The organism is Bacillus nitratireducens, assembly GCF_036320425.1.
GTDB classification, from domain to species: Bacteria; Bacillota; Bacilli; order Bacillales; family Bacillaceae_G; genus Bacillus_A; species Bacillus_A nitratireducens.
Genome location: NZ_JAUMJO010000012.1, coordinates 1 through 57,671, shown reverse-complemented (window position 1 = coordinate 57,671; position 57,671 = coordinate 1). Strand labels below are relative to the sequence as shown.

The following is a 57,671-nucleotide window of genomic DNA, read 5'->3' as shown; positions in this document are numbered from 1 at the left end:
TAAAAATTTGGCACGTGCAGCTAAAGAACGTTTCATCTCATTCACCCCTTTCGTACGGAATTTAATACTACTTCTTTATTATACTTTCCCATTTCATGTTTGAATAGTCATTTTTCTGAAAATAATGAAGATAGACTAAACATTTCAATAAGTGACATCAAATCTTACAAAACTGTTATGTTCACGTAATGGAAAGCGATAGTACGAAAAGATGCCTCCCTATACAATAAAGGTATAAACAAGAGAGACAAAAACAAGGAGGAAAACAATTATGATGAAAGAAATCTTAAAAGCAATCTTTGAGGTATTAGTGAACGGACAAGCAGTTGTAAAAGAACTAAACGAACTATAAAAAGGAGTGAAGGAATATGATGAACATGGTGAAAATGATTTTACACGCTTTAGTCGACGCAAAAGCAGTTAGCCAAGAATTAAACCAACAATAAAAAGGGGTATATGAATATGAAGAAAGCCATTATTGTAATCGCAAGTACGGCAATTGCCTTATACACAATAAAAAATAGAAAAAAGAAACAAAATGCAAATGCTCTATATTATCCATACACACTATTGAAGAAAAAATAAAAGACAAGGTACCCTATTGTAATGAGGATATCTTGTCTTTTATTTTTCCCTATTCCCTTTAAAGGATTTCCTCCTCCTTTTCCCGAATGTATTAAGCGGGATTTTTACACATATTTTAAAGGGGCATATATACAAATGGATACACAACAACTATATTTTTTAAACGATATCGGTAAACAAAAACCAGAAAGCATTCGGAACAGAAGCGCTGCATGTCCTTTTTGTGACAGAGAAAATTTAACGGATATTTTAGCAGCTGAGGGCTCTATTATTTGGTTAAAAAATAAATTCCCTACATTAAAAGATACCTTTCAAACAGTGCTAATCGAAACAGATAATTGTGAAGATCATATCGGAACATATACAGAAGAACATATGAGAAAACTAATTCGTTTCTCTATTCACCATTGGTTAAACTTACAGAATAACGAGGAATTTGCATCTGTGATTTTATATAAAAATCATGGTCCATTTTCAGGTGGCAGTTTGCACCATGCACACATGCAAATTATCGGAATGAAATATGTAGACTATCTCGAAAACGTAGAAAAGGAAAATTTCCAAGGAGTAATTGTACAAAAAAACGAACGTATTGAACTCAATATTTCAGAGCGTCCTATTATTGGCTTTACTGAATTTAACATAGTCATTGAAGATATTGCATTTATAGATGAAATGGCAAATTATATTCAGCAAACTGTACGTTACATACTGACAGATTTCCATAAAGGATGTAGTAGTTATAACTTATTCTTCTATCATCTAAATGGAAAAATCATTTGTAAAGTTGTTCCTAGGTTTGTCGTTTCACCATTGTATGTAGGATATAAAATACCACAAGTTTCTACAAAACTAGAAGAGGTGAAAATACAACTAGCGCAATATTTCATGAAACAAGAAGACAAAATTATTCATAAAAAAATAGAGTAGGTGTCGAAAACCTACTCTTTTATTACGCCTTTATTCCGATAATATACATCTTCTAATCCAACGTTATACTTCATATTGTTATCCGTCCACTCTGGCCCTAGATTCCCTGGCCATCCTGATGTATTTGCTATATATTTCAGTAATGCAAAATCAGTCAAACCCTTTTGCACCCCGCGCTTATACCCTTTCAGTAAGTGTGGCATTGCAATTTGCGCATTTGTACGCGGATCTTTCAACTCTTCATCAGTTAAATTATCCGGTGCAAGCCCACCACCGCGGTGCAATTGAAACAATCCGAATGAAGTTCCGTTATCTCCAACACTTCTTGGATTTAACCTACTTTCATGTTCGGCAATTGTAAGAGGTATCCATTCTGGAAGGTTTACTTTCTTTGCTTCCTCTATAATAATTTGTTTCATCTGTTTTGCTTCCTCTGAATCAACATAGCTTGTCTCATTTATTAGTTTATCCATTCCTTCAGACTTCTCTTGGAAATATAAATACACTCCAAGAACAACTAAAAATCCTACAAAGAATTTCTTCACTACCTCTACCTCTTTCTCCGCTGAAATTCGTCCCCTTTCAGCTTTCCCTTTACAATTACCTACATTCTATCGTTCTCTTACTCTTCCATCATAGCAAATTACTATACATATTATCATCATGCTTTAGACTGATTTTGTGAAAAAACAGTTGGTAAATACGTGCAAAAATGTAACTTACATGGACTATAACTTATTTCTTGTATATAATTGTAAATTGAATTCTACATATAGAATAGGAGCACACAAAATGAAAAAATGCCTAATACTCTTGTTCAGTATTTTACTACTCATACCTGTACACACATCCGCACAAACATCATCAAAACCAAAGGTACTTATTTTATATAGTACAGAAAATAATACAGTTACAAACAATGTACAAATCCTTAATACTCAGTTAGGGCACTTTACAAAAGATATAACAGTAAAAAGTTTAAAAGAGATAAATGAAATTACTAACTCATCTTCTTATACACATATCGTTTATATAGGAGAGAAAAAAGAAGATCTTTCCACTGAAGTAAAACAATTTCTGGAAAGCTTCTCAGGTCCAGTATTAGTTTTAGGTCAAAATGTTGAGCAATTATCTAATCGTTTTTCGTTCATTACCTCGGATGAAACTGATATACGAACTCATACTATAGAATATCCGACACGCAAATTAAAAAATGAATTACAAGAAGAACGCTTAATGAAGAAAATTGAAGCAAAAGGAACAACTCTTGCTTATGCCTTGAGTGCCGATGGAAACCATCCGTTAATCGTTCACCAAGGAACATCATATTACGTTGCAACTCCAAACCTTTTCGATTGGATGTCTCATTACGTCGGTGAAATGCTATTTTCTTACTTTGAACAAAAGCCGATGACAAATAAAACTTCAGCTTATTTACGTCTTGAAGACGTTCATCCAGCTGTAAATGTAAAGCAATTAAAAGAAATTGCTGAATTACTAAAAGAGAAAAACCTTCCTTATATGATTACTGTTATCCCTGTTTACAAAGATCCCGACACAGGAAAAACAGTACATTTAAAGGATAACTCTGAATTAGTCGATGTTTTACGCTTTATGCAAGATAACGGCGGTTCTATCGTTATGCATGGTTACACCCATCAGTTTTATGATAGTGAAACTGGCGAAGGTTTTGAGTTTTGGGATGTAAAAACAGATCAACCAATTCGCCAACCAAACCATGAAAAACCAAAGGCAAAAGAAGATTTTCAGTCTACAGAAGACTATAATAAATACATAGAAAACGGAAAAGCCTTCGAAGAAAAATATACGAAAGATCATATTGAAAAAGGGATTACAGAGCTTGTAGAAGCGAAATTATATCCAGTTGCCTTTGAGGCTCCGCACTATACAATGTCTCAAAAAGGATATGAAATACTATCACAATATTTTTCAACTTATGTAGGACAACTACAACTAAACGATACAACTTGGAAATCAATGCACTCACCGGCTTATATAAGTACACCGTCATTTTTACATGGGATGAAATTAATTCCTGAAACTGTTGGCTTTATTGAAGAAGATAAACCACAAGCTATAGCAAAAATGAAAGAACGTGCTGTATCTATCAAAAAATTATCCGATGGAATTATCGGTGCATTTTATCACCCTTACTTAGGTGTTACACCATTAAAAGAAGTATTAAAAGAACTGGAAAGCATTCCAAACATAGAGTGGATTGATTTACAAAAAGAAACGAATGAAGTAAAAATGAAAGATATTCATATTACTACTAATAAAGACGGCATTCACGTTGAAAAACCAACAAGTGCGAATGACATAATGGATTATATAAAACAATATGGGTTCTTTCTTATAATTGGGTTCATTATAATTGTCTTTCTTTTATTATTAAGACGTGCGAAAAAATTAGAATCCTAATATAAAACCACCAAGCAAAATGCTTGGTGGTTTTTTTAACTTAAACCAAAACGCGGCATGTTATTAATAACCCATTGATTATTTTCATAAATAAATTCAACTTCTACCTTTTCCGTTACATTATCATAGTCATTATACGTTTCTACCTGCGCTTTTATTTTTCCATCCTTTAATTCGGCAGAAATAATTTTTGTAAATTTAGTTCCTGCTCTTGACCCTGGATCTCCAATAACATAGTGCATTTTTCCATTTAACTCTTTAATATACTTACTCTTCATATACTCTGCTATAAATGATTTTGAGAAGTACGTAGATAGCGTAATCTCTAAAGTATCCTTCGTATTATAAATAGGATTCACTAATTCCCCGTATGAAAAATCCCCTACTCGTTTTGGGTTTCCTGTTAGTGCAGCCATTTGAATATTGGTAAGTTCCTTCTGTGCATTCCATACTTTCTGTAACATAGCGTCATCTGCTAGCTTCTTATCTTGTACTTCATTTGATTTCTTTGTATCTAGATTCAAAATAGTTCCATTATCTGTATAGAGATACATATCTCCTGCTACAAAATATAAATAGGATTTAGTTGGCTCTATTGCTTTATTATAAATTACCTTTTCATTTCCACCATTAATTTTCTTCTTATACACTCCATCATTTTTCAAGTAATAAAAAGTATCACCTTTCACATTCATCTGCAAGGCATCCTTTACCAATAACTTTTCATTATTTTGTTGAGTGTCTATCTCATATATACCATGCTCAGCTTGATTTACTTCAAAAGGTAACGAAAAATCAACAACAGCATATAATTTTTCATTATTATAAGTCGCACTAGATATTGTTGCATAACTTTCTTTTGACCAAGTTTGATTGTCTTTTGTCACTTGTGTTCCACGATTTTTATTCCAATGTAGAATACTATCGTCTATCGTTCGAGACCAGCCAGAGTTTTTAAATGCAGCTTCCTCTTCTTGCCCTGTTTTCAAATCCATTTTTACAATCCCTACAATATCAAAACCACCATGTTCAGAATACTTTTTCTGGTAAAATAACGTTTGGTCTTTTATATAAACATAATTTGTATCTGCTTTTAACGTATCCAGCTTTTTAGAAGATATATCATACTTCATTAAAGAAGATAGTCCCGCATTTCTATCTTCATCTGTATGAATAAAATATAAAGATTTATTTTTTATATTTATGTAAGAAGCATCCACACCTTTTACTACAAGTTCTGATGTTTGAAATTGATCCTTCGTACGATAAATGCCTCCTGTATTTTTATCACCATTTACCGCATAGTAAATCCATCCATTACTCTCTGCCATTTTTCCTTTGTTAGAACTATTTCCAACTGCATTCCCATTTTTCTCATTTTCTTTCATCTGTTTTTCAACTATTGGATCCACTTGTTCTTCCTTATTTTCTTGTGCTACGTTTGTATTTGTCGCCTTTTTTTCTGATTCGCACCCAAACATCGCAAGCGACAGCGCTCCGGTCATAATCGTAATAGCTATCTTTTTATATGCTTCCCCCATTTTCTCCCCCTGCTTCCTTCATCAAATTAAACATATGATAAATTATAGAAAATATTAGAAAAAATATCCATAACAAAAAGGATAAGAGTGACTCTCCTATCCTTTCGAATAAAGTGAAACTTTAATCAGTAAGGGTTTTGTTCATCCCCCATTGATTATTAGCCTTCACCAATCGAGCTTTTACGGACAGCCCGACCCCCGCCTAACTTCTCTACTTTCACTGAACTTTGAGGTGGGGGTCCTACTGCCCGTTAATGCGGGGTAAAATTGAATTGTATTTTCGTATATTGTTTCTGTAACCTCATCAACAGATATGTTTTTTATAACACTAATTTCCTTTAATACCTCTCGAATCATTGTCGGATGCGTCATAACACCCTCTTGAAATTCCCATGGGCCATCTGTTTCTACCATCATATATTCAAGCGGATAATACGAAACGATTTTTCTAATTTTCTCCTTATGTAAAACATCCGGTGTGATAGAAATATAATAACCGTTCCTCATCATCCGTTTCATTGTCTCTTCACTCCCTTTAAACCAGTGGAAGTGTGCACGTGAAACTTTATATTCTTCAAGAAAATCACATACAGTGTCAGCATCTTCATAAACCGCATGCAATATAATTGGTAAATCGTATTTACTAGCTAGTTCCACAAATTTTTTTAACACCGCTATGTATGGATCGATAGCAATATTTTCATCTTCTTTCCTTAAATAATATGGCAAGCCCACTTCACCAATCGCAACGATTTTCTCTACATGATCTTCAATTAATTTATAAATTTGCTCACATTCCTCTTTATGAATCGGTTGCTCCGGGTGAAAACCTATTGCTGGATGTACAAAAGGATATCGCTTTGCTAAAGATAAAGTTTCTAGGCATGATTGATAATTCATAGATACTGCAATAAGCCCTTGTATCTCTTTACTGTTTTCCACATCTATAAGTAATCTACTTTTCTCTTCATTCTCATATTGATCAACATGTATATGGCTATCAATCCATTTCATCTTTATGCCCCCATAAAAAAAACAAGAAAGGGTCTCCCTTCTTGTTTTATCATCTATATTAGTTAACAATTAAATTTGTTATTATATCAAATAATCCAATACATACTATGGCAACAGTAAAGTAGCTACAGAAATCTTTAATTGGAAACTTCACTACTTCTTCTTTACGCATCCCAGTTTTCTCCCTTCTTACTATATCCCTAATTATTTTTTATCTATTTGTATCTATTATGCAAAAAATATGACAAAATTACTATCGAATTAACTTACGTAAACCTTACAATGTTGTAAGGTTTAAAAAAGAGCCTCATCTAAATAGAGATGAGGGCTATTCAAAATTAGTTGGTTTTTTATTCTTCATTAACATTACAAACAGAAAGTAATACAGTGAGACTTTCTAGTTACACTATATGAAATTCACTATCTATTAACCATCGAATTACATTACAGAAGGCTTACATGTTTGTAAGCTATGTGTAATGTAATTCGATAGTTTCCCTTACCTATATTTCGTACAATAAAGTTAGAAAGTAAGCCAAATAAGAAGAACACTCACATAACCAAATTACATTGCTAGTAGCCGGCTCTTCTTATACCTTTCACTCATGCTACTACAATGTACCCCCTTCCCCTTTATATAATAAAAAGAGCCTTAGTCCATATGGACTAAGGCTTTTTCATACGCTTCAAAATACCCCTACCTAGTATTTTTATTTTCGACAAAAAATAGGTGGGGGTATAATCCGCTATCTCGTCGTTAAAAGTTTACTCTTCGCATTAATAGGAATATTTACAGCTTCAATTTCTTCAATCGTCTCGCCGTATCGTCCTTTTGCATACACTTTTAATGCTTCATCTCTCTTTAACATATGCTTAACGGTCTTCTTTATTTTTTGTTCTTTTCCACGTTCGTCAAATGCAATAAATTCATATTCATACCATTCATCACCAATATGCTGACCAATTGTATTCACAACCGTATAATATTCTTTCGTCTTATAAAGTGGATTATATTTATCTATAACTGGTCCAAGTTTCGTAGGCAGTAACATTACTACTATCACTATCATCGCTATTATAGTAGTGATCATCTTTTTCTTCATACTAAACATTCCTCCTCCGCAGGATATATATACATCCATTTTAAAAAGAAGGAATAAAATCTACTATTGAATCTCATTACATTACACTTACATTTTTGTAAGAATTAAAAAAGGCGAACGAATTTACTCGTTCACCTTTTAGCTCGCTTTAAAGCCACCACCAAGTACATCACGTACATCGTGAATAACAACGAAAGCATCTTCATCTACTCGGCTAATAACTTGCTTTAACTTAACAAGCTCTTGTTTATTAATAACAATATATAATACTTCTTTATTTTTACCAGTATATCCGCCGCGCCCCTCTAATACAGTGACACCGCGCGTCATGTTTTTCGTAATAGTTTCACGTATTAAATCCGGTTGATTTGAAATGATTGTAACAGCTGTTTTTGTATCCATTCCTTCTACAATGAAATCAATTACTTTCGCTCCGATAAATACAGCAACGAGTGTATACATTGCCTTTTCTTGCCCTATTATAAATACAGAACCGGCAATTACAATGATATCAATAATAAGTACGCCTTTACCAACACTCCAACCTAAGTATTGATTTGCTAACTGCGCTAAAATTGCCGACCCTCCTGATGTACCTCCAGCTTTGAACATACACCCTAATCCGATACCTACAAATAAGCCAGCGAATAGAGCCGCTAATAACGTATCACTATTTACATGATACTCAATATGTTCCGTAACATATAAAAACAAGGATGTTTCTACAATCCCTAAAATTGTATAAACCATCGTTTTCTTATCAAAAAATTTATAACCAACAGCCAGTAAAATTGCATTTATAGCAAAATTGACAATCCCTGGCGACCAACCAAATAAATAATACGTAACAACCGTTACACCAATAATGCCACCTTCTGATAAACGGTTTGGAATTGCAAAATAATTAATACCGATTGCGAATAACAATGAACCAATTGTAATTAATGTTATCTCTTTTATACGTTGATTAACCATAGTTCATACCTCCCCCCATTTGACATTGTATCACTATCTCCTAGAGGTTTAGAAGTTGTTTTTATTCCGCATTTTTCCTCACAAAGACCAAGATATTATGTTTAAACAAAGGGGTGATTAATTATTCATATTCGCTCTAACTGTACGGACAAATCGCTCCACATTACCTTTCTGAATATACTTAGCTGTTACCGTTTCCTGATTACAAGTAAACACTAATTGCGGATGAAAATTTATGTCATCTATATGCAAATACGAATACACTTCAAATGTTGATGGATAGTACGGAATTTCTCCATAAAAGAGGAGACGTCTAGTAGTAGCAACGAAAATCCCATGCCGATATGATAAGGTAAAATCATCTTTCTCAAATATCCCTATCACAAATGCTAAAATTTGTTCATCATCCTCTACATACCTTTTCATACTTAATAAAAGTTCACTCATACATATCCCTCCAAATTCTATTCATTGCTTTAACACTTGAAAAGAATCCATGGATTATTACAGACCGGTGTAACTCTTTTATAAAGTATGAAATGCGTTTCCTGTCAAAGACATTTCAAAAAATAATCCGTTATGTGATTATACACATAACGGATTATCGCTAAACTGTAGAGCGTTCCACAAGTTTATACGGAATTTCCATCTTTTCTTGTTTAGAACCCTCATCACTTACTTGCCTGTAAAACATTTCAAAAGCCGTCTTACCTATTCCCTTTAAATTTTGGTCAATAGTTGTCAGTTGTAAAACTTGAGAAATCGGTTGATTATCAAAACCAATAATCGCTAAATCCTCCGGAACTTTAATACCTAGTTTATTAACTTCTGTCATGATCCCAATAGCGACCTCATCTCCTGCCACTATTAACGCTTCTGGCGGATTCTCCATCTCCTTAAATTGATGCGCAACTCTTACACCATCTTCTAATGTAAAGCATTCTGTGAAAATCCAATCTTCCATCACTTCTTCATCTATTAATTGTAGCTGTTGTTTATACGCATCAAAACGTTTCTTACTACTTGGTCCTAACTTTCTTCCCGTACAATATCCAATCTTCTTATAACCTTTTTCAATAAGGTAACTCATCCCTAATTGAAAGGCATTAAAGTGATCTGTATATACACTCGATATACTTTCAATATCATTATCCTCACAAGCAATAACCGCCCCATACGCTGCATAAGGCTCTATAATTTCCCACTCATTCGCACGAGAACAAATGATCAAACCATCTAGTTGCTTTGTTTTCAACATATGTAAACTTTTCATTTCTTCTTTTTTATTGTAATTCGTTTGACAAAGAAGCACCCTGTAATTATGAGCTAACGCAACGTCCATCATTCCACCCACCATTGCATCAAAACACGGATGATTAATATAAGGTAAAATCACACCAACAATATTCGTCTTCCCTTTTGATAAATGAACAGCATTTGCATTTTGTGAGTAATTCAATTTCTCAACTATTTCTAAAACAACTTTCCTTTTTTCTTCACTTACATATGGATGATCATTTAATACCCTCGAAACAGTCGTAACTGAAACCCCAGCCATCTTTGCAATATCTTTAATATTAGCCATACACTCACCTCTACTTTTAACTTAATAAATCACATGAACATATGTCAAATCTTCTCATCATGACACCTTCATTCGTTTTTCTTACAAAAGTGTAATTTTCCTGTAAGCTAATTCGATAGTGACTCTCCGCTATATTTCATACAATTAAGTCAGAAACAGAGCAACAACCATTCGAAAAGGAGCGGATCTAATATGATGAACAAAATGAAATCAAACAATTTCTTAAACACAATGGGCATGGTATTATCTGCTCTTATCGATGCAAAAGCTGTTGCCTCTACATTAAACAAGTAAGGAGAATATATTATGAACAACATCACTTTTAACAAATTAGATTTTTTAGGACTTGCTAGCGGCTCGGTTCTTCTTACTGCTTTCATTTACGCTGCTACGCTTGTGTAACTTTGTGTCCCCTTTCCCCTTTATCCCGCTTTAACGGGCAGTACGACTCCCACCTCAGAATTCGGCGAATGCGAGGAAGTTAGGCGGGAGATCAACTGCCTGTAAAATCCCGATTGGTGAGGGCTAATAATCAGTGGGGATGAACAAAACCCCCACTGATTAAAGTTTCACTTTATATAAATAGTAATAGAAAAGACGACCGTCTATGCTCGGTCGTCTTTTCTTACTTTTGATTTGATTGAAGAGCTTCCTTTAGTTCTTCAAACTTTTCATTTAATTGATCTGTCATCATTTTCATAGCCGTTTTTCGATCTATTTGTTCTTCAGCATCAATTTGAATTGGGTCTCCAAAAACTAATTGCGCTTTTTTTCCTTTTATCAATTCTTTTACACTTGATGGACCAACATAAGCTGCTGGTATTAATGGAACGTTAGAACGCATTGCAATCGTAACAGCCCCAGCTTTTAATGAAACATCTTCTGATGATCTCGTTCCACTCGGGAAAATACCTACTACTTTTCCCTCTTTTAATAAACGAGATGGAATTTTCAATGTGCTTGGCCCTGGATTCGCACGGTCTACAGGGAATGCATTTACATTTTTAAAAAACCAATTTTTAAATTTCCCTTCAAACAATTCCTTTTTTGCCATGTAATGAATTTGGGTTGGGTACATTCCTGCCGCTAACATTAAAACATCCATAAAACTTGTATGTGTACACGCAACAACGTAAGGGCCATCTTCCGGTAATTTCTCTCTCCCTTGCACTTCTACCTTCCCAGCCATTTTAAATATATATTTCAACGAAAATGTAATTGGTTTATACATTTGTTTCGTTCCTTTCTGAATATCCGAAGTATAATCATTTTCTTACAATGATTATAACACTAAGTTTTAGGAGTTGGTAATAAAAATAAGTATTTATTGTTAAATTTCAATTCTTACAAAAGTGTAAGTTTATTGTAAGCTAATTCGATAGTGACCCCCTCCACTATCTTATACAATTAAGTCAGAAAGTAACAACAACCATTCGAAAAGGAGCGGATCTATATGATGAACAAAATGAAATCAAACAATTTCTTACATACAATGAGCATGGTATTATCCGCTCTTATCGATGCAAAAACTGTTGCTTCTACATTAAACAAGTAAGGAGAATTTATAATGAATAACCTGACTTTTAACAAATTAGATTTTTTAGGACTAGCTAGCGGATCAATTCTTCTTACTGCTTTTATTTATGCCGCAACGCTTGTATAACTTTGTGTCCCCTTTCCCCTTTATATAGAAAAAGACGACCGTCTATGCCCGGTCGTCTTTTTAATTTTTTCTTTCCTTCAATTCTCTTAAAAGCTGTATCAATTCAGCTTGTTGTTTTATATTCTTACGACCGTTTCGATTAATTGCCGCAAGCTCGCAGGCAACTCCAGCAGCAAAGAAAAACAATAAACTTTCTAACATATAAAATCCTCCAGTTGCCTATTAAACAGCTTGGCGCAATTGCTTTTCTTGCAACATTTGTTTATTTGCATTTTCTTCTTTTCTCTGACAAACATTATTACGAATAAGCGCTGCAATAACAAATAATGTTCCTACAATATCAAATGTTGTTATTTTATACCCTTGCATCATCATAATAACTAAAGTAGTAATTGGCACAAAGTTAATAAATAAAATACCATTAATGGATGATAAGATTTTCACACCGTAGTTCCAAGCAAGTAGTGCTACGATACCTGGTAATGTCATCATAAATAACAAATCATACTTCACAATAGAAATCGTTTCCATACTTGGAACAGATACATATCCAAGCACTGTAATGACTACAGTTATCATCCCTGTGACAGTTGTACCCAATACACACGTCAAAGTAGAATAGCGTAATGTTGACCAATCGCTACACGTTTGACCACCCATCGTATAAATTACCCATCCTACAACACCAACAAATATAAATGCTAGCGAAAACATGTTATCTTTCAATGTTAAAAAGAAACTCATATCACCTTTCGTAATAACAAATATAGCCCCTACAAACGCGATAATCATGCTCGTTATCATATACTTCTTCGGCTTTATATTTTTATATCCCCATAAAATACAAATTGAAATCATCGGCATCAGCGCCTCCATAATAGAAGCTACCATTACACCTGATTTCCCCATTAACATTTGTCCTAGAAAAATTAATACATTATATACGGTAAACGCCATTGTTCCAAAAAAGACGAGTAACTTTCCTCTTCCCTCTAAGCGAAATGCCTTCTTACCTTCTTTCATTAGCAACAATACAATCAATACGATCGCCACCGCTCCGTAGCGAATAAGTGAAAAATAAAATGGATCTATGTATTCTAACGCATGATCAGCAACCGGGAACATTGCTCCCCATGACATACTTGCAATTAAACATGCTAAAGCCCCTATTATCATTTGACCTCTTCTCACCATAATCCCCCCGCTTCTTTCTATTTGCACAAAGAGAATTGTAAAAGAAAAAATATATCACGTAAAATGATTCAAAATGATGTTAACTATCACTTATAATGATAGTTAACATCAAGGAGGATCGTACTATGGAATTAAGAGACTTACAAATCTTCCAGAGCGTTGCCGACCAAGGTAGTGTAAGTGGCGCAGCAAAGGAATTAAATTACGTACAATCAAATGTAACCGCACGTATTAAACAATTAGAAAACGAGCTAAAAACACCGCTCTTTTACCGTCATAAACGAGGCATGACTTTAACGGCTGAAGGAAGAAAAATGCTCGTTTATGTTCATAAAATTTTGCAAGATGTTGAAGAGCTAAAACAAGTGTTTTTAGATAGCGAAACACCATCTGGTATATTAAAAATTGGTACAGTCGAAACAGTAAGCACATTGCCTACCATTTTGTCTTCTTACTATAAGAGCTATCCGAATGTCGATTTATCATTACAAGCTGGTCTAACAGAAGAACTTATTAGAAAAGTAATCGATCACCAATTAGATGGTGCATTCATATCAGGTCCTATTAAACATCCATTAATTGAACAATACGATGTTAGTACCGAAAAATTAATGCTTGTTACACAAAATAAAGCTTTTCATATAGAAGAATTCACTACGACGCCCCTACTCGTTTTTAATCAAGGATGTGGATACCGTTCAAAATTAGAACGATGGCTTAAAGATGAAGGTTTGCTGCCAAAAAGAATTATGGAATTTAATATATTAGAAACAATACTAAACAGTGTTGCACTTGGCCTTGGAATTACACTCGTACCACAGTCTGCTGTCCACCATCTTTCTAAAGCTGGTAAGGTACATTGTCATGCAATCCCTGAAAAATATGGTAGTATTTCAACGGTTTTCATACGCCGTAAAGATAGCTATATGACGAATTCAATGCGTAGCTTTTTAAAAACAATTGAAGAGCATCATCATATCAATATGCTTTGAAGGACATTCTTACACGAATGTCTTTTTTTCTTACAAAAGTGTAAGTCTTCCGTAAGCTAATTCGATAGTTGCAGGCGACCATATTTCCTATAATTAAGACATAAAGCAGGGCAACAACAATTCGAAAAGGAGCGGATACGCATGATGAACAAAATGAAATCAAACAAATTTTTAAATACAATGGGCATGGTGCTATCCGCACTTGTCGATGCAAAAGCAGTTGCAACTACATTAAACAAATAAGGAGAGATTATTATGAACATCATTACATTTAACAAATCAGACTTTATCGGACTTGCAAGTGGAGCAACTCTTCTTACAGCTTTCATTTACACACTTGCTCAAAGTCTCGTTTAACACTTTGCTTCCCCAAACCCCTTTATATATAGAAAAAGCTGCTCGTCTTATAGACAAGCAGCTTTTTAGTTTGTTTCATATATAATTTGACCTGTTTTCGTCATATCGTATCCGCCAATTGCTTTTAATTCATTATGAAATTCTTCCGATTGCAGAATGTCTTTCATAAACTCAATAAGCTCTTCATTTTCTTTATTCTTCAAAATTACTAAATCATACTGTTCTTTCATTATTGGAATAAAGTCTACATTTACAATTTGCGAAAACTTTTCTGACCCTACTCCAACATCAGCTTTTCCATTCGCAACTTGCGAAGCAACACCAAGGTGATTCGATTCTTCCCATTCATAACCGCTAATATCTTCTTTATTTATTTTTCGAATTCGCAATTGCTCATCCACTAATACCCTAATACCGGAACCCTTTTCTCGATTTATAAATCGTATAGATGACTGAGATAAATCAGCCCATGTTTTTATATTTTTTGGATTCCCTTTTTGCACATAAAACCCTACATTTCTTGATAATAAATTAATCATAATACATGGTTGTCCAACTAAAATACGTTTTACGTAAGGAACATTATACGTACCCGTTTCCCCATCGAACAAATGCAGGCTAACGACACTTCCTTCTCCTTGGTACAGCTTCACTAAACTCGTTAAACTACCTTGATACGCTCTTAATATATTAGAATTTGGCATACGATTTTCTATATGTTTTGCCAACATATCTAACGTTAGTTCTTGCCCGCTAATAATACATGTATTCGAGGTACTATTACCATCGTTCTTTACAGGAACAACTTGCACCTTACCAGTTTTCATTTGCTTTATATATTGTTCTAAATCCGCTGCATCAATGCGCATCTGTCTACCAACTCTATAAGAAGGCAGTTCTCCTTTTTTAATTAAGTCGTATACAGTTAGTTTTGATACTTTTAATCGCTTTGCTACTTCTTCCGTTGTGTAGGAATGATGATCCATAGACGATTCCTCACTTTCTTCTTTCATTGTAACAAAGAAAAGAATATTTCTCCTATTTTTTCAAAATAGCTATATGTTCAAATTATATTCAATTATAACTAGTTATAATTAGTTATATTTAGTTATAATTAAATGTGTCAAAATGAAAGGGGACTTTTTTATGAACAAATTTACATTACGATCCATTGGGGCACTTATACTTTCTTTTCTTCTTATATTTAGTGCTGCATGTACAAGCGGAGAAAAGAAAGAGAAATCAACTGCTAAAGAAGGAAAAACAGTAGAACTTACTATATCCGCTGCTGCAAGCTTACAAGATGCACTAAAAGAAATTGAAACAAAATATAAAGAAAAAGAACCTAATATTAAACTTTCTTTTAACTTCGGTGCTTCTGGTGCACTTCAACAACAAATTGAACAAGGTGCGCCTGCTGATTTATTCTTCTCAGCAGCAGAAGATAAATTTCAAACTCTTGTTAAAAAAGGATTCATTGATGAAAAAGAAGGGAAAAATCTTCTTGGGAATGAACTCGTTCTAGTTGTCCCAAAAGATAGTTCTCTTACAAAATTCCAAGATTTAAAAGATGAAAAAATCAAGAAAATTGCACTTGGTACACCTGAATCCGTACCTGCGGGAAAATACGCAAAGGCTTCTCTCACACATGAAAATATTTGGAATGACATTCAAAATAAAGTCGTATTTACAAAAGACGTTCGCCAAGTGTTAACATATGTAGAAACAGGCAATGTCGATGCTGGTATCGTATACAAAACGGATGCTCTTATTTCAGACAAAATAAAGATTGGTGAGACAGCAGCAGCTACCTCTCATGAGCCAATTCACTATCCTTTAGGTGTTATAAAAGAATCTAAGCACAAGAAAGAGGCGACTTCATTTTATGAGTATTTGCAGTCAAAAGATGCACAATCTATCTTTAAAAAATATGGATTTACAGTCCTATCATAATTGCCATGAGCTTTGATGCTATTTTGTCACCAATCTTTCTATCTTTACGAGTAGCTGCATGCGCCACCATTATCGTTACAATTTTAGGGACGATTATCGGGCGAGCGCTAGCACGCTCCTCATGGAGATATAAAGTAATACTAGAAACTATTTTCTTATTACCAATGGTACTTCCGCCAACTGTAATCGGCTTTTTTCTCATTATCATTTTTGGAAATAATAGTCCCATTGGAATGTGGATAGAATCATTATTTCAGCAGTCTATTATGTTTACATCCACTGCTGCTATCATTGCTTCTACAGTCGTTGCATTTCCACTCATGTACCAATCAGCAAAAACAGGATTTTCTATTGCAAATGTACAAATTGAAGAAAGTGCTCGTGACCTTGGTGCGAGTGAATATCAAGTTTTCCTGCACGTTACACTCCCACTTGCATTTCCTGCCTTACTAAGCGGAATGATTTTGAGCTTTGTTCGTGCGCTCGGTGAGTTTGGTGCTACACTCATGTTTGCTGGGAACATTCCTGGTAAAACACAGACTATCCCAACTGCAATTTATATGGCGATTGATGCAAGTAATATGCAACTCGCCTGGACACTTGTAGTTATTACTATTAGTATGTCACTCCTATTTCTGCTATGTATTCAGCTTATTAATAAAAGAATTACTAACTCTTAAAGCAGCTTTTTTCGAAGCTGCTTCTTTATTTCTCAGGAAATAAAATATACCGTCGGGAAATAACTGAATTTTACCCCTTATTAAAATATACATTTTATTTGAATTCACTTTCTAAAATAGGCAATTTCCTGTTATTATATGGAGGTGTTTCAAAAAATGAAGAAATGAAAACGCATTTATATCGTAAGTTCTTCATCCTGTTTTAGCGATCGGTAATCTTCTACTCTATTAGTGGGGCATTACCGATCGTTAGAACGATATGTAATTATATTGGTATAGAAAACCGAAGGGAGTCTTGTAATGGACATTTTATTAGCGCTTCTTCCTGCAATCGCATGGGGAAACATCTTATTAGTAAGCGTAAAAATGGGCGGTGGTGCATATAGCCAAACGGTAGGTATGACAATCGGTGCTCTATTCTTCGCAACAGTTATGTATGTATTTACTCAACCAGTTTTAACAATGACAGTCTTAATTGTTGGTTTTATTTCAGGTTTATTCTGGGCTTTAGGACAAGTAAACCAATTAAAAACAGTTGAAAAATTAGGTGTTTCAACTACTGTAACGATTTCTACTGGTATGCAACTTGTTGCAACTTCTATCTTTGGGGTTATCGCTTTCCGTGAGTGGACTACAACAACAACGATTGTTCTGGGAACGATTGCAATCCTATTAATCGTAGTTGGTGTTGTATTCACATCACTAGACGACAAAGAAAATGCACAGCCACCAGGACAATTGAAAAAAGGACTTCTTACTTTAATTGTTTCTACTTTCGGCTACCTTGTATATGTAATTATTATTCGTTGGTATAATATCGATGGTTGGTCTGCTATTTTACCACAAGCAGTTGGTATGTTTGTTGGTGCGGTTGTACTGACATCTAAACATAAACCATTTAACAAATATGCAATGCGTAATGCTTTATCTGGTTTACTATGGGGAACTGGAAACTTATTCTTACTTCTTTCATTACCACGTGTCGGAGTAGCAACAAGCTTCCCATTATCTCAAACTGGAATCGTTATCTCAACATTCGGTGCGATTGTATTCTTAGGTGAAAAGAAAACAAAACGTCAATTGATCTTTATTGCACTAGGTAGTGTTTTAATTATCGGTGGCGCTGTATTGCTTGGTATGACGAAAGCATAAGCTTATATTCTATTAATAAACCCCTGAAGTATATGTGCTTCAGGGGTTTTTCTCTTCCAATTGTTTTCTAAATATAATTATTTACATGCACTTGTTTTTTATAGTTGTTCTTCCACTCTAGCAAACCAGCTACACATATAAAGAGATTAATAACAGCTAATATTAGCATGACGTATAAACCTGTGGAAATATAAATCACAATGCTAACCACGTTATACAAAATCCATAAATACCAGTTTTCTAAAATTTTTCGACTTAGCATAAATTGAGCTACTAATCCTAGTACAGCATTTAAAGCGTCTAAATATGGACTAGTTGATTCTAAATAACGGATTTGATAATAGCCCCAACCAATCCAAGCAACTAACATAAAGATTATATAAATAGTCCACCCTTTTACACCTAAACGAACTGTTGCTTTTACCTCTTCCTCCCCACTACGTGCAATCCAATAATACCAACCATATACATTAAATATAAATTGAAAGGCTGCCAATACTGCCATTGCATATAAACCTTGCGTGATGAAAATATACAGAAATACCGCAACCGTAATCATGCCAAACAAAAAGTTAGATACCCTTTCCCTCGCTAATAACCAAACATTAATAATCCCCATAACCGATGCAAAAATTTCAATATAACTCGATTGAATATAAAATCCAACCAATACGCAAATAATACTAGAAATGAGTAAAAAAAGTGGACTTCTGACCATGATCATCTCTCCCCAGATGTATAATAAATTCCCTATCACCAGTATAAGGAATAGCTCTTCCCTTTACCATGAATTTCCTCCTTCTCATTATCCATTCCATCTACGGTAAGTCTTTTCTTTTTACAAATTTCTCTTAAAAATGGTATCGTTTTTTATAACATATCTCCACTGGAAAGGAATAAAGGATATGCTAACTAAACATCGAATTCTATTTATTGGCGCTGGTCGTATGGCAGAAGCTATATTTTCCGGATTACTTAAAACAAGCAAAGAATACATCGAAGAAATTATTGTTTCTAACCGAAGCAACGTAGAAAAGCTAGAACAATTACAAGGGCGATATAATGTGTCTACTGCAACAGATTGGAAGCAGCATGTTACATCTGTTGATACGATTGTTTTAGCAATGCCGCCCTCTGCACATGAAGAATTATTAGCAGAGTTATCTCCGTTACTATCGAATCAACTTGTCGTAACGGTAGCTGCTGGCATTGGCCCATCTTATTTAGAAGAAAGACTTCCCAGGGGAACACCTGTTGCTTGGATCATGCCAAATACAGCTGCTGAAATTGGAAAGTCTATCTCCTTATATACAATGGGACGATCAGTAAACGAGATGCATCAAGAAACCCTGCAACTGCTTTTAAGAGGCATTGGTACTTCGCAACTTTGCACCGAGGAAGAAGTTCATCAGCTTACTGCAGTTACTGGAAGTGCACCAGCCTTCCTTTATTACTTTGCTGAAAGCTTAATTGAAGCAACAAAAAGTTATGGAGTCGATGAAGCAACTGCCAAACACCTTGTCATTCAAATGATTTCTGGCTCTGCTTCTATGCTTGAACAAACACAAGATCCAGCTAACCTCCGCGAACAAGTAACAACACCAGGCGGTTCCACAGCTGAAGGTCTCAAAGCTTTATATGAATATAATTTTTCAGAGGCAATTCAAAAGGCAGTAGAAGCAACAAACAAAAAAGCTAGGGGGAATTAATATGACTTTAACAAGTTTAAACGACTACACAACATTACATAACGGCGTAAAAATGCCTTGGTTCGGTTTAGGTGTTTTTAAAGTAGAAGACGGATCAGAAGTAATTGATTCTGTAAAAGCAGCTATTAAAAATGGATACCGTAGTATCGATACAGCTGCCATATATAAAAATGAAGAAGGCGTTGGACAAGCAATCCGTGAATCAGGTATTCCACGTGAAGAATTATTTATCACATCAAAAGTATGGAATAGTGATCAAGGTTACGAATCAACATTACAAGCATTTGAAACTACATTAGAAAAATTAGGTCTAGAATATTTAGATTTATATTTAGTACATTGGCCTGTAAAAGGAAAATACACTGAATCATGGAAAGCTTTAGAGCAACTTTATAAAGATGGTCGTGTACGCGCTATTGGTGTGAGTAATTTCCATATTCACCATTTGCAAGACGTATTTGAAATTGCTGAAATTAAGCCTATGGTTAACCAAGTGGAATACCATCCACGTTTAGCACAAGAAGAATTGCACACTTTCTGTAAAGAGCATGGTATTCAGCTTGAAGCTTGGTCACCATTAATGCAAGGACAACTACTAGATCACCCAACATTACAAGAAATTGCTACAAAATATAATAAATCGACTGCACAAGTGATTCTACGCTGGGATCTACAAAATGAAGTTGTAACGATTCCTAAATCAATTAAAGAACACCGCATCATTGAAAATGCGAACATCTTTGATTTTGAATTAAGCTCGGATGATATGAAAGCAATTCAAGCTTTAAATGAAAATCACCGCGTTGGTCCAGATCCGGATAACTTTAACTTCTAATAAGGAAACCACTGCCATATGCAGTGGTTTCTTTATTTTTAATAAAACTGAAAATTTAAACTATATTCCATTTGATTGACACTTCATTATCTAAGGTGTAAGATTTTGAATTATCAAAGAAACACAAAAATTAATAAAATTTATTCGTTTACTCATTGTATCAAGAGAGGTGGAGGGACTGGCCCTTTGAAACCTCGGCAACAGGTTCATTTTGAATACTGTGCCACTTCCTGCAAGCTTTGTGCTTGAAAGATAGAATGAGGGACTTCGTTTATATACGGGTGCATAACTTGTACGTAAAAATCCCTCTTTCTCAATACGAAAAGAGGGATTTTTTATTTTTCATTTCCCTCATCATCATCCAAACTTAATTATTTAGGAGGAAAATCAAATGAAAAAGAAGTTTGTACCCGGTATTGCATCAGTTGTAGGAGTAAGTATTTTATTAACTGGTTGCGGTAGTTATAAAAACGAAGCAAGCGGAGCAAATGCAAAAGACGAGGCGCCTAGTAAGCAGGTTTTAAACTTATCTTCACCTACTGAAATACGAACAATGGATACAGCTCGTGCTACAGATACTGATTCTGGTCAAGTAATGAGAAACGTATTTGAAGGTTTGTATAATCTTGGTGAAGGTAACAAACCTGTCCCTGGTGTTGCAAAATCTCATGAAGTAAGTGGCGATAAAACGAAATACACATTCCACCTGCGAGATTCAAAATGGTCAAACGGCACTCCTGTTACAGCGAAAGACTTTGTCTTTGCTTGGCAAAGAGCTGTCGATCCAGCGACAGCCTCTGAATACGCATTTCTATTCTTTGATATTAAAAATGCAACAAAAATTAACAACAAAGAACTTCCAGCCGATCAACTTGGTGTAAAAGCAATTGATGCCCATACGTTTGAGGTAGAATTAGAACGTCCTGTTCCGTACTTTATTAGCTTAACAGCGTTCCCAACATTTCTACCAATTAACGAGGAATTCTTTAAAGCACAAGGTGATAAGTACGCTTTAGAAGATAATACAATCTTGTACAACGGAGCTTTTACACTAAGCGATTGGAAGCACGAACAAAGCTTTAAATTCAAGAAAAACCCTACCTATTGGGATAAAGATACTGTCAAACTGGAAGAAATCAATTTTAACGTCGTAAAAGAAAAATCTACAGAAGTAAATTTATTCGAGTCAAAACAATTAGATCGTATCAAACTAACATCTGACTTCGTTGATAAATATAAAAAGGATGCTAACTTTAAAGAACGTCCAAACGTAGGGGTACAGTTTTTACGTATGAATCAACAAAACAAAGTACTTCAAAACGTTTCTGCACGCCAAGCAATTGCTCAAACAATTGATCGAAAATCCTTTGTAAATACGTTATTAAATGACGGCTCTACACCAACCTTGAGTCTCGTGCCGAAAAACTTTGCAAAAGGGCCTGATGGAAAAGACTTCCGTACTGCAAACGGCGATTTAACAAAAGTTGATACAACATCTGCACAAGAATTATGGAAAAAAGCAAAAAAAGAACTTGGTTCTGAAAAGATAACATTAGAATTATTAACAAGTGATGGTGACCTTGAGAAGAAAACTGGTGAGTTCCTAAAAGGACAACTAGAAAAGAATTTAGATGGCTTAACAGTAAATATAAAACCGCAACCACGTAAACAACAAGTTTCACTTTTATTAAAAGGTGACTACGAGATTGGAATTGACGGTTGGAGCCCTGACTTTGCGGATCCAATTACATTCCTTGAGTTATTTACAACGAATAACCCTTACAACTTAGACCATTACTCTAATAAGGAATTCGATGAAACAATAGCAAAAGTGAAAACAACTTTAGCTGGTGATGAAAAAGCTCGCTGGGACGCATTACTAGCATCCGAGAAAATATTATTTAAAGACTCTGTTATCGCTCCTCTTTACCAAAAAGGCGAATCTTATTTAGAACGTTCTTATGTGAAAGGAATTGTACAAGTAGACTTTGCAGGCCAATTAAACTTCAAGTGGGCAAAAATTGAAAAATAAAGTGAAACTTTAATCAGTGGTTTTTTCTTCATCCCCACTGATTATTAGCCCGTACCAATTGTTTTTTTAGCAAAACATATTAAAAGCAGGTTCCCCAATACGAGGAAATCTGCTTTTTTAATATATTATTCTAAGAAATTAACAATCTATTTTTATTATTGACATATAGTTCTTTCCAGTGTTAATATTCTAAATAATCAAAGAAACAAAATATTTAACCATCAAAATATAATGTCTACAAAGTTGAAACATATAACGCCAGATTATAGTTCAACATGTATATACATATAGAACACCTGATTACCTATATACACATATTTAGAATAGGTTTTCTCTTCTTCTATAGCTACACTTCAAGACATGGACATTATGACGTTACGAACAACACATTTAGGGAGGAAAGAACAATGAAGAAAAAAGTTGTACCTGTTGTTGCATCTGTTTTAGGGGCAAGTCTACTACTAACTGCTTGCGGGGGAAATAAAGATAATGCAGGCGGAGCAAAAGCGAACGATAAAGCACCTGATAAACAAGCGATTAACTTATCATTTGCTTCAGAAATTCCAACAATGGATGTTGCAAAAGCAACGGATGGGGAATCCATGAACGTAATGCGAAATGTTTTCGAAGGTTTATATGCAATGGGAGAAGATAATAAACCGATTCCTGGTGTTGCTGAGTCGGTTGACGTAAGTCCCGATAAAACAAAATATACATTCCACCTGCGTGATTCAAAATGGTCAAACGGTACTCCTGTAACAGCAAAAGACTTTGTCTTCGCTTGGCAACGTGCCGTAAACCCTGAAACAGCAGCTGAATATGCATTCTTATTCTTCGATATACAGAATGCAAAACAAATAAACCAAAAACAATTACCAGTTGATCAATTAGGCATCAAAGCTCTTGATGACAAAACTTTAGAAGTACAACTAGATCGTCCTGTTCCCTACTTCTTAAGCTTAACGACATTCTCAACATTCTTACCAATTAATGAAGACTATTTAAAATCTCAAGGCGATAAATACGGTTTAGAAACAAATCATTTAATTTACAATGGTGCTTTCACATTAGATAACTGGAAACACGAACAAAGCTTCCAATTGAAGAAGAATCCTAACTATTGGGATGCTAAAACTGTAAAATTAGAAGAAATCAACTTCAATGTCGTTAAAGATAAGTCTACAGAAGTTAACTTATATGATTCAGGACAAATTGACCGTGTTGCTTTAACTGCGGAGTTTGTTGATAAATATAAAGGTGATCCAAACTTCAAGGAACGCGCTGAAGTCGGCATTCAATTCTTACGACTAAATCAGAAAAATACAGTATTAAAAAATCAACATGCACGCCTTGCTATTAACGGTGCAATGAATAAAAAAGCGTACGTAGAAACAATTTTAAATAACGGTGCAATCCCAGCAGAAGGAATGGTTCCTGCGAAATTCGCAAAAAGTCCAGACGGTAATGACTTCCGTAAAGAAAACGGAAATCTAGTCAAAGATGATGTGAAAACAGCGAAAGAAAACTGGAAAAAAGCAAAGCAAGAACTTGGTACTGACAAAGTAACAATTGAACTATTAACAAGCGATAATGCTCTAGCTAAAAAGACTGGCGAATATTTAAAAGGTGAACTAGAAAAGAACCTAGATGGATTAACAGTGAATTTAAAACCACAACCACGTAAACAACAGTTGAAACTACTATTAAGTGGTGATTATGAAATTGGAATTGATGGCTGGGGCCCTGACTTCGCTGATCCAATTACATTCTTAGATTTATTTACAACAGATAGTGCTTATAACTTCGATAAATACTCTAACAAAGAGTACGATGAGCTCATTCATAAAGTGAAAACAGATTTAGCTGGTGATGAAAAGGCTCGCTTTGAAGCAATGAAGCAAGCTGAAAAAATCCTATTACAAGATGGTGCTGTCGCTCCTTTATACCAACAAGGTCGCTCTTATCTACAACGCGGATTCATTAAAGGACTTGTAACAACTGACTTCGGCGGTGAGTTTAACTACAAATGGACAGAAGTTGCAAAATAATAAGTACTAATAAAAAAGGTATCCTTCGTGGGATACCTTTTTTACTTTACACTTCTTTAACTACAGAGCTTCTTCCCTTTACCATTCCTTTTATAGACAAAGTAATCAATGCTACCAATTGTGTAATTAATATAATTAATAATGAAATAGTATTTTTCTCTAAACCAGCTCCGCCAAATATTATTGTGTAATAACCATTTGCTGCATATGTTGCGGGAAATAATTCGCCGATTGTTTGAAATGCCTATATACATACCATTTTTTTCAATTTAATTAATACATAAGCATGTGTCCCCCTTAAGTAAATAATTCATTTGGTTTATACATAATTACATGAAATTAGGAAAAACTTGTATAGAAAGAAGTTACATAAGGAGGAATTTATAATGAGAATTTTACTATCAGCTTTATTAGCACTTATGCTAGTACCTGCATTAACAGGATGTAAAGCTCCTGCAAAAGAAGATACAACTTCTAATAAGAAAACGACTGAAGAAGCAAAAAAAGAGGCTCCTGCAGATTTAAAACTAAACTTTAATGAATTTGATTTAAAAGCAGACTATCAAGATACGAAGAAAGACTACGAAGCTGATTATAAAAATGTAGCAGCCGATAAAAAAATGGAAGCAAAGGTTGAAGACCATAAAGCAGATGTAAAATTAACAGGCGACGAGGCTATTACAAAATTAAGCCCACTTCTACAAGAATTAAAATTTGATAAAGATACTCCTGACCAAGAAGTAATTGATCAAGTAGTAAACGTGTTCAAACTTGATAAAGACTACCAAAAATTCGATTTAGAAGTTGTCTTCTCTGATGGAACGAAAAAAGAATATAAAAGAGAAATAAAATAAAGAAGTAGGCGATTGCCTACTTCTTTATTTTTGCATATCTTAGTTCTGGACTAGACCCAATAATGAATTGGACGCCAGATACTGATGATTTTTGTAAATACGAAGCACTTGGGAAAATAATTGGGATTAATGGTGTATCATCAAACATAATATCTTCTGCTTTATGCAATAAGTCAAAACGCTTATCTTCGTTTTGTTCAACTTCTGCTTCTTTGATTAATGCATCAAATTCTTTATTATGCCATTTTGCATAGTTGTTTGGACCATCACCTGCATATAAATCTAGTTTAGTAATCGGATCCAATAGAGAGCCGCCCCATCCCATATAAGCTAATTGGAAATCACTTTGCTTATATGTGTCGATGTAACTCTTCCACTCTTTATTTTCTAATTTAATATCTACACCAAGATTTTTCTTAAACATTTCTTGCATTGCTTCTGCTACTTTTTTATGTTGTGTATCTGTAGTGAATTTTAATGTTACTTCAGGTAATGTAGACCAACCTTGCTCTTTCATGCCCTCTTCTAATAATTTTTTCGCTTCTGCTGAATCGAATTTTACGTAATCGCCTTTTTCTTTACGGAAATCACGACCACCTTGTGTTTTTGCTCCTTCTGGAACGAATGCATATGCTTCTTGTGCGTTATTTTTATACAGTTTTTCAACGATAAACTTACGATCAACTGCTAATGAAAATGCTTTACGTACTTTTGCATTTGTAAACGGCTCTTTTTCTACATTAAACGAATAAATATAAGATGAAAATCCTGCAACACGCTTATATTCTTTGTTCCCTTTTTCTTTTTCAATCATCTCTTGTGGTAAACCACTTAGTAAATCTAATTCTTTTGACTTGTACAATTGGTACGCTGTTTTAGAATCTGGAATAATACGAAACTCAATTTCTTTTAATGTTACCTTTTTATCATAGTATTCTTTATTTTTTTGTACTGTAATAGCTTGGTTATGCTTCCATTCTTTTAATGTGAATGGTCCGTTTGTAATTAACTCTTTTGGATCTGTTTTTAATTTATTATTATCATCAATTGATTTTTTAGATAATGGAATAAATAATGAACTTGCTAATTTTTGTTTAATAGAAGCAACTGGGTGTTCAAGTGTTACCTTTAATGTTTGAGGTTCAACAACTTGAATACCAACTTGTCCTTCTTCACCTTTTCCAGTATTATATGCCTCTGCACCTTTAATAAAATACATTTCTGTCGCATTCATAGAACCTGTTTTCGGGTTTAATAATCGCTTCCATGCGAACTCAAAATCACTTGCTGTAATAGGAGAACCATCTGACCATTTAATATCTTTCTTCAAATGAATTGTATATTCAGTTCCATCAGCATTTACTTCTTCTTTCTCTGCCAATTCATTTTGATATTTCCCATCACTATCTTGCGTATATAAACTTGAAAACAACTGTCCAATTATGTAACCCGACGTGCTATCTGTCGCAATGGCAGAATCAAGCGTATAAGGATCACTGCTAATATTCGTTACTAATCGATCTCCCTCTCCCTTACCAGCGCTCGCCTTTTGCGTCTCTTTCTTACCGCAAGCGACAGAAGTAATTGCTAATACGGTCATAATGACAAATAATAAAAACTTCTTCATTTTACATTCCCCTTTAACCTGAAATTTTTGGTGTTGATGCTAATAATGTTTTCGTATAAGAATGTTGTGGATTACGGAATACTTCGTCCGTATTTCCAAATTCAACAAGTTCTCCTTTATATAGGACAGCCACTTTTTCACATAAATAGTGAACCATCGGCAAATCGTGCGCGATAAATAAGTATGTATAGCCTTGTTCCTTTTGAATCTTTTGCAGCAAATGTACAATTTGAATTTGCAATGAAACATCTAATGCTGAAATTGGTTCATCAAGGATTAATACTTCTGGCTCACACAATAGCGCTCTTGCAATGGCAATACGTTGACGTTGTCCTCCGCTAAATTCGTGTGGATATCGATCAATATATCGTCTATCTAATCCAACACGCTCTAGTGCATCACCTGCGACTTTATCTTTCAATCCTTTATCGCCTAAACCGAATGAAATATAGCCTTCTGTTACGATATCGCGCACTTTCCAGCGCGGATTTAATGCAGCTGTGGAATCTTGAAAAATGAACTGTACTCTCTGTAAGAAATTGCGTTTATTCGCTGATTTCAGCTTATGAACAACTTGACCGTTGTAATCAATCTCACCAGATGTTGGCTTTTCAATTCCAGCAATTAATTTTCCAAGTGTTGTCTTTCCAGAACCACTTTCTCCAATAATGCCAAGCGTTGTTCCTTTTGGGATAGAAAGTGATATATCTTTTAACGCTGCGATTTCCTTATGTTTACTTCCATACGTTTTCGTTACTTGCTTAACAGTAATTAAATCTGTCGTCATGAGGCATTCACCTTCTCTTTTGATTTCGGTTTATTATGCTCCAGAATATGTTGCCAGCAATGTGAGCTATGCTCCTCAGAATATGTCGTTCTCTCTGGGAAGCGATGAATACATTCTTTTATCGCTTCTGGGCAACGATTTACAAAAGGACAACCAAAGCTATTTAACGTTTCAATGGAAGGTGTCGTTCCTTCTATAGCACGTAATACTTTTTCGGAATCGTCCATATTCGGAATTGCTTGTAATAAACTTTTTGTATACGGATGCTTAGGTGAACCTATTACTTCTTGTATCGTCCCTTTTTCAACAACACGGCCCCCGTACATAACTACCACCCGGTCAGCTACTTCACGTACAAGCGCCAAATCGTGAGTAATTAATAAAATACTCGTATTTTGTTTTTCTTTTCGCTCTTTTAATAATCCCATAATTTGCTTTTGAATCGTTACATCTAATGCCGTTGTAGGTTCATCTGCAATAACGAGCTTCGGGTGACATGAAAACGCAATGGCCAAACAAATACGTTGCCTCATACCACCGCTTAACTGATACGGGTATTGTTCAAAGCGTTTCTCTGCTTCATGTATGCCTAAATCATTTAGTAAGTTAATTGCAATTTCTTTTGCCTCTTTCTTCGATTTCTTTTCATGCTGCAAAATTACTTCTGTAATTTGCCTTCCGACCTTCATCGTCGGATTTAAAGATGAAAGCGGGTCTTGAAAGATAAAAGAAATATCTTTCCCGCGAATTTGATTCCATTCTGATTCTTGTAAATTAGTTAATTCCTTTGATTGGAAAGATACATTTCCATCATCAATATGAATTGACTCTTGATTTAAGCCGATAATTGATTGTGCTGTAACACTTTTCCCTGAACCACTTTCTCCGACAAGTGCAACTATTTCACCTTCGTTAATAGAAAAGGAAACATGCTTCACAATTGCTTGCTTACTATTCTCTTTTTCAACGGCCAACGTTACGTTTTCTAAAGATAAGATTTGTGCCATGTTTTTTCTCCTTTCGATTACGTTTTACGATTTTCGGATCAATCGCATCTTGCAAACCATCACCAATTGCATTAAATGCGAACATGATGAGTGCAATCATGATTGCCGGGAAGAATAGTTGCCACCATTCTCCGCTTAGTAACGTCCCAAGTGCATCGTTCGTCATCGTGCCCCAGCTTGCCGCTGGTGATTGTACTCCAAGTCCGATAAAGCTTAAAAATGATTCTGAGAAAATAGCTGCTGGAATTGTAAATGATAAATTTACGATAATAATCCCCGTTAAGTTTGGAATTAAATGCCCATATATAATTTTCATATGAGATGTACCTAATCGCTCTGCTGCGATAACAAATTCTCTTTGCTTTAAAGATAAGACTTGCGCTCTAATGAGACGTGCCATGCCAATCCATCCCGTTAACGCAAGGGCGATTATAATTGTAAAAAGTCCTGGTTTCATAACGATTAATAATAAAATAACAATTAATAAATATGGGATACCGTATAACACTTCAATTCCTCTTATAATCCACTCATCAATTAACGTTCCAAGACGATTACGCCCTCTCACGTATCCACTGAACCCTCCGATAAGTACACCGAGCCCTATATCAAGAGCTGCCGCTACCAATCCAACTGTTAGTGAAATTTTCCCACCAGCCCAAGTACGCGCCCATATGTCTCTTCCTAAATCATCTGTTCCGAACCAATGCTCACTACTAGGCGGTAAATTAGTTGCTTCTTTTACTTGTTCACTCGCAGTAAATGACGTTAAACTTTCGCCAATAAGCGAGAAAACAATAATTAGTAATAACGTCACTGCCCCTAAAACTGCTATAGGGTTTGATATGAACTTGCGAAACACTTCCTTTTTTCGGCTAATCGTTTGCTGATCTTTATTTATCGTTAATTCTTTTTTCTCTTCATTCGTTAATAACTGGTCATTAATTTCATAAGCCCCCATTTAAACATTCCCCTCCTTACGTAATAGAACGAATACGCGGATCAACAATACGATGAATGATATCTGTAATAAAAATACATACAATTAATAGCGAACTATAGAAAATGGTTGTTCCCATAATTACCGGATAATCTCGGTTAAAAATACTATCTACAAAATATTTTCCTAAACCAGGAATTGAAAATATTTTTTCAATAACGAAAGTTCCTGTTAAAAGTCCAGCCATTAATGGGCCAACAAATGTAAGTACCGGAACAATTGCATTTCGAAGAGCATGTCTTATAATGATTTTCTTAATTGGTATACCTTTCGCTCTCGCTAGCTTAATATAATCACTCTGCAACACTTCAATCATATTAGAGCGAACAAACCTTGTAATAACCGCGATTGGTCCTAACGCTAATGCGAAGGAAGGTAATACAGTATGCTCGAAGGTTCCCCAAGACGCCACTGGTAGTAATTCAAATTGGATGGCGAATACTTGTATAAAGAGTGGCGCTAAAATAAAACTAGGAATGGAAATACCGAGAATCGCAAGCAAGCTCACACTATAATCAATCACTTTCCCATGATATAGCGCGGCAAATGTACCTGCGGCAATTCCGACTAACAATGAAATAACAAGTGCTTGTAAACCAATAATTGCTGACGGTCCAAAACCGGTTGTTATAATTTCCGATACACCTTGACCTGTCGATTGAACAGATTCACCAAAATCAAAATGAACTACCCCATCCAAATAAGCAACATACTGATTCCATAACGGTTCATCAAGGTGATACTTCGCTCTCATGTTTTGTATCACTTCTTCAGGAAAGATTTTCGCATCTGACGAAAATGGATCCCCTGGAATAATATGCATAATTAAAAATGTTACTGTCGTAATAACCCATAGTGTAAATACCATAACCGATAGTTTTTTAATAACATACACTTCAATAACCCCCTAAACAAATGAATTTACTTTGTTTTATTGACATATTTGTTCCCATTACTCCTTCTCCACTTCTTAAAACACAAAAAGCCTTGATCTTAAAAAATAAGATCAAGGCTTAATAAAACTATGCCCATCACTTATCTTTCAAGCCTTGCTTGCTGGAATTAGCACGGTGTTCCTACTACAGAACCCGCTGCTGAGGTGTCATAGGGCCAGTCCCTCTACCTCTCTGGATAAGTAAATTGCTATATTATTATTTGGTTCAAATTGTATATTTCGAATTATAATTCTGAAAAAAAGAAAAGTCAATCAAATTGGATATATTTAGAAAAATCAGTTTTTAATGGTATTATTTCTTAAAGTCACTACTTTAACCTATAATAAAATTAATTACCTTAAAGGAGTTATAAGATGGATCCCTTACTTCTAGCCACCATAGGATTGCCATTAACAATTGTCATACTCGTAACCATCGGCTTCTACAAACTCTTCATTAAGAAGAAACGTATCACTTCTTTTTATACTCCATTCGATAATATTACTGGACAAACAATTTCGGAATTTCACGAAGAACAGAAGGTATTGGTATCCGAGGATGAAGACGGAGATGGTAAGAAGAAAAAATAACCTTGCGCATGCGCAAGGTTATTTTTGGGCCTCTGTTTGAAAACGTTTATAGTATGTGGATGCTGTTGCAAAGTTAATTTCTATATCACGAATCAACGATGAATCTTCTTCTTTAGCTAACTTCTGTAATTTTTTCATCGCTTGTTCCGATTCATCCAAGAAACCAGCGTATACCTCATGCTCTTGCTCTTTCGACTTTGGAACACGAATTTCTTTACGTATATGATCAATATCTTCTAACATGCTCGTTGTTACCTTTTGCACGTCTTCCTTATATTTAGCATTCGTTATTTCCTTACCGCCCTTTTCTTTTGCCACTTCAAATAACTGTAATGCTTTATTGATTTCTTTGTTCATTTTTATATCATATTTTTCATGTACTGCAAGGTATTCTTTCATCTCTTCTGTTTGTTCAGTAGATTGCTCTACCTTTTCTTTCGGTTCTTTCGTATCTTTATTTCCATTACACCCTGCTAGAAGGAGCATACCTCCCATTACAGCAATACCCAAAACCTTCTTCATCTTCAATTCTCCTTTTATCTACAGCTACTTCTAATTATAGTTTCTTTTATCTCCACTTGTTTTATTATACCGAGAACATCCTAAATTTTGTACTTAAGATGATTTCTTAATATATATACCCACATTTTTGTCACAGTATCGTCACTTTATGCAAGTAACTTTTGCATGAGTTATTTCAAAGAAATGAAAAAAGAGCTGATTCAAAACATGTTTGAATCAGCTCTTTTTATGAATTAAGCCTCTAAATTTTGTCTTTGTTGCAGTTCAAACTGCTTTTCACTTCTTTTTGCCATGAATAAATAACATAACACAGCACCAATTTCACAAAGAGCTATAACAACACCCATAGGAAGTGCTGTATTGCTTCCACCAATACCTACTAGCGGTGCTACAAGTGCTCCTGAAATAAACTGCAATAAACCTAGTAAAGCTGATGCTGTTCCTGCTGCTTGTTTTTGATTTCTCATCGCTAACGAGAAGCCGGTTGTTGATACAACCCCAACACTTGATACAACAAGAAATAGCGAGCATAAAACACCGATTAGCCCTATTCCTAATACGATTGTAAGTAGTAACGACAGACCGCCAACAGCCGCAATAATAATACCCGCAACAAATAAAGTTTTCTCATTAACTTTCCCCGCTAAGCGGCCAGTAACTTGGCTAGCAATAATAATACCAATACCGTTAATTGCAAAGAACAAACTAAACTGTTGTGGTGATGCCCCGTATATATTTTGCAACACGAACGGTGAACCAGAAATATAAGCAAACATTGCTGCTGTTACTAATCCTTGCGACAATGCATATCCCATAAATAAACGATCTTTCAGAAGCTTTCCGTATGTTGCAAGCGTTCCTGATAATCCACCTGTCTCTCTTTCTTCAAGAGGTAATGTTTCACGTAATACGAAAGTAGCTGATATTAGCATGAATACACTAATTGCTCCAAGAACGATAAAAACGCCGCGCCATGATGTGAACTGTAATAATTGCCCTCCAATAATCGGTGCCAAAATAGGCGCTGCTCCGTTTACTAACATAAGCAGTGAGAAAAACTTCGTCATTTCAGAACCTGAATACATATCGCGTACCATTGCACGTGATATAACGATACCAGCAGACCCTGAAGCACCTTGTAAGAAACGTAAAAGCACTAAACTCCAAATCGATGGTGCAACAGCACAAAGTAAAGAAGAAGCAACATAAATAATAAGAGCGATAATAAGAGGTTTGCGTCTTCCGTAAATGTCACTAATTGAACCAACAAATAACTGTCCCACTGAAAGCCCAAGTAAACAAGCTGTCAATGTAAGCTGCGCAAGAGATGCCCCCGTTTGTAAATCATCTGTTAACTTCGGTAAAGATGGCAAATACATATCAATCGATAATGGCCCAATTGCCGTAAGTGTCCCTAATACAAGAATCATCCATAACCTGTTTGTCTTTACAGGTTTATATACTTCGTGATTAACTCCATTCACTTTTTTCATTCACCCTTTCATATAAATGTCGAATCGTAACAATTATAGTTACAACATAAATATACGTCAAGTATACTGTATTTTCCTGTTTAATAATGTAAAAAAAGCGATAGAATCTCTATCGCTTTACTTTTTCAAATTACTATTTGTAAATTTAGATACAGGTGCCATCGTTTCTCCTGTGTCTAAATATGTGATTTGAATTGGATCTCCTACTTCTGTAAACATTGCATATGGGAATTTCTTCGCTGGTACCATAAATACTTTTTGCTCATTTTCTAATAGTACGTACACAATCGTGTTTTCACCTGATTTTTCTTTATACACACGTTGTACAGTGCCTTCTTTTTGCGCTTCTTTCCCATTTGAAGTCGGTCTAAATGAATCACCACTTCCGCTTAGCGCATTTTTATAGTTCTCAAGCGCTTCTTTTTGCGTCGAACCTGACGCAAACACTTTTGCATTAGAAGCATATATAACAGTATGAGCACGTACTAACCCGCCGTCATCAATAACTGGTACAATCCAAGAAGGCTTACCGTATACGTTATAAATAACTGGCATTGTTCCATGCCATTTCTCTCTCTTAAAGGAATTATCTACTACTTCTGTAGCAGCCGAACCGTCCATAATTCCTTTCACTTCTTTTCCGTTATAGTAATACAACTTTCCTGTACGTGCATCAACTAATGAGTAACCGAGAGCAGAATCTACTCCTTCTTTCGGAGAGGTAAAGTCTGTAAAGTAATACAGTTTACCATCCTTTCCGAAGATAGGTGTAACGCCCTCCTTCGTCCCCCACTCAGTCGGAATCTTCATGTCAGTTTGTGAGAATTTCGTATTCCAAAATCCGTGAATGTATTTTCCGAAGTACGTATTTAACGTAGATGCTGTTTCATGATTTAATACACCATCAACGAATTTAGGTGCATTCCCTTTATCATATCGCTTCACATCACCTGTTTGTGCATCAACAACGACAACGCCTTCTACTTCAAACCCTGATCTTCCTGAAATAAACTCACCGTATGTCATTGTATAATACGGTTTTCCTTTATCATCAACTTCAAATTTTGGTTTCCCTTTAAAAACTAAATCTGGCTCTGCTTTTCGAACAGCACGTTCTAATTTATTACCAAAAAACATACTTGGTACATACTTCATTTTATATCCAAGATGTAATTTCGCTTCCGCATCAGGATTTGTACCTGACATTGTTACGTAACCTGGTATTGTTCCTGCCTTACGCGCTTTAAAAAATCCCGAAACTTCTATCGGTGCTACATACAAGGCTTCACCATTTACCATTTGTGGCGTTAATTCCCCTAGCTCAAAATAAGCTACTTTCGGAATATCACCAAATACCTTTTTCATTTTATTTTCCGCTGTTTTAGGCGGAACTGTAAACGGTTGGTCATTTTCAGTAAATGTCTCTGAAATATCTTTCTCTACCTTCACGACCGAATCATATTTCTTTTGCGAGATTACTATATCGTGCAAATAACCAAAATAGCCGTAACTTGCGAGTAAAACAAACATTAGAAGTCCTTTTAATGTACCTTCTAATTTCCCTACCTGCTCTTGTGAAAATAAAACAAGCCCAATTAAAACCGCTACTGCAACAGAATAATGAGTAAGAATAGAATCTGCTCGATCATCAATTAGCCAGAAATATTCATAGATTGCAATACCTATCCAAAATAAAACAGGAATAACTAAAATAGATGATTTCTTACCCTTTACAACTTTCTCATTTCCTCCTTTATCCACCGCGCGAATTTTATTACCGCTTCTAGTCCATGGAATCAAAAACAAAGTGAGAATAGCTAAAACTATAAATTTCATCAAAGGCAATGTCCCCTTTTCTTTTGTCTTCTCCATAAGTATAACAAATAAAGGGTAATCAGGTAAAAATGGGTATGATTATATTTTTTTGCTACTTAATACAATTCCACTCACTGCATATAAAATAGATGCTATATAAAAAATGGTGCCAATCGTAAAGAAATCTACTAAATATCCCGTTGCAATAACTGCTACTGCTCCTCCAACCGATGTCCACACATGATATTTTCCAATTTCATAACCAGCTTTTTTCTGTTCTACCTTTCGTGCTAACGACGTCTTCTCCGTATTACGCTGCACAGCACCTAAAATACCCATTAAAATTTGGAGAATGTATACATGCCAAACTTCTGTTGCAATAGGAAAACAAAGCATTAATATAGCCATGGACCAGGCGTATATAATTAATAACTTTCTATCACCTACTCTATCAGAGGTTCTTCCAACTAACGGATATACTAGAGCTGAAGTTAAGGCAAATAAGCCATACGCCCAGCCAAATTGCGAGAAGCTATTCCCAACATTTCGAAGCAATAGAATGTAAAAAGGAAATACCATACTTCCCGCCATCATAATTATGCTTTGTGACGCTACAAATCTTCTATATGTCATTTGCTATACTCCTTATAAAATAAATTCACAAACCTTTCCTCTGGGTCTACTTCCTTCTTCTTCTGAAGGAATTCTTCTATACGAGGATATGCTTTCTTTAGTTGCTCTTTTGCCGGATAAGAATAATACGGTAAATAATAACTTCCATTATGCTTTAACGTAACATCAATCATCTTTTGAATGACCACTTTTGTTTTCTTTATTTCATCCTCAGAACGCCCTTGATTAATTAGAAGCACAAGCGCAAACATATCATCTTTCGCATAAGATAGCACCGCATTCTCATTCTTTTCTACATAGCGGATTGTAATGTTAAGAAGGTTTAATTCCTCTTCATTTAAAACACTTCGCAAATCATCTATATACTCTGCAAAACCATCTATCGGTATAAAGTACTCTTGTAAAACTTCAGTCAAGTTTGGATTATCGTATTCCATAAAAGCACTATCAGATCTCATTACGTTATTTCGCGTTTCGTACTTACCATCTGTACGTTCAAAATAACTTCTTTGTATATCCCAAAATGCGCCCTTTCCCCAGTCACTATAACGTGATAACCCAAGTAAAAATTTCGGCACAGCTATAATATTTTCTTCTTTTAATTTGCTGTACTCTCTCAGCTTCTGCTGATCTTCTGATAGTACATAATCTGTCACATACATTTCTTTTAAAAATGAATTTGGGGCAACAGAAATACGTGCTAAATGCATGCGTATATTCTCGTCCCTTCGTACTTTATTCTTAAAGTATGAAGAGTATTCTTTATAATCTAGTACCTTCGTATGCGTTTCATACAATTCATCGTTTGTTAACTGTAGCGTCACATCTAAAATTACACCAAACAATCCGTATCCCCCAACTACATACGGAAACAAATCGGCATTTTCTTCTCTACTTACATTACGCACCGTACCATCTGCCATTAACAATCTGAACGACTCTACTGTATCAATCAATGCTTCATGACGAATATCGCGCCCATGTACATTTACACTTAATGAACCACCCACAGTAAAAATATTTTGAGATTGCATCACTTGAACTGCAAGACCATATGGATTGATTTTCTTTTGAATGTCATTCCATGTGACACCGCTTTGCACCCTAATCCTCTTCTTCTCCGGATCGAATTCTAATATTTCATTATACCCTTTCATATCAAGCATCGTACCGTTCGGATAATACGTCTGTCCGCCTTGGCTATGTTGCATACCTGCAATAGAAACCTTCTCTCCAGAAACAGTTGCATCTTGCACTAACTTTTTTAATGAACTTTCATCTTCAGCATTTTCAACACGTTTAATTTTCGTTGGAAGTAACTTCCCTACATCACTCATAATAGGATGATCCAGTTGCTCTTTGTATGTATATATAGATGTCGCGAGCAACACTGTATACGCTACAATAACAGCTGCTATCTTTCTTTTTTTCAAATGGCACTCTCCCCTTCTAACGTTCTTCCTCTTCATATTGTACCTACTTTCCTACGAAGAAGGTATTAACAAAAAGAGAGAGACCCTTTATTTTAGGTCCCTCCCTCATCAAAACTATTACTTTGCTGCTGGCAGCTGTATTGGCTCAAACTTTTCGTACGATGTATATTTTGCATTCGTAATAATGTGTGCCTTATCCTTACCATTACTACTCATAATCATATCTATCTTCGCTGATTCATATTTAAAATCTTTTGTAATGATGTATTCTGCATCCACTTCTTCTATCTTTGCATTTTGTGCTTGTAGCATTTTCTTCTGCGTTTCATCCATGCTAGTTAACATACTCTCTGTTTCTTGCCCTTTTAATATAAACGTCAGCTTATATTTATCTCCGCTTTTCTCCATCTTCATTTTATCTAAAACTACTGCTGGCACTTCTAAATTATCTACAATATCTTGAGTTGCTTTCATCCCGCTAGCATTTAATTGCTCCTCCGGTACAGATATAACTTCTCCTGTATTAGGATTTTTCACCTGACCAGCAACTTTACCATCCACCGCATACACTACAACCTCTGTACCAGAAACATTCATTTCAGAACGAGAATTCTTTTTCTTTGGCTCTAATTGCATTTTAGCCTTTAGCAGATCCATCTCTGTTCCTTCAGCTTTTATCCCTACATCATATGTCATCGTTACATGTTCTTCATTTTTAAAAGCTTCATTCGCTTTCTTGAAAACATCCTTCGCGGCTAATTCCTTCTCTTTTTGAACCGATTCTTTTTTCGGTTCATCCGTCTTTGTTGTTTTCTCATTACTACACCCTGCACCTAAAATAACTGCAAGGATCATACTAGAAGTTAAAATAAGTTTTTTCATAATTTCTCCTCCTTTCCAAAAGGATATCATCTATTTTCCTTTGAAATCTATATACTTTTTAATATTTCTATTTCACTTTATTTCTCGAATAACAACATGTTTAAAGAAATACTTAAATATGATGTAAATAAAAACAACTAAATTCAGGAGGTCATTATGAAAGCAATTATTTGCACAAAGTATGGGCCACCTAATGTTCTCAAACTTCAAGATGTAGAGAAACCTACTCCAAAAAAGAATGAAGTATTAGTTAAAATTCACGCAACAAGTGTAACAACTGGAGATTGTAGAATGCGCGGCTTTAATAGCCCCCTTTTATTTTGGATTCCTATGCGGATTATATTAGGTTTTAAAAAACCAAGAAAACCTATACTCGGCGTCGAGCTATCTGGTGAAATCGAAGAAATAGGAACAGATGTAACTCAATTTAAAAAAGGAGACCAAGTTTTCGCATTAACAGAGCTTAATGTCGGTGGTTATGCAGAATATACATGTGTGCATGAAAGCGGATTGATATCATTAAAACCTACCAATGTGACGTATGAAGAAGCTGCCATTATTCCTTTTGGCGGAACTTCAGCATTACACTTCCTGAGAAAAGGACGTATAAGAAAAGGGCAACAAGTACTTATATATGGCGCATCTGGTTCAGTAGGAACAGCTGCCGTACAACTTGCTAAATATTTTGGCGCGACCGTTACAGCTGTTTGTAGTAATTCAAACTTTGAACTCGTGCAATCTTTAGGAGCTAATCACGTAATTGATTATACGAAAGAAGATTTTACAAAGCGAGCTGAACGCTACGATATTATATTTGATGCAGTTGGAAAAATTAAAAGATCCCTTTGTCAAAAAGTATTAACGCAAAATGGAAAATATGTATCTGTTAATGGAATGATGGCAAAAGTAAGTAAAGAAGATATGATTCTACTAAAAAAATTAACTGAAACAGAAAATTTAAAACCTGTTATTGATAGAATTTATCGCTTAGAAGAAATTCCAGAAGCTCATATATATGTAGAAAAAGGGCATAAAAAAGGGAATGTTTCCATTACCTTAAAATAAAATATATTCAGAAAATACCATTGACAATTCTTTTTGTAAGATTTACTATTAGTACCATATTTAAAAACTACATACACATACTCTTATCAAGAGTGGCGGAGGGACTGGCCCGATGATGCCCGGCAACCGAGCTTATAACGTATAAGCTAAGGTGCTAATTCCTGCAGAACGATTTTCGTTTTGGAAGATAAGAGAGGAACCTATTTCGTCTATTCGGCACCTCTCTTATTTTTGAGAGGTGCTTTTTATTTTGGAACGTATATTAAGGGGGAATTATAGATGAAAAAGGTATTATTAAGTATTGTAAGTGGAGCTGTATTATTGTTAGGTGCATGTGGTGCTAATTCTGATAAAGAGGTAAAAGCATTAGATGAGAAAAAGATTACCGTTGGTGTAACAGGTGGACCGCATGAACAAATTTTTGAAAAGGTGAAAGAAGTTGCCGCAAAAGATGGTCTCGAAATTGATGTAAAGGTATTTAATGATTATGTAGCACCGAACGTATCTTTAGATGAAAAAAGCCTTGATGTAAATAGCTATCAAACTAAATCTTATTTAGACGTATTTAAAGCTGAACGTAATATGAAATTAACTGAAGTATTTTCCACAGTAACATTCCCTATGGGTGTGTATTCTAAAAGCTTAAAAGATGTAAAAGAATTAAAAGAGGGCGATGCAATCGCTGTCCCAAATGATCCAACAAATGAGCTTCGCGCTTTAAAGCTATTTGAAAAAGCAGGGGTTTTAAAAGTTGATCCAAAGGCTACAGAAAAAGCGACTGCAAAAGATGTAATTGAAAATCCAAAAAATTTAAAGATTGTTGAATTAGAGGCATCTCAATTACCAACACAGCTAAGTGAAGTAAAGGCAGCTGCAATTAATACAAACTTTGCATTAGGTGCAAAATTAAGTCCAGCGAAAGATTCTATTTTCCGTGAAGGAAAAGATTCACCATATGTGAACTGGGTCGTTGTTCGTACTGAAAATAAAGATGATGCTGTTGTAAACAAATTAAAGAAAGCTTATCAATCTAAAGAAGTAAAAGATTTCATTGAGAAAAAATTCGATGGTTCTGTTTTACCGTCTTGGTAGGAGCTGACTATAATGATTGAATTAAAAAACGTCTCCAAAGTATTTACAACAAAAAAAGGGAATGTTGAGGCCCTTAAATCAACTTCCCTTAAAGTAAAAAAGGGCGAAGTATTTGGAATCATCGGATATAGTGGCGCTGGCAAAAGTACATTAATTCGTTGTGTAAATTTATTAGAAAAACCAACGACAGGAAATATCATTGTAAATGAACAAGATTTAACAACCTTATCAACAAAAGAACTCGCAAAAGCAAGACAAAAGATCGGCATGATTTTTCAAGGATTCAATTTACTTAAAACCGTTACCGTTTATGAAAACATCGCACTACCCTTACGTCTATCTGGTCTTCCCAAAAATGAAATTGAAAAAAGGGTAGAAAAGTATTTACGTATTGTTGATCTCTTTAATAAAAAAGATGCCTATCCAAGCGAATTATCTGGTGGTCAAAAGCAACGTGTAGCGATTGCTCGCGCACTATCTCATGAGCCTGAAGTTTTATTAAGTGATGAAGCAACGAGCGCATTAGATCCAGAAACGACCGATTCTATTCTTGATTTGTTATTAAAGATCAACGAAGAAATCGGAATTACGATTTTGCTAATTACACACGAAATGAATGTCATCCAGCGTATATGTGATCGAGTTGCTGTAATGGAACATGGATCTGTCGTTGAAAGCGGGACTGTGAAGGACATTTTTACAAATCCACAACATGTAACAACGAAGAAATTTGTAAATAGCGCATTTGCAGCTAAAATTCCAGAAGAGGTACAGAAAGAACTACAAAGCACCGGGGAAATTGTAACACTTTCATTTATAGGAACCGCTTCAGGAGAACCAGCGTTAGCTGTCGCTACAAAACGTTTTCAAGTATATCCGAATATTTTATCAGGCAATATTACGCAGTTAAAACATGAGGCATATGGGAAACTGACCGTTCATATGCAAGGCGAAAAAAATGAAGTACACCGTGCCTTATCATTTTTACAAGAACAAGGGATCATCGTAGAAGGAGGTAGAACAGATTATGGGAAACAAGTCCTTTTTGGATGAGTGGGGTAACGTAATATGGGAAGCAACAATTCAAACATTTCAAATGACATCTATTTCACTACTTATCTCTATTCTTATTGCATTACCACTCGGTGTCACACTTGTTTTAACGAGACCTGGTGGACAGCGAGAAAATAAAGTTATCTATCCTATTCTTAATACAATTATTAATGTCATTCGCTCTCTTCCATTTATCATTCTATTATTCTTTATTTTACCTTTCACAAAGTTTCTAATGGGAACGTCCATTGGCGTGCAAGGTGTTATCGTACCACTTGTCGTATTTACAGCCCCTTATATTGCACGTTTAATGGAAACTGCTTTATTAGAAGTGGATCGCGGTGTCATTGAAGCATATCAAGCAATGGGAGTCTCTACTATAAAAATCATTTGGCACGTTATGGTTAAAGAAGCTCGTCCGTCTCTCGTACTTGGATTAACAATCGCAACAATTGGCTTAATCGGTGCAACAGCAATGGCTGGACTTGTAGGTGCTGGAGGCCTCGGTGATCTCGCATATCGATTCGGACATTTACGCTACGAACCTGAAGTAATGTATGCAACAGTCTTTATTTTAATCATTCTCGTTCAAGGATTACAGTCATTAGGAAATGGTATAGCACGAAGATTGAAGAAAGATTAAAAAGAAGGTATCTCACTGAAATGAGATACCTCCTTTTTATTTATAAACTTATCTCTTAAATCCACCTTCTGAATGAATAACTTGTCCTGTAATCCACCCGGCTTCTTCGCTCACTAAAAACTTAATAAGTCTTGCTGCATCCTTTGGCTCACCAATTCTGCCGAAAGGAAACATCGGTCTTAATCCTTGCTTTATCTCCTCAATCATCCAACCCGTATCAGTTGGACCTGGGTTAATTGCATTCACCGTTATCCCTAAATGAGCCACTTCTGCTGATAACGTACTAGTGAGAGCATCAATAGCTCCCTTCGTTGTTGCATAGGCTAGTTCTCCAGCCATAGGCCCTTTAAATTGCCCCGAAGTAATATTAACAATTCTACCGCCAGATTTTTTATCAAATCCTTGAGCATACTTACTACTTAATAATGTAGTGCCGCGAACATTTACCATGTAATGCTTATCCAACTCTTCGGCAGTCAAATTAGAGAAATCATTATTCGTGGAATACGCTGCATTGTTAATTAATATATGAGGGTACCCTAGTTGTTCAGTAACTTTATTTATAAGCTGATTTGACGCATCATTCTGAGCTAGATCTAATTCCATGCTCGATACTTTGACACCGTTTTGTATCAACTCTTCTTTTAATTGTATTTGTTCATTTTCATCAACGCCCCAAGGCATCTCTTTATCGTATTCTGTCCAATACGTAAAAAATATATCGTATCCAGCCTCTGCTAACTCTGTGCAAATAGCTGCTCCTATACCGTCTAGACGACTTACACCTGTAACAACAGCTACTTTATTTTTTAATTGATTCATCATATACTCCTCCAAAGTTAAAGGGCGCATATTTTATATAAGAGATATAAATTTCCCCACATAGGCATCTATCCTTACAAAAGGGATGTACAAGCTAAATATGCAGGCCTTGAATGATTCATAGATAACTAAATAAACCCTCACTTACGAGAGAAAAATTCATCTATCTAATTTCTAATCATTACAAGTTCGTACGCATATCGAGTCTTTGTCCCCTTTCAATATATCTCTATTATTTACTCTAACAAAAAGATTCAATATTTAAAATAGAAAAGATAATCTTCTCTCTCTTTTGGCGGAAAAATATTGTAATTACCTATATAAGCTTTAACTATGTTTCTATTAAAAATAACCATTAAGATATCAAAATAATAAAAACAATCAGAAAAACACTGGTAAATACTGGTTCACTTTCTTATAATAAAACGTGGGGCTAATGCGAGAGATATAAAGGGTCTGATTATACATACCCAACTGGTTTTAAACAAATAGGGGGAAGAAACATGTCAAAAAAATTACTTTCTTTATTTTCTACACTAATCGTAGCAGCTTTTGTAATAACTGGCTGTGGTCAAAGCGATACGACAAATAAAGAACAAAAAGAAGATGTAACGCAAGAAAACAAAACAGAAAAAACGGATACATCGAAAGAAAATAAACCTGAAGAAAAAAAATCCGAAGATAAAAAAGCTGAAGATAAAAAGCCTGAAAATACAGCTACTAGCTCAAGCGATTACTCTAAGCTGATTTCCTATATGGAAAAAGAAACAGGTGGTAAAACAAAAGTTCTTTTTGAAAATAAGGAACCACAAGTCTATAAAGCTGAAGATGTTTCAGTAACAATGAATGGTTATACATTAGTTGAATTAAATGGATTCCATACAAACTTCGACATTCCGTTTAATCGTCAAACAGAGGGCGGAGTTATTCTTGTGAACTACAGCGTAAAAAATAGTTCAGCTAAAGATATTTATTATATGCCAGCATTGGACATGTCATTTACTGGTGCTCAGAAAGCATATAGTAACTATAGAGATTTAATTCCAACAGAAGATCAGCTACCAACTAAGCTTGCTCCAACGAATGATTACTTAGTAAAAGCAGGAGAAACTATTTCTGGTTATATCGCTTATCCATTCGGAAAAGATGATCTAGCAAAAATTTCAAATCTCTCAACGGTCTCAGTCACAGTCCCAACTGCACAAGCTAATAAAGGAAAATTTGATGCTCCAATCGGAAGTCCTGGAAGATTTTCATTAAGTTTAAACAAACAAGGTGCTGAAAAGGTTGCAACAGATAACACTTTCTACCAAGATAAAGCTACAGCTAATAACATGGGCGATAAAAAAATGTTAAAAGAGAAATCAAGTATTAATAACAGCCAAGAATTAGGTGCTGTTAATGTTACATTAGACGGATACCAATTCACTCAATTCACACCAAATTCCGTCGAAGCTCCACGCTTTGCAAATTTTAAAAACGGTCTTGTTCTGTTAACAGTAAAATTCAAGCTTGATAACAAAGATGCTCAAGACGTTTCACTATCTCCTATAAGCTCTACATTAAGAGTGAATGATGGTACACAATATACGATTAATGAAGGTATGCTATTAAATTACGACTATAACGCTGCAGTTAAAACTGGAACATCTGGAGAATTGCTGCAAGTATATATTTTAGATCAAGAGCAGTACGAAAAGATTTGGAAAGAAAAAAGCTTTGAGATTGAGTTAGGACCTATGAGAAATAAAGAAGCTAAAGATATTTCACAAGGTAAAAAAGTTAAATTTACATTACCTAAATAAATTACTAAACATATAATAGAAAAGGCATATAACATATGATTGTTATATGCCTTTTTTATTTTATAAAAACACCATTTTTGTTCACACTTTATCCATTGTGAATTTATTCACAATGGATATATAATAAACATGTAAATACAATACATTGGAGGGATTTCAATGGTTATCAATTTTTTAAGAACTGATAAACGCGCTACTTTCATATTATTATTTTTACGACTTTACATAGGATATGCATGGCTCGCTGCTGGAATAGGAAAAGTTTTTGGACAGTCTTTTGATGCAAGTGGTTTTCTAAAAGGAGCTATCGCTCAAGCATCAGGTGACCACCCTGCAGTACAAGGTTGGTGGGCAGATTTTCTTCAACATTTTGTTCTTCCAAACGCAGACCTATTTAGCTTTTTAGTTCAATGGGGAGAAATTTTAGTAGGACTAGGTTTGATTTTAGGTGGATTAACAAAAACAGCTGCATTTTTCGGCATCATAATGAACCTTTCATTTTTATTAAGCGGAACTGTTAGTGTAAACCCAAACCTACTTATTTTAACTATGTTCATTTTAGTTGCAGGACAGAATGCTGGGCGTATTGGATTAGATGGTTATGTTTTCCCAAAACTTTTCAAAAAAAATAACCGTGAAGCATATAAATTAAGTAAAACTGCATAAGAACAGTTCATCTTTTAAATATAAATAAGAAAAGAGCCTACATTCAGGCTCTTTTCTTATTTACACCAAAATATTTCACAGTTTGCCTTATCCGAAATGTTAAACTCAATCATATATAACCGGATAAATGTGTACGACTTTATTTCAAGCATCTAAAAAGCTTAAAGACTAAAACAAGCCATTATAAAACCCTAAAATCTTTCATACTTTCCCCAAGAATATAGTGTGAAAACCACATCAGATTCTGTTTCATAATAGCTACATTCATTCCCGGCTGATCAGGACTATATGCCATTCCTTTAAATATAATTAATTCTGTATCAACTTCCATATCCCTTAACCCTTCATATAGCTCATATGCATTGGAAGTTGGAATCCTTGCATCCTTTTCGCCATGTTGGATTAAAGTGGGCGTACAGGCTGATTTAATATATGTCATTGGTGATGTTTTCGTATATATATCTGGATCATTCCATGGAGTATTTCCTAAATGCATTCTAATAAAGTAAGGGATATCTGTATTTACATAATGGGTACTCCAGTTAGTAATTCCGCCCCCAACTGAAATAGCTTTAAATCTACTACTAAATGTAGAACAGAAAGCTGATATATATCCTCCGTTGCTCCATCCCATAACCCCTACTCTATTTTTATCTGCAATCCCTTTTTCAACTAGTTTATCCACTCCAGATATAACATCCTCGTAGTCAGCAATCCCCTGTTTTCTATAGTTTGCTTTTAAGAATTCATTACCATAACCAGAACTTCCCCTGTAGTTTGGTTCTAAAACGATAAAGCCTTTTTCGATAAACTGCTCAATAGGATATTTTTCATTAAAACAATCTGAAAATATTGGGAAGGATGCCCAAGCCGGACCACCATGGATTACTACTAATAAGGGATATTTTTCATTTGTGTCAAACTCTACTGGAGTCGATAAAACACCCTCTATTTCAAGACCATCACTACTTTTCCATGAGATTATTTCCCTATTACTTTTAAGCTTTCCTTCAAAAAAGCTATTTTCATTCGTTATTTTTTTATCGTCTAAATAGATTTCAAAGGTTTCATTTGTAATAGCCTTATTATAGGATATATGATTTCCATCCCTTGTTATAGAAGCATCCATTATAAAGCCATCTACTTTGTCACTTAACATTTCCACAGTCCCATCTTCACATAGCAACCCAATGAGATAATTAGTTTTATCCTGCCATCTAATTAAAATCCCCTTATCTGTCCACTGTAATGGCATAACCGTACTATCAAAGTTTGTTAGAGGCTGAATTACCTCTCCAGTATTCATATCATATATCTCTAATATACTTTCTTGTATATGGTTTCTATAGTACTCCTTCTCCCTTATGCTTGCTGAGTAACATATTTTGCTGCCCTCAGGAGAAAAGCAAACGCTCCCGCCCAACAACTTATCTACATTCATCTTTTGTAGTTCCTCAGCTTCAACATCTAATATGTATAGATCACCATTCATATAATCGTTTAGGCTTGGTGTAGCTATAAATACAACCTTTGTCCCATCATTTGAAATATCAAAGTTATGTATATAAAAATCCTTACCCTCCGTTAATTGATAAAGACCGCTAACCTTCCGTTCCTGTTTATCATTTTGTTTCACTTTTTCTATTTCAATGTAGTATAAACAATTATTCCGATGTTCCTTACCTACATGATGGAAATCTCCATATCGTTCCTTACGTTTCTGTATTTCCTCACATTCTTTTGACTGTGCAACATAATAAAAACCTTTACCCATGGGATCCCATTTAAATGTACTAATCCCTTCTTCCTCACCAGTCATTTGAACCTCACTACAACCGTCTATTGACTTAACAAAGATCTGATTTGTATTAGCTCCGTCACCGCCTAGGCTAAGGTATGCAATAGTCTTAGAATCTGGAGACCATAATGGATGTGTACTATCTATATCCCCATCTGTTAGTGGGTAACTCTGCCCTTTATCTTTCTCATATATCCATACATGATTTCTATACGTATTGTCTTCCCAGTTAGCTGACTTTTTTACAAATGCTACGTTTTTTCCATCATCACTTACGTTTGCACTTGATAAGGACGGTAATGAAATAATCTCTTCTATACTTAAATATGTTTTTGCTTTCACTTTCATATAATAAGCCCCCTTGTAATGTCCATGAATCTATCGTCTCTTTTTGTCGTAATAAAGAAAATTGTTCACGGATACTTAAAATAGTAACGGAAAATTCAGATAAATAAAAGTAGTTCCGTTCTAAAGCCGATAAAGTAAACCTTTTATTAGTAGAGTGCTATCCACTTAGCAATTTTAGATGTTCTTTTTCGACACAAAAATATCCCTTTAGATTACATATCTAAAGGGATACAAATTCGTAAATTTATTTCAAATCCACAACTATATTTATTAACCTACCAATCTCCTACTCAACAGTAACAGACTTAGCTAAGTTACGTGGCTTATCAACGTCACACTCGCGGTGAAGTGCTGCGTAGTATGAGATAAGTTGGAATGGAATAACTGCTACTAGCGGTGCTAGTGCTTCGTGTACAGCTGGTAATACGAAGCTGTCACCTTCCATTTCTAAGCCTTTCATTGAGATGATACATGGGTTAGCTCCGCGTGCTACTACTTCTTTCACGTTACCACGAATTCCAAGGTTTACGTGCTCTTGTGTAGCAAGTGCGATAACTGGTGTACCGTTTTCGATTAAGGCGATTGTACCGTGTTTTAATTCTCCTCCAGCAAATCCTTCTGCTTGGATGTAAGAGATTTCTTTTAGTTTTAACGCACCTTCTAAACCTACGAAGAAGTCTACGCTACGTCCGATGAAGAAGCAGTTACGCGTTGTTGCTAAAAATTGTTTTGCTAATGCGTCCATTTCTTCTTTTTGATCACAAAGTACTACCATTGCATTTGCTACAAGTCCTAATTCGTGTGTTAAATCGAAATCAAGAACCTCACCTTTTGCTTTTGCAATGTCAGCCGCTAAGATTGAAAGTACTGCAAGCTGTGCTGTGTATGCTTTCGTCGATGCAACTGCGATTTCCGGTCCCGCATATAACGGAAGTGTATAATCAGCTTCACGAGAAAGCGTAGAACCAGGTACGTTTGTAATTGTTAATGCTTTATGACCCATTTCATTTGTTTGCACAAGTACTGCACGGCTATCAGCTGTTTCACCACTTTGTGAAATGTAAATGAAGAATGGTCTTTCTGTTAATAATGGCATGTTGTAAGAGAATTCACTTGCTACATGTACTTCAACTGGTACTTTCGCAAATTTCTCAATGAATTGCTTTCCAACAAGACCTGCATGATAACTTGTTCCACATGCAATGATGTAAATGCGATCGCTATCTAAAATTGCGTTACGGATATCTTGATCTAATTCAATTTCGCCATTTTCATCTTGGTACTTTTGAATAATATTACGGATTACAAGTGGTTGCTCGTCGATTTCTTTTAGCATGAAATGAGGATACGTTCCCTTTTCAATATCACTTGCGTCTAATTCCGCTGTAAACGGTGCACGTTCAATCGTTTCACCTTGTAAGTTTTTAATTGTAATACTTTCTTTCGTTACGATTACCATTTCTTTATCCATTAACTCGATAAATTGATCTGTAACTTGTAACATCGCCATAGCGTCGCTTGCAATAACGTTAAAGTTATCACCAGCACCTACTAATAGCGGGCTTTTGTTTTTAGCAACATAAATCATGTTTGGATTTTCAGCATCAAGTAATCCGATTGCATAAGAGCCATGTAAAAGAGATAGCGTATTACGGAACGCTTCTTCTACACTTAGTCCTGTGCTCACTTGTTGTTCCATAAGCTGTACGATAACTTCTGTATCTGTCTCACTTACGAACGTTACATCTTGTAAATATTCCTTTTTCACTAACTCATAGTTTTCAATTACACCATTATGAACTAGTGTAAAGCGTTTTGATGTACTTTGATGCGGATGCGCGTTTACTTTGCTTGGAACACCGTGTGTAGCCCAGCGTGTGTGACCGATTCCCACGCTTGCTGCTACATTCTCTTCTACGACTTCGCGAAGTTTTGCAATACGGCCTTTTTCTTTGTATACAATAACACCGTTCTCTGCTTGTACTGCAATACCTGCTGAATCATATCCGCGATATTCTAGCTTTTCTAAACCTTTTAATAAAATTTCCTTTGCATCTTGCTCTCCAATAAATCCTACGATTCCACACATGTTTAGTCGCCGTTACAAATGCTTACACTGCTTTGCGAACATGTAACGACATAGTCCGATACCATTTATTTATATTAAAAAAACGGATTACATATTGCTAGCCCTGTAAGCTTGTAACGGCTTTCACCTTCCTCTCGATTGGGTTAAAGTCCGTATATACTTATACAGCTAGTATTCATCCGTTCCTTTTCTCTCATCACACTTTCACCTTTGTCCACTAAGTCACCTTAATGTTTTAAGTAAAAGATTGCGGTTGTGATGAACAACCGGGAGTCATCCGCCGAAATCTCGATAAACTCCACCTCGTCAACTACACTACTTGTAGTTCTGGCGCTTTTATAATTTACAATATTTCCTTTGAGAAAAAGAACAAGACAATCTTATAACAAACAATATAAATCGTCAATGAAATTTTTTTCATTGTCTATAAAACATATGAAAAAGGAGCACTTCTTGTGCTCCTTTTAAAACAAATTTGGTAAATTATTCAGCTCCAACTTCCGCTTTCACAACTTCTACAATACGATGTACATACCCATCACAAATTTCTTGTGTCGGTGCTTCTGCCATTACACGAATAAGTGGTTCTGTTCCAGATGGACGAACAAGAATACGACCGTCTCCGTTCATTTCTTCCTCTACAACACGAATAATTTCTTTAATTTTCTCATTTTCTAATGCTAGTTTTTTATCTGTTACACGAACGTTTACTAGTAATTGTGGGAATTTTGTCATCTCGCCTGCAAGCTCAGATAATGGCTTTTTCGTCATTTTCATGATGTTTACAAGTTGAAGTGCACTTAACATTCCATCACCAGTTGTAATGTAATCAAGTAAGATAATGTGACCTGATTGTTCTCCGCCCAGGTTATATCCACCGCGTTTCATTTCTTCCATTACGTAGCGGTCACCAACTGCTGTTTTATCACTTGTAATATTGTTTGCTTCAAGTGCTTTGTAGAATCCTAAGTTACTCATAACTGTTGAAACAACTGTATTATGTTTCAATTGACCAGTTTCTTTCATATACTTCGCACAAATAAACATAATTTGATCGCCATCAACGATGTTTCCTTTTTCGTCTACTGCGATTAAACGGTCGCCATCACCATCAAAAGCAAGTCCGATATCAGCACCTTTTTCTTTTACTAATTCAGCTAAGACTTCTGGATGTGTAGATCCTACGCCTTCGTTAATATTCATACCGTTTGGAGAAGTCCCCATCGTTGAAATATCAGCTTCTAAGTCTGCAAATAAGTATGGAGCTAAAGAAGAAGTCGCACCGTGTGCGCAATCTAAAGCAATATGTAAACCAGAGAAATCTTCCTCTACAGTTTGTTTAATGTATTGTAAATACTTTTGTCCACCTTCAAAGTAATCACTCACTTGGCCAAGGTTAGTACCTGTTGGACGTGGTAACTCGTCAACTTCTTTGTCTAATAATGCTTCAATTTCAGCTTCTTGCTCATCTGTTAATTTGAAACCATCTGAACCAAAGAACTTAATACCATTATCTTGTACTGGATTATGAGATGCAGAAATCATAACACCCGCTTGTGCATCTAAAGCTTTTGTTAAATACGCCACACCTGGTGTAGAAATAACACCAAGACGCATTACTTCTGCTCCAGTTGATAATAGACCTGCTACTAAAGCTCCTTCTAACATATGTCCAGATACACGTGTATCACGGCCAATAATTACTTTTGGACGATCTGTATCTTTTGTTAATACATAGCCGCCAAAACGTCCAATTTTGAATGCTAATTCAGGTGTTAATTCCTTATTTGCAACCCCGCGTACTCCGTCTGTACCAAAATATTTACCCATTATTATTCGCTCCTTTTTCGTGCTCTTTTTGATTATCTACTGTTGGTTCTTGGCTCGTTTCTTGGCCATTTTCTTTTTCTTTGTCTTTGTCTTTTTCTTTGTCTTTATCTTTTTCCTGATCCTTTTCTGGATCCGGTTCAGGATTTTTTGGTTTTTCAGTTTGATTTTCTTTATCGTTTGCTGGATCTGGTTGTTCAATATTACCCTGTACTTCTTTATCTGGCTTTTCTTTCTTCACAATTGTGACTTTAGCACTTTTTTGTTTTGGTTCTATCGAAATATTACCAGGACCACTCACTTGAATAGAAACATCCTTCGTCCCCGGAGATACATTTTGCAGATTAATCGCAGCTGTTATTTGAGCAGCTGTTATTTTATCTACTATACTTGCTTCTCCTGAAATATCAACGCTTATCTTTCCATCTTGTGGCGAAAGTAGCTGAGCAGTAACATCATTCGGAATTCCATTTTTTTGAATCGGGATACCATCTATAGTTTTACTTTTCGTTTGTTTTACCTTTTGTACCCCTACAGAAACCTTCACTTGATTTGGTTTTGCACTTGTCACACCTTTTGGCAATAAAACAGAGGCATCGAATGTTGTAGAATCCGTCAATTGACTAAGATCTACCTCGACCCCCTCTATAGATTGTATATTATCCAAAATGTCTTTTGGACCTGCTATCGTTACTTCTTTTGGTTCAACACTAATATTTGTAACAGCTAAACCTTCTGGTAAATTACCTTTTTTCGAATATGTTAAAGGAACTGTTTTTTCGACGTTATTTGCTGTAGCTTGCGTCGCCACATTCAACGTTACACTAATTTTAGATGGACTTGTTCTTACATTTAAACGTTTTCCTTCTTTATTGTATAATGTAACTTCGGGTGTTTTTGTAACAGTTTTATTAACACCTTTCAAATCAATATACGCCTTAGCAGATGAAATACTTTCGATTTCTTCTTTCGTCCCAACTACCTCAACAGTATCAGGTTTAATGTTTGATTTTTCGAGAGTAGAACCCGCTGGCATTTGATCCTCATTTGATAATTTTAAGTCTACATGAACGTATTTTCTCGCTTTTTCATGTAGAGTAATTTTAATTGTTGATGGCTGAACTGTTCCTTTCACATCATCTGGAAGCCCGTTCGTTTTCAAAGAAACTTCATAAGTTCCTTTTTCGCTATCTCTCAAATCAACTGGTATATCAAATTGTTTTTTTGCTTTTGCTGTAGCAACTGCTGATTTTGGACCTTCCAACTTCACCTTGACTCCACCTGATGGAATACCACTTACAATATATTTCTCTTCATCATACTTAAGGGTAATAGGATAATCAGTTAATGTTTCTTTCGTTTCATTTACGAAAGGTAATATACTCGATGTCGTATTTTTTTCAGTTAAAGTTGCTGACATGAAAAGCATACACGCCAATAGTAATGAGATTCCTTTTAAAAACCAATGATTCTCCATTAACTTATCCATGACGCTTTCTCCTCCAATTCCATAAAGACGAAGAAGTCGTTTTTTCGTTCCTACTAAATTCTGCTAACAACATATCCTTCAGCTGCTCTGTCTTCAAATCACGATGTAACTCACCGTTTTTCGTTAAAGAAATTTGACCCGTTTCTTCCGACACAACTACTGTAATACTATCAGTAACTTCACTAACTCCCATTGCAGCGCGATGCCTTGTTCCTAACTCCTTAGAAATAAACGGACTTTCTGATAGCGGAAGATAACATGCTGCTGCTTTAATTGTACTTCCCTGCATAATTACTGCTCCATCATGAAGAGGCGTATTAGGGATAAAAATATTAATGAGTAATTCTGATGACACATTTGCGTTCAGCGGAATACCCGTTTCCACATAGTCACCCATCCCAGTCTCTTTTGACAACGTGATTAATGCACCTATTCTACGTTTTCCCATATATTCCGTAGCTTTCGCTATCGCTGTTGCAACAATTTCAGGTTCATCTTCCTCGTGAGTTCCCACACGCGAAAACAGGCTACCTCGTCCTAGCTGCTCAAGTGCTCTTCGCAATTCTGGCTGGAAGATAATAATAACAGCTAAGAATCCCCACGTTAATACTTGTTCCGTTAGCCAATATAGCGTATGCAATTCAAGTAAAATACTAATCATCCGGACGACAATAATAACTGTAATACCTTTTAAAAGTTGAACAGCCTTCGTGCCCCGGATTATAAGAATTAGCTTATATATAATAAACCATACAACAGCAATATCTAATGCCGTACTAAGATATTTCAAAATGGTCGTATCTTCAAAAGGCATGCTAACCCTTCCTCCTACTTACGAGCAATTCTATCCATATATTGAAATATTGTTTTATGCTCTATCTGTATGTATTTCCAACAACTAGTTAATTATACCATACATGAAACAAACGACAATTACAAACGCCCCCTTTAGCTTAAATTGGTAAGATGTCAAACTTTCTTACCCTACAGTATAATATAAGTCATTATTATACGCCTATTTTCCAATAAAAAAAGCAACTTCACAGTTGCTTTTCTTACATTTATTTCAGTTTTTCACCGAATAAAGAACCCATTAAAGCAACCGCTGTTGTTGCTGTTCTGTTTCTCTCATCTAAAATTGTATTTACTTCAACAAACTCAGCAGATGTAACAATATCAGCTTCTGCTAACATCTCCATCGCTAAGTGGCTTTCACGATAAGATAGACCACCAATTACAGGTGTTCCAACTCCTGGTGCGTCATGAGGATCAAGCCCATCTAGATCTAATGATAAATGAACGCCATCCGTATGAGATAAATACGCAATTGTTTCTTCCATAACAGCCGTCATGCCCATACGATCGATTTCATGCATTGAGAATACTTTAATGCCTTCATCGCGAATAAAGTATTTTTCTCCTTCATCCAATGCACGTGCACCGATAATTACAACGTTCTCTTTCTTCACCTTTGGATATGCTTCATATAAGTCTACAAGCGTCGGATGTCCATAGCCTAAACTTGCAGCAAGTGACATACCGTGAATATTCCCAGATGGTGAAGTCTCTTCTGTATTTAAATCACCATGTGCATCATACCAAATAACACCTAAATTTTTATAATGTTTCGCTACACCAGCTAGCGTACCGATAGCAATACTATGGTCACCGCCTAATACAAGCGGAAAACGACCTTCTTCTATAATATGATCAACCTTACTTGCTAATTCATTACATACAGTTGCAACTTGTGTAAGGTTTCTTAATTTTGTATTTTCATCTACTTCTTTTTCTCTCTCAATACATATATCTCCCAAATCTTTAACGTCATATCCAATTTGTTCAATTCTTTCAATTACCCCTGCATAACGGATCGCGCTTGGTCCCATATCGACCCCGCGACGCATCTGTCCTAAATCCATTGGAACTCCAATAACTGAGATTTCTTTTTTCATAGATAGTATCCCCCTTTTATGCCTTCCTAAATATTTTAAATCTTTTATATAGTCTGACTCAACTCGACATTTTTCTGCATGGATATACAATATATTCACTTATACTCTCATTGAAACCTAAATTTTAAGACTATTCTATGTATAAAGTTAACTTAATGAAACAACTGACCTTTCTATCAGCCAATATTTTTATCCGCACTTTTCTCCATCATCACTCAGGATTATGCAAAATATCATCAAATAAATGAATTAAAAAACACTTCTACATTTAGAAGCGTTTTTCTGATGCTAGTTTCCACACTGCTGCAATATTTCTTGCTGTCATTTCGATATTCTCTTCTGCCCTTTTATATGCTTCTTCTAATGTCATTGGACTCGCTGTAATACTAAACACTGCATCAATTCCCTTTTCGTAAACAGTCGTATAATTCGAGGATACAGATCCACCAATAGCAATTACAGGAATATGACGACATTTCGCCCGCTTCGCGACACCAACAGGAGCTTTTCCATACGCTGTTTGTTCATCTATTCTTCCTTCACCAGTTACAACCAGATCGGCGCCCTCTATACACTTGTCAAAATTTGTATAATCTAATACAATTTCAATTCCTTTTCTTAACTGCCCCTTGAGCACCGCAACGACAGCTGCTCCCATTCCTCCAGCTGCCCCCGCCCCTGGTATTTCAGATGCATCTAAAGACACATGTTGTTTAAGTATATTAGCATAATGTTTTAAATTCTCATCTAGCTCTTTCATCATCTCTACATTTGCACCCTTTTGTCTCGCAAACACAAAAGATGCCCCGCTAGCTCCAACTAAAGGGTTATCTACATCACACGCCGCTTCTAACTTTAGATCCTTTAGGCGTGAATCAACCCTAGAAAGTTCAACAGTAGTAATCAAATGTAATGTCCCTCCAGAGGGTTCTATTACTTCACCTTTCCTGTTTATAAACCTTGCACCTAAAGCAGATAGCATACCAGCCCCACCATCATTTGTAGCACTTCCTCCAAGTCCTAAAATAATGTGTTTCGCTCCTTGATCTAATGCATGTAATATAAGTTCACCTGTCCCTTTTGTCGTTGTAATAAGTGGGTTTCTCTTTTCAATTGGAACGTGTTGTAATCCTGACGCTGCTGCCATTTCAATAAATGCTGTCTTCTTATCCTTAGACATACCATAAAAGGCTTGCACGCTCTCTCCAAGCGGCCCTGTCACATTAAGTGATATAATTTCCCCCATTGTAGCACCAACAAGAGATTCGACCGTTCCTTCACCTCCATCTCCAATTGGTACTTTAACGTACTCTGCTTCAGGAAAAACTGCTGCAAAACCTCTTTCAATAGCTTCACATACCTCCATAGCTTTCAAACTTTCTTTATATGAATCAGATGCAATGACAACTTTCATAATTATCCCCCGTTCCTTATTTACACCTTTTCTTCATTTTAAACGACAAATATGAAAGTTGCCTTTCCTAATAAAATTTAAACACAAAAAAAGCTTACATCATTTGATGTAAGCTTTCCCTATTTATATGGAGCCTAGCGGGATCGAACCGCTGACCTCCTGCGTGCAAGGCAGGCGCTCTCCCAGCTGAGCTAAGGCCCCGTAGTAATAAAGCGGAAGACGGGATTCGAACCCGCGACCCCAACCTTGGCAAGGTTGTATTCTACCACTGAACTACTTCCGCGAAAATGGTGAGCCATGAAGGATTCGAACCTTCGACCCTCTGATTAAAAGTCAGATGCTCTACCAACTGAGCTAATGGCTCGTAAATGGCTGGGCTAGCTGGATTCGAACCAGCGCATGACGGAGTCAAAGTCCGTTGCCTTACCGCTTGGCTATAGCCCATTAATATTTACTAGTATGGTTATTTTCTCAAAAAAATAAACCTTTTCAGGTTGTTTTAAAGAAAATGGTGGAGGGGGGCAGATTCGAACTGCCGAACCCGAAGGAGCGGATTTACAGTCCGCCGCGTTTAGCCACTTCGCTACCCCTCCGACATTTAAATATATATGGTGGAGGATGACGGGATCGAACCGCCGACCCCCTGCTTGTAAGGCAGGTGCTCTCCCAGCTGAGCTAATCCTCCAAAAGTGGTGACCCGTACGGGATTCGAACCCGTGTTACCGCCGTGAAAGGGCGGTGTCTTAACCACTTGACCAACGGGCCAAAAATTTAAAAACTTTTTCCAAGCTTCCAACCGGGCTTGAACCGGTGACCTCTTCCTTACCATGGAAGTACTCTACCAGCTGAGCTATGGAAGCATAATGGCTCCGCAGGTAGGAATCGAACCTACGACCGATCGGTTAACAGCCGATAGCTCTACCGCTGAGCTACTGCGGAATAATACAAGCCTGGCAACGTCCTACTCTCACAGGGACAAGGTCCCAACTACCATCGGCGCTAGAGAGCTTAACTTCCGTGTTCGGTATGGGAACGGGTGTGACCTCTCTGCCATCATTACCAGACTTTTATCATTATACACATTCTTTTCAGAATGTCAAGAAGAAATCTAAACATATATTCCTTCAAAACTAGATAACATTGCTACATATTATATGGTTAAGTCCTCGATCTATTAGTATTCGTCAGCTCCACATGTCACCATGCTTCCACCTCGAACCTATCAACCTGATCATCT

Annotated in this window: 53 protein-coding genes, 9 tRNA genes, 1 rRNA gene, 2 pseudogenes and 3 riboswitches (1 of these 68 running past the window's edge); of the genes and pseudogenes, 22 read left to right on the top strand and 43 right to left on the bottom strand. The window is 35.6% G+C overall.

What is annotated here, in order from left to right:
• A pseudogene (locus Q3V31_RS27905) lies at positions 1-36 on the bottom strand (RAxF-45 family protein) (it extends 100 nt beyond the left edge of the window).
• 420 nt (positions 37-456) lie between these two features.
• On the opposite strand from Q3V31_RS27905, the gene Q3V31_RS27900 reads away from it, so the two are divergent.
• Both Q3V31_RS27900 and Q3V31_RS27895 read left to right on the top strand, forming a co-directional pair.
• Positions 457-585 carry a hypothetical protein gene (locus Q3V31_RS27900; protein WP_002074188.1) on the top strand — a complete coding sequence of 43 codons (129 nt, stop codon included), beginning with the start codon at positions 457-459 and terminating at the stop codon, positions 583-585.
• 135 nt (positions 586-720) lie between these two features.
• Positions 721-1,515 (top strand): DUF4931 domain-containing protein, encoded by a 795-nt coding sequence (locus tag Q3V31_RS27895; protein ID WP_000381032.1) that lies wholly within the window; start codon positions 721-723, stop codon positions 1,513-1,515.
• 11 nt (positions 1,516-1,526) lie between these two features.
• Here the strand turns inward: Q3V31_RS27895 and Q3V31_RS27890 are convergent, their stop codons facing one another.
• Positions 1,527-2,060 (bottom strand): transglycosylase SLT domain-containing protein, encoded by a 534-nt coding sequence (locus tag Q3V31_RS27890; protein ID WP_000713240.1) that lies wholly within the window; start codon positions 2,058-2,060, stop codon positions 1,527-1,529.
• A gap of 247 nt (positions 2,061-2,307) precedes the next feature.
• On the opposite strand from Q3V31_RS27890, the gene Q3V31_RS27885 reads away from it, so the two are divergent.
• Positions 2,308-3,957, top strand: a complete 1,650-nt coding sequence (locus tag Q3V31_RS27885; protein WP_329767545.1) for a polysaccharide deacetylase family protein — start codon at positions 2,308-2,310, stop codon at positions 3,955-3,957.
• A gap of 35 nt (positions 3,958-3,992) precedes the next feature.
• Here Q3V31_RS27885 and Q3V31_RS27880 read toward each other — a convergent pair whose 3' ends face one another.
• The 6 genes from Q3V31_RS27880 to Q3V31_RS27855 all read right to left on the bottom strand — a co-directional run bounded on the left by Q3V31_RS27880 (position 3,993) and on the right by Q3V31_RS27855 (position 10,175).
• Positions 3,993-5,498, bottom strand: a complete 1,506-nt coding sequence (locus tag Q3V31_RS27880; protein WP_090814362.1) for a DL-endopeptidase inhibitor IseA family protein — start codon at positions 5,496-5,498, stop codon at positions 3,993-3,995.
• Between the two features lie 180 nt (positions 5,499-5,678).
• Positions 5,679-6,512 carry a TatD family hydrolase gene (locus Q3V31_RS27875; RefSeq protein ID WP_000871058.1) on the bottom strand — a complete coding sequence of 278 codons (834 nt, stop codon included), beginning with the start codon at positions 6,510-6,512 and terminating at the stop codon, positions 5,679-5,681.
• A gap of 746 nt (positions 6,513-7,258) precedes the next feature.
• Positions 7,259-7,615: a YxeA family protein gene (locus tag Q3V31_RS27870; protein ID WP_000728425.1), complete on the bottom strand. Its 357-nt coding sequence runs from the start codon at positions 7,613-7,615 to the stop codon at positions 7,259-7,261.
• Between the two features lie 138 nt (positions 7,616-7,753).
• Positions 7,754-8,590 carry a YitT family protein gene (locus tag Q3V31_RS27865; protein ID WP_000248057.1) on the bottom strand — a complete coding sequence of 279 codons (837 nt, stop codon included), beginning with the start codon at positions 8,588-8,590 and terminating at the stop codon, positions 7,754-7,756.
• Between the two features lie 117 nt (positions 8,591-8,707).
• Entirely contained in the window at positions 8,708-9,037 is a 330-nt protein-coding gene (locus tag Q3V31_RS27860; RefSeq protein WP_001292580.1) for a PH domain-containing protein, read from the bottom strand.
• Between the two features lie 160 nt (positions 9,038-9,197).
• Positions 9,198-10,175 (bottom strand): LacI family DNA-binding transcriptional regulator, encoded by a 978-nt coding sequence (locus tag Q3V31_RS27855; protein WP_001273926.1) that lies wholly within the window; start codon positions 10,173-10,175, stop codon positions 9,198-9,200.
• Between the two features lie 306 nt (positions 10,176-10,481).
• Here Q3V31_RS27855 and Q3V31_RS27850 point away from each other — a divergent pair, with 306 nt between their 5' ends.
• Entirely contained in the window at positions 10,482-10,577 is a 96-nt protein-coding gene (locus tag Q3V31_RS27850) for a DUF3948 family protein (RefSeq protein WP_001060010.1), read from the top strand.
• A gap of 223 nt (positions 10,578-10,800) precedes the next feature.
• Here the strand turns inward: Q3V31_RS27850 and Q3V31_RS27845 are convergent, their stop codons facing one another.
• Positions 10,801-11,406, bottom strand: a complete 606-nt coding sequence (locus Q3V31_RS27845; RefSeq protein WP_000277793.1) for a lysophospholipid acyltransferase family protein — start codon at positions 11,404-11,406, stop codon at positions 10,801-10,803.
• 336 nt (positions 11,407-11,742) lie between these two features.
• Here Q3V31_RS27845 and Q3V31_RS27840 point away from each other — a divergent pair, with 336 nt between their 5' ends.
• Positions 11,743-11,838 (top strand): DUF3948 family protein, encoded by a 96-nt coding sequence (locus Q3V31_RS27840; RefSeq protein WP_001061781.1) that lies wholly within the window; start codon positions 11,743-11,745, stop codon positions 11,836-11,838.
• Positions 11,839-11,898: 60 nt separating this feature from the next.
• Here the strand turns inward: Q3V31_RS27840 and Q3V31_RS27835 are convergent, their stop codons facing one another.
• Both Q3V31_RS27835 and Q3V31_RS27830 read right to left on the bottom strand, forming a co-directional pair.
• The gene (locus Q3V31_RS27835) at positions 11,899-12,039 is read right to left on the bottom strand and encodes a YrzO family protein (RefSeq protein ID WP_000894059.1); all 141 of its coding nucleotides are present in this window, start codon (positions 12,037-12,039) and stop codon (positions 11,899-11,901) included.
• A 21-nt stretch (positions 12,040-12,060) separates the two neighbouring features.
• On the bottom strand, positions 12,061-13,029 hold the full coding sequence (locus tag Q3V31_RS27830) for a DMT family transporter (RefSeq protein ID WP_016128214.1): 969 nt from the start codon (positions 13,027-13,029) through the stop codon (positions 12,061-12,063).
• A 128-nt stretch (positions 13,030-13,157) separates the two neighbouring features.
• Here Q3V31_RS27830 and Q3V31_RS27825 point away from each other — a divergent pair, with 128 nt between their 5' ends.
• Together Q3V31_RS27825 and Q3V31_RS27820 are read left to right on the top strand one after the other, a co-directional pair.
• Positions 13,158-14,024 carry a LysR family transcriptional regulator gene (locus Q3V31_RS27825; RefSeq protein ID WP_000423047.1) on the top strand — a complete coding sequence of 289 codons (867 nt, stop codon included), beginning with the start codon at positions 13,158-13,160 and terminating at the stop codon, positions 14,022-14,024.
• Positions 14,025-14,279: 255 nt separating this feature from the next.
• Positions 14,280-14,381 (top strand): DUF3948 family protein, encoded by a 102-nt coding sequence (locus Q3V31_RS27820; protein WP_001021632.1) that lies wholly within the window; start codon positions 14,280-14,282, stop codon positions 14,379-14,381.
• 65 nt (positions 14,382-14,446) lie between these two features.
• Here the strand turns inward: Q3V31_RS27820 and Q3V31_RS27815 are convergent, their stop codons facing one another.
• Positions 14,447-15,394: a helix-turn-helix transcriptional regulator gene (locus tag Q3V31_RS27815; protein WP_000657119.1), complete on the bottom strand. Its 948-nt coding sequence runs from the start codon at positions 15,392-15,394 to the stop codon at positions 14,447-14,449.
• A gap of 133 nt (positions 15,395-15,527) precedes the next feature.
• On the opposite strand from Q3V31_RS27815, the gene modA reads away from it, so the two are divergent.
• The 3 genes from modA (at position 15,528) to Q3V31_RS27800 (ending at position 18,166) form a co-directional block, all read left to right on the top strand.
• On the top strand, positions 15,528-16,334 hold the full coding sequence (gene modA / locus Q3V31_RS27810) for a molybdate ABC transporter substrate-binding protein (protein WP_016128212.1): 807 nt from the start codon (positions 15,528-15,530) through the stop codon (positions 16,332-16,334).
• A 5-nt stretch (positions 16,335-16,339) separates the two neighbouring features.
• Positions 16,340-17,014 (top strand): molybdate ABC transporter permease subunit, encoded by a 675-nt coding sequence (modB, locus tag Q3V31_RS27805; RefSeq protein WP_002070208.1) that lies wholly within the window; start codon positions 16,340-16,342, stop codon positions 17,012-17,014.
• 300 nt (positions 17,015-17,314) lie between these two features.
• The gene (locus Q3V31_RS27800; protein WP_000353556.1) at positions 17,315-18,166 is read left to right on the top strand and encodes a GRP family sugar transporter; all 852 of its coding nucleotides are present in this window, start codon (positions 17,315-17,317) and stop codon (positions 18,164-18,166) included.
• Between the two features lie 67 nt (positions 18,167-18,233).
• Here Q3V31_RS27800 and pnuC read toward each other — a convergent pair whose 3' ends face one another.
• Positions 18,234-18,884 carry a nicotinamide riboside transporter PnuC gene (pnuC, locus tag Q3V31_RS27795; protein ID WP_000252473.1) on the bottom strand — a complete coding sequence of 217 codons (651 nt, stop codon included), beginning with the start codon at positions 18,882-18,884 and terminating at the stop codon, positions 18,234-18,236.
• A 187-nt stretch (positions 18,885-19,071) separates the two neighbouring features.
• On the opposite strand from pnuC, the gene proC reads away from it, so the two are divergent.
• From proC to Q3V31_RS27765, 5 genes are all read left to right on the top strand, one after another.
• Positions 19,072-19,875: a pyrroline-5-carboxylate reductase gene (gene proC / locus Q3V31_RS27790; RefSeq protein WP_016128210.1), complete on the top strand. Its 804-nt coding sequence runs from the start codon at positions 19,072-19,074 to the stop codon at positions 19,873-19,875.
• 1 nt (position 19,876) lies between these two features.
• Entirely contained in the window at positions 19,877-20,710 is an 834-nt protein-coding gene (locus Q3V31_RS27785) for an aldo/keto reductase (RefSeq protein WP_000176914.1), read from the top strand.
• A 154-nt stretch (positions 20,711-20,864) separates the two neighbouring features.
• A riboswitch (SAM riboswitch) is annotated at positions 20,865-20,969 on the top strand.
• 132 nt (positions 20,970-21,101) lie between these two features.
• A complete protein-coding gene (locus Q3V31_RS27780; RefSeq protein ID WP_016128209.1) occupies positions 21,102-22,742 on the top strand; it encodes a peptide ABC transporter substrate-binding protein in 1,641 nt (546 codons plus the stop codon).
• A 407-nt stretch (positions 22,743-23,149) separates the two neighbouring features.
• On the top strand, positions 23,150-24,790 hold the full coding sequence (locus Q3V31_RS27775; protein ID WP_016128208.1) for a peptide ABC transporter substrate-binding protein: 1,641 nt from the start codon (positions 23,150-23,152) through the stop codon (positions 24,788-24,790).
• 386 nt (positions 24,791-25,176) lie between these two features.
• Positions 25,177-25,644 carry a YusW family protein gene (locus Q3V31_RS27765; RefSeq protein WP_001221528.1) on the top strand — a complete coding sequence of 156 codons (468 nt, stop codon included), beginning with the start codon at positions 25,177-25,179 and terminating at the stop codon, positions 25,642-25,644.
• A gap of 16 nt (positions 25,645-25,660) precedes the next feature.
• Here Q3V31_RS27765 and Q3V31_RS27760 read toward each other — a convergent pair whose 3' ends face one another.
• Genes Q3V31_RS27760 through Q3V31_RS27740 form a run of 5 tightly spaced genes read right to left on the bottom strand, consistent with a single transcriptional unit; the run spans position 25,661 to position 30,960 of the window.
• Positions 25,661-27,271 carry a peptide ABC transporter substrate-binding protein gene (locus Q3V31_RS27760; RefSeq protein ID WP_000714124.1) on the bottom strand — a complete coding sequence of 537 codons (1,611 nt, stop codon included), beginning with the start codon at positions 27,269-27,271 and terminating at the stop codon, positions 25,661-25,663.
• Between the two features lie 13 nt (positions 27,272-27,284).
• On the bottom strand, positions 27,285-28,058 hold the full coding sequence (locus Q3V31_RS27755) for an ABC transporter ATP-binding protein (protein ID WP_000205657.1): 774 nt from the start codon (positions 28,056-28,058) through the stop codon (positions 27,285-27,287).
• The gene (locus tag Q3V31_RS27750) at positions 28,055-29,065 is read right to left on the bottom strand and encodes an ABC transporter ATP-binding protein (protein WP_000057275.1); all 1,011 of its coding nucleotides are present in this window, start codon (positions 29,063-29,065) and stop codon (positions 28,055-28,057) included. The genes Q3V31_RS27755 and Q3V31_RS27750 overlap by 4 nt, the downstream gene beginning before the upstream one ends.
• Complete coding sequence (locus Q3V31_RS27745; protein WP_000501527.1) at positions 29,022-30,026, bottom strand: ABC transporter permease; 1,005 nt, start codon at positions 30,024-30,026, stop codon at positions 29,022-29,024. Before Q3V31_RS27745 ends, Q3V31_RS27750 begins: the two co-directional genes overlap by 44 nt.
• 16 nt (positions 30,027-30,042) lie before the next feature.
• Positions 30,043-30,960: an ABC transporter permease gene (locus Q3V31_RS27740; protein ID WP_000289323.1), complete on the bottom strand. Its 918-nt coding sequence runs from the start codon at positions 30,958-30,960 to the stop codon at positions 30,043-30,045.
• 137 nt (positions 30,961-31,097) lie between these two features.
• Positions 31,098-31,203, bottom strand: a riboswitch (SAM riboswitch).
• Positions 31,204-31,374: 171 nt separating this feature from the next.
• Here Q3V31_RS27740 and Q3V31_RS27735 point away from each other — a divergent pair.
• A complete protein-coding gene (locus tag Q3V31_RS27735) occupies positions 31,375-31,590 on the top strand; it encodes a DUF3951 domain-containing protein (RefSeq protein ID WP_000371400.1) in 216 nt (71 codons plus the stop codon).
• Positions 31,591-31,608: 18 nt separating this feature from the next.
• Here the strand turns inward: Q3V31_RS27735 and Q3V31_RS27730 are convergent, their stop codons facing one another.
• The 6 genes from Q3V31_RS27730 to Q3V31_RS27705 all read right to left on the bottom strand — a co-directional run bounded on the left by Q3V31_RS27730 (position 31,609) and on the right by Q3V31_RS27705 (position 38,368).
• Entirely contained in the window at positions 31,609-32,112 is a 504-nt protein-coding gene (locus Q3V31_RS27730; protein ID WP_000756513.1) for a hypothetical protein, read from the bottom strand.
• Between the two features lie 233 nt (positions 32,113-32,345).
• Positions 32,346-33,605: a multidrug effflux MFS transporter gene (locus Q3V31_RS27725; protein WP_000757491.1), complete on the bottom strand. Its 1,260-nt coding sequence runs from the start codon at positions 33,603-33,605 to the stop codon at positions 32,346-32,348.
• Positions 33,606-33,722: 117 nt separating this feature from the next.
• On the bottom strand, positions 33,723-35,441 hold the full coding sequence (locus Q3V31_RS27720) for a DUF3981 domain-containing protein (RefSeq protein ID WP_016128206.1): 1,719 nt from the start codon (positions 35,439-35,441) through the stop codon (positions 33,723-33,725).
• Positions 35,442-35,519: 78 nt separating this feature from the next.
• A complete protein-coding gene (locus tag Q3V31_RS27715) occupies positions 35,520-36,053 on the bottom strand; it encodes an MFS transporter (protein ID WP_000222371.1) in 534 nt (177 codons plus the stop codon).
• Positions 36,050-37,486, bottom strand: a complete 1,437-nt coding sequence (locus tag Q3V31_RS27710; RefSeq protein WP_097872567.1) for an FAD-binding oxidoreductase — start codon at positions 37,484-37,486, stop codon at positions 36,050-36,052. The genes Q3V31_RS27715 and Q3V31_RS27710 overlap by 4 nt, the downstream gene beginning before the upstream one ends.
• A gap of 117 nt (positions 37,487-37,603) precedes the next feature.
• Positions 37,604-38,368, bottom strand: a complete 765-nt coding sequence (locus Q3V31_RS27705; RefSeq protein ID WP_000733639.1) for a hypothetical protein — start codon at positions 38,366-38,368, stop codon at positions 37,604-37,606.
• A 156-nt stretch (positions 38,369-38,524) separates the two neighbouring features.
• On the opposite strand from Q3V31_RS27705, the gene Q3V31_RS27700 reads away from it, so the two are divergent.
• The 4 genes from Q3V31_RS27700 (at position 38,525) to Q3V31_RS27685 (ending at position 42,221) form a co-directional block, all read left to right on the top strand.
• Entirely contained in the window at positions 38,525-39,433 is a 909-nt protein-coding gene (locus tag Q3V31_RS27700) for an NAD(P)-dependent alcohol dehydrogenase (protein ID WP_000643846.1), read from the top strand.
• A gap of 80 nt (positions 39,434-39,513) precedes the next feature.
• Positions 39,514-39,627: riboswitch (SAM riboswitch) on the top strand.
• Between the two features lie 85 nt (positions 39,628-39,712).
• Complete coding sequence (locus Q3V31_RS27695) at positions 39,713-40,525, top strand: MetQ/NlpA family ABC transporter substrate-binding protein (protein WP_000756967.1); 813 nt, start codon at positions 39,713-39,715, stop codon at positions 40,523-40,525.
• Positions 40,526-40,537: 12 nt separating this feature from the next.
• Positions 40,538-41,578: a methionine ABC transporter ATP-binding protein gene (locus Q3V31_RS27690; RefSeq protein ID WP_000571347.1), complete on the top strand. Its 1,041-nt coding sequence runs from the start codon at positions 40,538-40,540 to the stop codon at positions 41,576-41,578.
• Complete coding sequence (locus tag Q3V31_RS27685) at positions 41,553-42,221, top strand: methionine ABC transporter permease (protein WP_000527158.1); 669 nt, start codon at positions 41,553-41,555, stop codon at positions 42,219-42,221. Before Q3V31_RS27690 ends, Q3V31_RS27685 begins: the two co-directional genes overlap by 26 nt.
• Positions 42,222-42,269: 48 nt before the next feature.
• Here the strand turns inward: Q3V31_RS27685 and Q3V31_RS27680 are convergent, their stop codons facing one another.
• Positions 42,270-43,046 (bottom strand): SDR family oxidoreductase, encoded by a 777-nt coding sequence (locus Q3V31_RS27680; protein WP_329767542.1) that lies wholly within the window; start codon positions 43,044-43,046, stop codon positions 42,270-42,272.
• 500 nt (positions 43,047-43,546) lie between these two features.
• Between Q3V31_RS27680 and Q3V31_RS27675 the strand changes: the two genes are divergently transcribed.
• Both Q3V31_RS27675 and Q3V31_RS27670 read left to right on the top strand, forming a co-directional pair.
• A complete protein-coding gene (locus tag Q3V31_RS27675; RefSeq protein WP_329767541.1) occupies positions 43,547-44,848 on the top strand; it encodes a DUF5068 domain-containing protein in 1,302 nt (433 codons plus the stop codon).
• Positions 44,849-45,007: 159 nt separating this feature from the next.
• Positions 45,008-45,514 (top strand): DoxX family membrane protein, encoded by a 507-nt coding sequence (locus Q3V31_RS27670; protein ID WP_000236347.1) that lies wholly within the window; start codon positions 45,008-45,010, stop codon positions 45,512-45,514.
• A 181-nt stretch (positions 45,515-45,695) separates the two neighbouring features.
• Here Q3V31_RS27670 and Q3V31_RS27665 read toward each other — a convergent pair whose 3' ends face one another.
• From Q3V31_RS27665 to rrf, 18 genes and pseudogenes are all read right to left on the bottom strand, one after another.
• Entirely contained in the window at positions 45,696-47,660 is a 1,965-nt protein-coding gene (locus Q3V31_RS27665) for a S9 family peptidase (protein WP_097872564.1), read from the bottom strand.
• A 286-nt stretch (positions 47,661-47,946) separates the two neighbouring features.
• Positions 47,947-49,749: a glutamine--fructose-6-phosphate transaminase (isomerizing) gene (gene glmS, locus Q3V31_RS27660; protein WP_000334146.1), complete on the bottom strand. Its 1,803-nt coding sequence runs from the start codon at positions 49,747-49,749 to the stop codon at positions 47,947-47,949.
• A gap of 12 nt (positions 49,750-49,761) precedes the next feature.
• A pseudogene (locus tag Q3V31_RS31045) lies at positions 49,762-49,946 on the bottom strand (hypothetical protein).
• A 286-nt stretch (positions 49,947-50,232) separates the two neighbouring features.
• Positions 50,233-51,579, bottom strand: a complete 1,347-nt coding sequence (gene glmM / locus Q3V31_RS27655; protein WP_000521477.1) for a phosphoglucosamine mutase — start codon at positions 51,577-51,579, stop codon at positions 50,233-50,235.
• Positions 51,572-53,065: a CdaR family protein gene (locus Q3V31_RS27650; protein WP_000359611.1), complete on the bottom strand. Its 1,494-nt coding sequence runs from the start codon at positions 53,063-53,065 to the stop codon at positions 51,572-51,574. The genes glmM and Q3V31_RS27650 overlap by 8 nt, the downstream gene beginning before the upstream one ends.
• Positions 53,058-53,879 (bottom strand): diadenylate cyclase CdaA, encoded by an 822-nt coding sequence (cdaA, locus tag Q3V31_RS27645; protein WP_001115705.1) that lies wholly within the window; start codon positions 53,877-53,879, stop codon positions 53,058-53,060. The genes Q3V31_RS27650 and cdaA overlap by 8 nt, the downstream gene beginning before the upstream one ends.
• Before the next feature lie 247 nt (positions 53,880-54,126).
• Complete coding sequence (rocF, locus tag Q3V31_RS27640; RefSeq protein WP_329767540.1) at positions 54,127-55,020, bottom strand: arginase; 894 nt, start codon at positions 55,018-55,020, stop codon at positions 54,127-54,129.
• Positions 55,021-55,288: 268 nt separating this feature from the next.
• Entirely contained in the window at positions 55,289-56,434 is a 1,146-nt protein-coding gene (locus Q3V31_RS27635) for a glycerate kinase (RefSeq protein WP_000869599.1), read from the bottom strand.
• A gap of 128 nt (positions 56,435-56,562) precedes the next feature.
• A tRNA-Ala gene (locus tag Q3V31_RS27630) sits at positions 56,563-56,635 on the bottom strand.
• A 10-nt stretch (positions 56,636-56,645) separates the two neighbouring features.
• Positions 56,646-56,717 (bottom strand) — tRNA-Gly (locus Q3V31_RS27625).
• Positions 56,718-56,722: 5 nt separating this feature from the next.
• Positions 56,723-56,798, bottom strand: a tRNA-Lys gene (locus Q3V31_RS27620).
• A gap of 5 nt (positions 56,799-56,803) precedes the next feature.
• A tRNA-Gln gene (locus Q3V31_RS27615) sits at positions 56,804-56,878 on the bottom strand.
• Positions 56,879-56,943: 65 nt separating this feature from the next.
• Positions 56,944-57,027, bottom strand: a tRNA-Tyr gene (locus Q3V31_RS27610).
• 16 nt (positions 57,028-57,043) lie between these two features.
• Positions 57,044-57,119 (bottom strand) — tRNA-Val (locus Q3V31_RS27605).
• A gap of 5 nt (positions 57,120-57,124) precedes the next feature.
• Positions 57,125-57,199, bottom strand: a tRNA-Glu gene (locus Q3V31_RS27600).
• 22 nt (positions 57,200-57,221) lie between these two features.
• Positions 57,222-57,294: transfer RNA gene (locus tag Q3V31_RS27595), tRNA-Thr, on the bottom strand.
• Between the two features lie 4 nt (positions 57,295-57,298).
• Positions 57,299-57,373: transfer RNA gene (locus Q3V31_RS27590), tRNA-Asn, on the bottom strand.
• Between the two features lie 9 nt (positions 57,374-57,382).
• Positions 57,383-57,498 (bottom strand): 5S ribosomal RNA (rrf, locus tag Q3V31_RS27585).
• Between the last annotated feature and the right edge of the window lie 173 nt (positions 57,499-57,671).

What these genes read in the sequence shown, in the direction of transcription:
- Q3V31_RS27880 (WP_090814362.1), bottom strand. Translation starts at nt 5,498, where the DNA reads ATGGGGGAAGCATATAAAAAGATAGCTATTACGATTATGACCGGAGCG.
- Q3V31_RS27690 (WP_000571347.1), top strand. Translation starts at nt 40,538, where the DNA reads ATGATTGAATTAAAAAACGTCTCCAAAGTATTTACAACAAAAAAAGGG.
- Q3V31_RS27700 (WP_000643846.1), top strand. Translation starts at nt 38,525, where the DNA reads ATGAAAGCAATTATTTGCACAAAGTATGGGCCACCTAATGTTCTCAAA.
- Q3V31_RS27635 (WP_000869599.1), bottom strand. Translation starts at nt 56,434, where the DNA reads ATGAAAGTTGTCATTGCATCTGATTCATATAAAGAAAGTTTGAAAGCT.
- Q3V31_RS27865 (WP_000248057.1), bottom strand. Translation starts at nt 8,590, where the DNA reads ATGGTTAATCAACGTATAAAAGAGATAACATTAATTACAATTGGTTCA.
- Q3V31_RS27845 (WP_000277793.1), bottom strand. Translation starts at nt 11,406, where the DNA reads ATGTATAAACCAATTACATTTTCGTTGAAATATATATTTAAAATGGCT.
- Q3V31_RS27800 (WP_000353556.1), top strand. Translation starts at nt 17,315, where the DNA reads ATGGACATTTTATTAGCGCTTCTTCCTGCAATCGCATGGGGAAACATC.
- Q3V31_RS27720 (WP_016128206.1), bottom strand. Translation starts at nt 35,441, where the DNA reads ATGAAATTTATAGTTTTAGCTATTCTCACTTTGTTTTTGATTCCATGG.
- Q3V31_RS27685 (WP_000527158.1), top strand. Translation starts at nt 41,553, where the DNA reads ATGGGAAACAAGTCCTTTTTGGATGAGTGGGGTAACGTAATATGGGAA.
- modB (WP_002070208.1), top strand. Translation starts at nt 16,340, where the DNA reads ATGAGCTTTGATGCTATTTTGTCACCAATCTTTCTATCTTTACGAGTA.
- cdaA (WP_001115705.1), bottom strand. Translation starts at nt 53,879, where the DNA reads ATGCCTTTTGAAGATACGACCATTTTGAAATATCTTAGTACGGCATTA.
- Q3V31_RS27670 (WP_000236347.1), top strand. Translation starts at nt 45,008, where the DNA reads ATGGTTATCAATTTTTTAAGAACTGATAAACGCGCTACTTTCATATTA.
- Q3V31_RS27875 (WP_000871058.1), bottom strand. Translation starts at nt 6,512, where the DNA reads ATGAAATGGATTGATAGCCATATACATGTTGATCAATATGAGAATGAA.
- proC (WP_016128210.1), top strand. Translation starts at nt 19,072, where the DNA reads ATGCTAACTAAACATCGAATTCTATTTATTGGCGCTGGTCGTATGGCA.
- Q3V31_RS27725 (WP_000757491.1), bottom strand. Translation starts at nt 33,605, where the DNA reads ATGAAAAAAGTGAATGGAGTTAATCACGAAGTATATAAACCTGTAAAG.
- Q3V31_RS27715 (WP_000222371.1), bottom strand. Translation starts at nt 36,053, where the DNA reads ATGACATATAGAAGATTTGTAGCGTCACAAAGCATAATTATGATGGCG.
- Q3V31_RS27760 (WP_000714124.1), bottom strand. Translation starts at nt 27,271, where the DNA reads ATGAAGAAGTTTTTATTATTTGTCATTATGACCGTATTAGCAATTACT.
- Q3V31_RS27820 (WP_001021632.1), top strand. Translation starts at nt 14,280, where the DNA reads ATGAACATCATTACATTTAACAAATCAGACTTTATCGGACTTGCAAGT.
- Q3V31_RS27675 (WP_329767541.1), top strand. Translation starts at nt 43,547, where the DNA reads ATGTCAAAAAAATTACTTTCTTTATTTTCTACACTAATCGTAGCAGCT.
- Q3V31_RS27695 (WP_000756967.1), top strand. Translation starts at nt 39,713, where the DNA reads ATGAAAAAGGTATTATTAAGTATTGTAAGTGGAGCTGTATTATTGTTA.
- Q3V31_RS27900 (WP_002074188.1), top strand. Translation starts at nt 457, where the DNA reads ATGAATATGAAGAAAGCCATTATTGTAATCGCAAGTACGGCAATTGCC.
- Q3V31_RS27680 (WP_329767542.1), bottom strand. Translation starts at nt 43,046, where the DNA reads ATGATGAATCAATTAAAAAATAAAGTAGCTGTTGTTACAGGTGTAAGT.
- Q3V31_RS27855 (WP_001273926.1), bottom strand. Translation starts at nt 10,175, where the DNA reads ATGGCTAATATTAAAGATATTGCAAAGATGGCTGGGGTTTCAGTTACG.
- Q3V31_RS27825 (WP_000423047.1), top strand. Translation starts at nt 13,158, where the DNA reads ATGGAATTAAGAGACTTACAAATCTTCCAGAGCGTTGCCGACCAAGGT.
- Q3V31_RS27785 (WP_000176914.1), top strand. Translation starts at nt 19,877, where the DNA reads ATGACTTTAACAAGTTTAAACGACTACACAACATTACATAACGGCGTA.
- Q3V31_RS27735 (WP_000371400.1), top strand. Translation starts at nt 31,375, where the DNA reads ATGGATCCCTTACTTCTAGCCACCATAGGATTGCCATTAACAATTGTC.
- Q3V31_RS27665 (WP_097872564.1), bottom strand. Translation starts at nt 47,660, where the DNA reads ATGAAAGTGAAAGCAAAAACATATTTAAGTATAGAAGAGATTATTTCA.
- Q3V31_RS27885 (WP_329767545.1), top strand. Translation starts at nt 2,308, where the DNA reads ATGAAAAAATGCCTAATACTCTTGTTCAGTATTTTACTACTCATACCT.
- Q3V31_RS27895 (WP_000381032.1), top strand. Translation starts at nt 721, where the DNA reads ATGGATACACAACAACTATATTTTTTAAACGATATCGGTAAACAAAAA.
- Q3V31_RS27745 (WP_000501527.1), bottom strand. Translation starts at nt 30,026, where the DNA reads ATGGGGGCTTATGAAATTAATGACCAGTTATTAACGAATGAAGAGAAA.
- Q3V31_RS27730 (WP_000756513.1), bottom strand. Translation starts at nt 32,112, where the DNA reads ATGAAGAAGGTTTTGGGTATTGCTGTAATGGGAGGTATGCTCCTTCTA.
- pnuC (WP_000252473.1), bottom strand. Translation starts at nt 18,884, where the DNA reads ATGGTCAGAAGTCCACTTTTTTTACTCATTTCTAGTATTATTTGCGTA.
- Q3V31_RS27860 (WP_001292580.1), bottom strand. Translation starts at nt 9,037, where the DNA reads ATGAGTGAACTTTTATTAAGTATGAAAAGGTATGTAGAGGATGATGAA.
- Q3V31_RS27835 (WP_000894059.1), bottom strand. Translation starts at nt 12,039, where the DNA reads ATGTTAGAAAGTTTATTGTTTTTCTTTGCTGCTGGAGTTGCCTGCGAG.
- Q3V31_RS27815 (WP_000657119.1), bottom strand. Translation starts at nt 15,394, where the DNA reads ATGAAAGAAGAAAGTGAGGAATCGTCTATGGATCATCATTCCTACACA.
- Q3V31_RS27705 (WP_000733639.1), bottom strand. Translation starts at nt 38,368, where the DNA reads ATGAAAAAACTTATTTTAACTTCTAGTATGATCCTTGCAGTTATTTTA.
- Q3V31_RS27850 (WP_001060010.1), top strand. Translation starts at nt 10,482, where the DNA reads ATGAACAACATCACTTTTAACAAATTAGATTTTTTAGGACTTGCTAGC.
- Q3V31_RS27780 (WP_016128209.1), top strand. Translation starts at nt 21,102, where the DNA reads ATGAAAAAGAAGTTTGTACCCGGTATTGCATCAGTTGTAGGAGTAAGT.
- rocF (WP_329767540.1), bottom strand. Translation starts at nt 55,020, where the DNA reads ATGAAAAAAGAAATCTCAGTTATTGGAGTTCCAATGGATTTAGGACAG.
- Q3V31_RS27870 (WP_000728425.1), bottom strand. Translation starts at nt 7,615, where the DNA reads ATGAAGAAAAAGATGATCACTACTATAATAGCGATGATAGTGATAGTA.
- glmM (WP_000521477.1), bottom strand. Translation starts at nt 51,579, where the DNA reads ATGGGTAAATATTTTGGTACAGACGGAGTACGCGGGGTTGCAAATAAG.
- Q3V31_RS27765 (WP_001221528.1), top strand. Translation starts at nt 25,177, where the DNA reads ATGAGAATTTTACTATCAGCTTTATTAGCACTTATGCTAGTACCTGCA.
- Q3V31_RS27775 (WP_016128208.1), top strand. Translation starts at nt 23,150, where the DNA reads ATGAAGAAAAAAGTTGTACCTGTTGTTGCATCTGTTTTAGGGGCAAGT.
- glmS (WP_000334146.1), bottom strand. Translation starts at nt 49,749, where the DNA reads ATGTGTGGAATCGTAGGATTTATTGGAGAGCAAGATGCAAAGGAAATT.
- modA (WP_016128212.1), top strand. Translation starts at nt 15,528, where the DNA reads ATGAACAAATTTACATTACGATCCATTGGGGCACTTATACTTTCTTTT.
- Q3V31_RS27840 (WP_001061781.1), top strand. Translation starts at nt 11,743, where the DNA reads ATGAATAACCTGACTTTTAACAAATTAGATTTTTTAGGACTAGCTAGC.
- Q3V31_RS27755 (WP_000205657.1), bottom strand. Translation starts at nt 28,058, where the DNA reads ATGACGACAGATTTAATTACTGTTAAGCAAGTAACGAAAACGTATGGA.
- Q3V31_RS27650 (WP_000359611.1), bottom strand. Translation starts at nt 53,065, where the DNA reads ATGGATAAGTTAATGGAGAATCATTGGTTTTTAAAAGGAATCTCATTA.
- Q3V31_RS27750 (WP_000057275.1), bottom strand. Translation starts at nt 29,065, where the DNA reads ATGGCACAAATCTTATCTTTAGAAAACGTAACGTTGGCCGTTGAAAAA.